Below are 56870 nucleotides of genomic sequence, written 5' to 3'. Positions count from 1 at the left end.
CGCCCTTTTGAGCGGCATTTTCGGGTTTGAAGGGGCAGGAATCCGCGTAGGATTTGGTGAAATGGCAGCTGATCGGCCGCCCAAAAAACAGACAGATGGCGGAGGCGCAGATGGCGATTTTGGGTCTCGGATATGCCGGCTTCGGCTCCGACGCGCTCGACGACTGGCGGCGGTTCGGCACTGGCCTCGTCGGGCTGCAGGCGGTCGAACGCGGCAATTCGCTGCTCGCGTTCCGGATGGACGACCGCAAGCAACGCATCGTGATCGACCGCGCGCAGGGCGAAGGCACCCGGTTCTTCGGCTGGGAGGTAGCTGACAGTGCGGCCCTCGATGCGCTGGCGGCACGGCTGGAGCGCGCCGGCGTCGCCGTGACATCAGAGCCGCTGGCGCTCGCAGATAGCAGGCGGGTGCGCGGCCTGATCTCGTTTCGGGATCCCGCCGGCAACCGCCTCGAGGCGTTTCATGGCGCCGAGATCGACGACACGCCGTTCAGGCCGGGCCGCTCGATCTCCGGCTTCCGCACCGGGCCGCTCGGCCTCGGCCACGCCGTGCTGACGGTCGAGCACATCGCGCCGGTGATGAGCTTCTATGTCGACGTGCTTGGCTTCGGCCTCAGCGACTACATCGAAAAACCGTTCCGCGCCTATTTCTTCCACGTCAATGCCCGCCACCACTCGCTGGCGCTGATCGAGACCGGCACGAACGGCATGCATCATCTGATGGTCGAGCTGTTCTCGCTCGACGATGTCGGCCAAGCCTATGACGTCGCGCAGCAGGAAGACCGCGTCAACGTCACGCTCGGCCGCCACACCAACGACCTGATGACGTCGTTCTACGCCAAATCGCCGTCCGCCTTCATGGTCGAGTGCGGCTGGGGCGGCCGCGAGATCGATCCGGTGAACTGGACACCGTTCGAGATGCATGACGGCCCGAGCCTGTGGGGCCACGAGCGGGTCTGGCTGTCGCCGGAGGACCGCGCCGTCGCGCGCGAGATGCGGATGCGCGCCGCCGCCGAGGGCAAGCGCGCACCGGTGCAGGTGATGGAAGGTAATTTCAAGCTGATGTCGGGCACCTGCCCGTGGTGGGACGGGGTGAAGGCGGAGAGTTAGATCTCGCCGTCGTCCCTGCCTAGTGCGCAATTGCGCACGGGAGCAGGGACCCATAACCACAGGGCCTAGTTATTTGGCGAGATGACTGCCAGCGTGCCCATTGCAAAAGCCACGGCGTATGGGTCCCGGCCTTCGCCGGGACGACGCCGGTGGTTTTGGCAATCGCCTTACCCCAGGTGCTTCTTGAAGAAGTCCGTGGCGCGGCCCCAGGCGAGTTCGGCGGCCTCGCGGTCGTGCACCGACTGGCGCTGCTCGTTGACGAAGGCGTGCTCGGCGTCGTAGCGGAACAGCTCGAGCGACTTGCCGGCGGCCTTCATCGCCTTCTCGAAATTGCTGACGAGCTCCGGCGTGCACCAATCGTCCTTGTTGGCGAAATGCGCCTGCAGCGGAATCCTGACGTCGGCGGGCTTGGCCGCCTGCTCCGGCGGAATGCCGTAGAACACGACGCCCGCAGTTAGTTCCGGCACATGCACCGAGCCGATGATGGTCACCGCGCCGCCGAGACAGAAGCCGGTCAGGCCGACCTTGGCGCCGTTCTTGGCGAGATACTGCGCGGCGCCGCGCACCGTCTGCGTGGTGGCGTCCATGAAGTCGAGCGAGTTCATCTCTTTGCCCGCGGCATCGGTGTCGTGATACGGCACCACCTTGCCCTTGTAGAGATCGGGCGCCAGCGCATCGAAGCCAGCCACCGCGAAGCGGTCGCACAGGCCCTTGATCTGGTCCGACAGGCCCCACCATTCCTGGATCACGACGACGCCGGGTGCGTTGCCGCGCGCCGCATTGGCGAGATAGCCCGACGCATCCTTGCCGTCCGGACGCTTGAAGCTGATGCTGGTACCCATGAGTTCCTCCGCAATGTTTGCCGGCTGATTGGCCGGCATCTTGTCCGCACTCGGCGGCCGACGCAATTGACGACACTGTCATTCCGGGTTCGATGCTACCGCGTCACCCCGGAATGACGGAGAGATTGCAAACAAAAAAGCCCCCGAAGGGGGCTTTCTCAAACTCGCTATACCGTACCCGAGATCAGTGGGCGTTGGCCCAGACCTTGCGCTTGGTGAAGTACATCAGGAAGGCGAAGACGACCAGGAAGAAGAACACCTGCATGCCGATCCGCTTGCGCTCCTCCATGTGCGGCTCGGCCGCCCACATCAGGAACGTGGTGACGTCATGCGCGTACTGCTTGACCGTCGCGGGCGAGCCGTCGTCGAAGGTCACCTGGCCGTCGGACAGCGGCTTCGGCATCTTGATGGCGTGGCCGGGGAAGTACTTGTTGTAGTACGAGCCCTCCGGGATCGTGACGCCCGCCGGAGCCTTGTCCTCGAAGCCCTGCAGGATGGCGTCGACGTAGTCGGGTCCCTGCTCCTGGTACTGGGTGAAGAAGTCGATCGCGAACTGCGGGAAGCCGCGCTTGTAGGACCGCGCCTTGGTGATCAGCGAGAGGTCGGGCGGCGCCGCGCCGCCATTGGCCGCGCGCGCGGCCTGCTCGTTCGGGAACGGCGACGGGAAGTAATCCGCCGGGCGGCCCGGACGCTCGAACATCTCGCCCTGGTCGTTCGGACCGTCCTTGATCTTGTACTCGGACGCGAAGGCCGCCGCCTGCGCCGGCGAATAGCCGGGACCGCCGGGATCGGCGAGGTTGCGGAACGCGACATAGGACAGGCCGTGACAGGCGGCACAGACTTCCTTGTAGACCTTCAAGCCGCGCTGCAGCGAGCCACGGTCATAGGTGCCGAAAGGACCGGAGAACGACCACTTCTGGGCCGGCGGCGCGTTGCCACCCTCCTCGGCCTTGGCGTTCTGGGTGCCGCCGACGAGCAGGCTGCCGGCCACGACCATCGCGAGCATCACAGAGGCCGCGGTCGCGGCCCTGCCCTTGCTCTTCGCCAGCACGTCGTCGGCGATCGAGTTCGGCACCGGACGCGGCGTCTCGATGCGGGCGAGCAGCGGCAGCACAATCAGGAAGTAGGCGAAGTAGCAGACCGTCAGGATGCGGCCGGCGATCACATAGATGCCTTCCGGCGGCTGCGAGCCGAGGTAACCGAGCAGGATGCAGACCACCACGAAGATCCAGAAGAACTGCTTGGCCAGCGGGCGATACTTCGACGAACGGGTCCGTGCGCTGTCGAGCCAGGGCAGGAAGCACAGGATGATGATCGCCGAGAACATCGCCACGACGCCGGCGAGCTTGTTCGGGATCGAACGCAGGATCGCGTAGAACGGCAGGTAGTACCATTCAGGCACGATGTGCGCCGGCGTCACGCCCGGGTTCGCCGGGATGTAGTTGTCGGCGTCGCCGAGATAGTTCGGCATGTAGAAGATGAACCAGGCGAAGAAGATCAGGAAGCAGGACACGCCGAACATGTCCTTGATCGTCGCATACGGCGTGAACGCAACGGTGTCCTTCTCGGTCTTGGCCTCGACGCCGGCCGGGTTGTTCTGACCCGCGACGTGCAGCGCCCAGACGTGCAGCACGACCACGCCGGCGATCACGAACGGGAGCAGATAGTGCAGCGAGAAGAAGCGGTTCAGCGTCGGGTTGCCGACCGAATAGCCGCCCCACAGCAGGGTCACGATGCTCTCGCCGAAATAGGGCACGGCCGAGAACAGATTGGTGATGACGGTGGCGCCCCAGAAGCTCATCTGGCCCCACGGCAGCACGTAGCCCATGAAGCCCGTCGCCATCATCAGGAGGTAGATGATGACGCCGAGGATCCACAGCACCTCGCGCGGCTCCTTGTACGACCCGTAATAGAGGCCGCGGAACATATGGATGTAGACGGCGAAGAAGAACATCGACGCGCCGCAGGCATGCATGTTGCGCAGCAGCCAGCCGTAATTGACGTCGCGGACGATCAGTTCGACCGACTTGAAGGCGAGGTCGGCGTGCGGCGTGTAGTGCATCGCCAGGATCACGCCGGTCAGGATCTGCAGCGCCAGCATCATCGAAAGGATGGCGCCGAAGGTCCACCAGTAGTTCAGGTTGCGCGGCGTCGGATAGGCCACGAACGAGGAGTGGATCAGGCCGAAGATCGGAAGGCGCCGTTCGATCCACTTCAAGGCGGGGTTGCTCGGTTGGAAATCAGATGGTCCGCTCATTGATGCGATCCTGAAGAAGAAAAACGACGCGATGGGTCCAAGTGGAAGCTGAAATCCCGGAGGGGCCGGGACTTAGCCGATCTGGATTTTGGTGTCGGAAAGGAAGGCGTAAGGCGGCACCGCCAGGTTGGCGGGCGCCGGCCCCTGGCGGATACGACCGGAGGAGTCGTACTGCGAGCCGTGGCAGGGGCAGAAGAAGCCGTCGTAATTGCCTTCATGGGCGATCGGGATGCAGCCGAGATGGGTGCAGATGCCGATCACAACCAGCCACTGGTCGTGGCCGGCCTTGACGCGGGCCGAGTCGGGCTGCGGATCGGGCAGGCTCGAGAGCGCCACGCTCTGGGCCTCCTGGATCTGCTTCTTGGTGCGATGGCTGATGTAGATCGGCTTGCCGCGCCAGAAGACCTTGATGTCCTGGCCCTCGGCGATCGGCGTCAGATCGACCTCGATCGGCGCGCCGGCCGCGATCGTCGCGGCATCCGGGTTCATCTGCGCAACCAGCGGCCAGACGGTGGCTGCTGCGCCGACCGCGGCGGCAGCTCCGGTTGCAACAAAGAGAAAATCACGGCGTGTCGGATGGTCCGCCGAAGACGCTGTCGTCACGATTCCTAGCCCTTTCTTTTCTGCAGCCGGTGGAACCGCCCTGGAGACGCAGGACGCGCCCCAAGAAAGGCTGCCGGCGCCCGCGGCCCCCGCGGCGGCAGAAAACCGCTATTCCCCACCCCAAATGGCGGAACAGCAGTCCAGAATCGTTCTATTGGCACCCTTGCCGGACGAGCGCAAGCCCGCTATCGGCTCGCACACGTGCAATGCACGAAATCCGCGCCGAGCGATGTTTTATTGAGACAATTTCATCCGGATTTCACAGGCCGCCCGCACCATGCAGATCGCGCTGTTCCAGCCCGACATCCCCCAGAATACAGGGACGATTCTGCGCCTCTGCGCTTGCCTGGACGTGGCAGCCCATATCATCGAACCGGCGGGATTCGACACCTCGGACCGGAATTTCCGCCGGGCGGGTATGGACTATCTCGACCATGTGCGGTTGAAGCGTCACGACTCATGGTCGAAATTCGAGGAATGGCGGGCCGAGACCGGATGCCGGCTGGTGCTGTTCACGACTAAGGCGGCGAAATCCTATCTTGATTTCGCGTATACGGCCTCCGATGTCCTGCTGTTCGGGCGCGAGACGGCAGGGGTGACCGACGTGGTGGTGGCCGCTGCGGATGCGCGGCTGGTGATTCCGATCCGGCCGACCATGCGTTCGCTCAATGTGGCCGTCACAGCGGCCATGGCCGTCGGCGAGGCGCTGCGGCAAACCGGTACAGGAATTGCCGGTTCGGCAACTTAAGGGATTTTTGGTGAGCTACGCGGTCAAGGAGATCTTTCTCACCCTGCAGGGCGAAGGCGCCCATGCCGGCCGCGCCTCCGTGTTCTGCCGCTTCGCCGGCTGCAACCTCTGGAGCGGCCGCGAGCAGGACCGCGCCGGCGCGGTCTGCAAGTTCTGCGACACCGATTTCGTCGGCACCGACGGCACGCTGGGCGGCCGCTATGCGACCGCCGAAGAGCTGGCCGGCACCATTGCCGCGCAGTGGACGGGGGGCGAGGCCGACCGCTACGTGGTCCTGACCGGCGGTGAGCCGCTGCTGCAGGTCGACGCGGCCTTGATCGATGCCCTGCACGGCCACGGCTTTGCGATCGCGATCGAGACCAACGGCACCATCGTCCCGCCCGACGGGCTCGACTGGATCTGCGTCAGTCCCAAGGCCGCGGCCGAGCTCGTGATCCGCAAGGGGCACGAGCTCAAACTGGTCTATCCGCAAATGGAGAACGCACCGGAGGATTTCGCCGGCCTCGCCTTCGAGCGCTTCTCGCTGCAGCCGATGGACGGCCCCGACGTGATCGAGAATACCGAGCGGGCGATCGCCTATTGCCTGAAGCACCCGCAATGGCGCCTTAGCGTGCAGACGCACAAGTCGCTCGGCATTAGATGAACTAACAGAATCGGGTTGTTGAACGAGATGTGGGAATTGACGAAAGCGTTTCGGTTCGAGGCTGCGCATGCGCTGTCCGGAACGACCTTTGGCGCCGCCAGCGAGGAGATTCACGGCCACTCCTTTCGAGCCGAAGTTACCGTCCGCGGCACGCCCGACCCCGCGACCGGTATGGTGGTCGATCTCGGCCTCCTCGAACGCGCCATGGCCGAGGTGCAGAAGACGCTCGACCATAAGTTCCTCAACAAGATTGAGGCGATCGGCGTGCCGACGCTGGAGAATCTGTCGCGCTTCATCTGGGAGCGCTTGCAACACGCAGGCAAGCTGACCCGCGTCAGCGTCCATCGCGACAGCTGCAACGAAAGCTGCACCTATTTCGGCCCGCAAGGTTAGTCATGCTGCCAACAGATCCCGCCATCATCGAGGACCGCAAGGCGCGTGCGCGCGGCTGGTTCGAGGCGCTACGCAACGACATCTGCGCCGCCTTCGAGAAGCTCGAGGACGACGCCCCGTCCACGCTTTATCCCGGCGCCGCCGGCCGGTTCGCGCGGACCCCCTGGGACCGCACCGACCACACCGGCAAGCCGGGCGGCGGCGGCGTGATGTCGATCATGAAGGGCCGGCTGTTCGAGAAAGTCGGCGTGCACTGCTCGACCGTGCACGGCGAGTTCGCCCCCGAATTCCGCGCGCAGATTCCAGGTGCCGCCGACGATCCACGCTTTTGGGCGTCGGGCATTTCGCTGATCGCGCATTTGCGCAATCCGAACGTGCCCGCCGTGCACATGAACACCCGCTTCGTCGTCACCACGAAGGCGTGGTTCGGCGGCGGCGCCGACCTGACGCCGGTGCTGAACCGCCGGCGCACCCAGGAGGACCCCGACACGGTCGCCTTCCACGCCGCGATGAAGGAGGCGTGCAGCGGACCGAACGGCGTCGCCGACTACGACAAGTACAAGAAATGGTGCGACGACTATTTCTACCTGCCGCACCGCAAGGAGGCCCGCGGCATCGGCGGCATCTTCTACGACTGGCACGACAGCGGCGACTGGGAGGCCGATCTCGCCTTCACCCAGGACGTCGGGCGCAGCTTCCTGAAGATCTATCCCGACCTGGTGCGGCGCAATTTCGCGGCCGCCTGGAGCGCGGAGGATCGCGACGAGCAGCTGGTCCGCCGCGGCCGCTATGTCGAGTTCAACCTGCTCTATGACCGCGGCACCATCTTCGGCCTGAAGACCGGCGGCAATGTGGATTCGATCCTGTCGTCGCTGCCGCCGGAGGTGAAATGGCCATGATGAACCTGCCGCGCGCGATGTTGATCGACATGGATGACACCATCCTGTCGGCCTATGGACGCCCCGAGATCGCCTGGACCACGATCACCACGGAGTTCGCCGCGGAACTGGCGCCCCTCCCCCCGGATCAGGTCGCGACCGCGCTCTTGGCCTATGCACGGCAATTCTGGTCGACCGCCGAGCCGATCTGGCGGATCAAGCTCGGCGAGGCTCGGCGGCTCACCGTGAAGGGCGGCTTCGCGGCGCTCGCGGCAGCCGGTCACCGCGCGCTGCCGGACGATCTTGCGGACCGCATCGCCGATCGCTTCACCGCCTATCGCGAGGAAGAGATGTTCGTCTTCCCCGGCGCGCATGAAGCGATCGATGCGTTGAAGGCGCTCGGCATCAAGCTCGCGCTGGTCACCAACGGCGCCGCCGACATGCAGCGCGCCAAGGTCGAACGCTTCGCGCTCGGCCATCGCTTCGATCACATCCAGATCGAGGGCGAGCACGGCTTCGGCAAGCCGGAGGAGCGCGCCTACCTGCACGCGATGGAAGCGCTCGGCGTCACCGCATCCGACACCTGGATGATCGGCGACAATCTCGAGTGGGAAGTCGTGGCGCCACAGCGGCTTGGCATCTATGCGATCTGGATGGACGTGCACGGTGTCGGGCTGCCGCCGGGATCGACCATCAAGCCCGACCGCATCATCCGCTCGCTGAGCGAACTGGTTCCTGCCGCGCGCAAATAGCGCATCGCGGCCGTTTTCCACGTCAATTCCATTGAAGCTGGCGCCGGCCGTGATTTGGCTGTCATCACCGGTCGCTAGCCTGCCGCCCGCGTCATCCAGCGCGGAGGGAAAATCATGGAACTGAAACCAGGCGATGTTGTCATGCTGAAGTCCGGCGGCCATCCGGTCACGGTCGTCGAAATCGACGAGGACAAGGTCGAGTGCCTGTGGATGGGTACGGACGGCGACCTGTTTCGCGAAACCTTGCCGCTTGTCGCACTCGAATCGACCGAGCTCGATCCGGAGGACGATGAAGAGGAAGACGACGAAGACGAGGACGACGCGGAAGAAGAGGACGACGAGGACGAAGACGACGACGGCGACCGCAAGAAGAAGCGCAAGGCGGCGTGAGATCCATTGGCGCGATGCTGACTGGCAGATGCCGGCAGCATCGCCTCCATGCGACGTTCGACCGATCGTCGTTCAGCCAATCGTCACCGTGCCGCCGCTGACCACGGCGGCATCGAGACGTCGGCAAGAAAACTCAGAGAAAACTCAGAGGAAATTCAAAGCCGATGGTCGCGGGTGAAACGGGCCGCGGTCTGGTCGGCGATATCAGACAGTATCTTCGGCTCCAGCGGAAAGTCCGCGGCCAACCAGGCATCCTCCGCCAGGGTCAGGACATGTCCGAGTGCCGGTCCCTCGGCAATGCCGCGCGCGATGAAATCCGACGCCCGCAACGGAAAGTGCGGCGCGCGCCAGCGCTCCGGCAGCGTGGCGAGCGCGCGCCATTGATCGACATCCTGGCCCGCGCCGGTGCGCGCCCAGGCCAATAGCACCCGGTCGCGATACGGCTCCTCGTCGAGCCGGTACAGCCTGCGCCTGGCATGCGCCTCGTCCATGCCGGGCAAGCGCCACCAGCGATGGCCCATCGAATCGAGCGCCTTGGCCTCGGCGTTGGAGAGCCGCAGCCGGCTGGCGATACGCCGCGCGTCCTCGGTCACGGCGACCGTCAGCGCGGCGAGCCTTCGCATCGCGCTCGGCGCGAGCTTCATCAGCCGCTCGATCTCGATCATCGCCGCGAACGGTCCAGTATAGGCGATGCCGCCGAACAGCGGCTGCAGCAAACCACCGTCACCCATCGCGACCATTGCACTTGCGGCGCCGTTCGCGACCACGAGCTTGAGCATCTCCATGCGGATCCGCTCGGCCGACAGGCCGCTCAAACCGGCGCGCCCGCCGATGCAGGCGAGATAGCCGGCGCGATCGACCTCGCCCGCGCCGTAGGCGGCGTGGAAACGGAAGAAGCGCAGGATGCGCAGATAGTCCTCGGCAATCCGCTGCGCGGGATCGCCGATGAAGCGCACGCGCCTCGCCTCGATGTCGGCGAGGCCGCCGACGTGATCGTGCACGACGCCCGAAGCGTCGACCGACAGGCCGTTGATGGTGAAGTCGCGCCGCTCGGCGTCACGCACCCAGTCGCGACCGAACGCCACCCTGGCCTTGCGGCCATAGGTCTCGGTATCCTCGCGCAGCGTCGTCACCTCGAAGGGCTGGCTGTCGACGACCAAGGTCACCGTGCCGTGCTCGATGCCGGTCGGCACGCTCTTGATGCCCGCCCGCTTGGCGCGGCGGATCACCTCCTCCGGTAGCGCCGTGGTGGCGATGTCGATGTCGGCGAGTGGAATCTGCATCAAGGCGTTGCGCACGGCCCCGCCGATCACCCGCGCTTCCTCGCCGTCGGCATTGAGCAGGTCGAGCACGCGCGCCGCGGGCCCGGAAGCGAGCCATGGCGCGTCGGACAACAGGCGCATCTCGCTCATTTCTCAACTCCCGGCACCAGCTTGCCGTTCTCGATATGGGCTGGAACGTAGATCGAATTCGGCGGCGCGCCAGTCAATTCGGCCAGCAGCACGAAGCTCACGATGACCATCACCAGCGCCACCAGCGTCAGCTTTGCGATCATGTCGAGCGGCCATGACGCCGGCAGCGTCACGCCGGACCGCGTCGCGATGAGGAAGATGGCATAGACCGCGAAGGGGACCAGAAAGATTCCGATCTCGGTCAATACCGTGCGGATCATGACAGATAGATCCGCTCATACAGCACGCGCAGGATGCCCGCGGTCGCGCCCCAGATGTAGCGCTCGGCGAACGGCATCGCGTAATAGGACCGGTCCATGCCGCGGAATTCCTTGGTGTGGATCTGATGATTCTCGGGATTCATCAGGAAGGCGAGCGGCACCTCGAACGCATCGACCACCTCCGCCTCGTTGATCGCAAGCGTGAATCCCGGCTTCACCTTGGCGACCGTCGGCAGGATGCGGAAGCCGAACGCGGTGCCATAAAGGTCGAGATAGCCGACCGGGTCGATGAATTCCCGCTTCAGTCCGACTTCCTCGCAGGCCTCGCGCAGCGCGGCATCGAGCGGCGAGGCGTCGGTGGCGTCGATCTTGCCGCCGGGAAACGAGATCTGGCCGGCATGGCTCGACAGATTGGGCGAGCGCTGCGTCAACAGCACGGTCGGCTCGGGGTGATCGACCACCGGGATCAGCACCGCGGCCGGCCGCACCGGCTGCTCCTGCGCCACGATCTCGAGCATGCGGTCGTTGCCGGAATCTCCGGTGCGCGGAATGATATGCGGATCGACCAGGCCCGGCGGCACATCGAAAGTGAGCCGCGTGCGGGCCCGCGCGAAGAATTCCGTCGAGCTGATCGTCGCCGGCTCCACCTTCAGCAACGGCTCGTTCAAAGTGCGTCCCTCACCTGACTGGCATCGGCCATCGCGAAGAACTCGCCGCCGGACTCGATGCCGAACATCTCCTGACCATCGACCATCCGCTGCTCGCCCATGTCAACCAGATCGTAATAGAGCGCGCGGGTGACCTTGGCCCACAAATCGGCGCGGACGTGCAGATAGGGCGTCAATCCGCCGTCCTCGGCCGCCTCGAATCTGAGGCCGTGGCCTTTCTCGCAATCGACCCAATCGTCGACATTGGTGCGGAACCTGAGCAGGCGGCCGCGCGCGTCTTCCCCGGCCTGCATTTCCACGGCAAGGAACGGCGCGTCATCGACGCGGATGCCGACCTTCTCCACCGGTGTCACGAGAAAGTGCTTGCCGTCCTCGCGCTTCAGGATCGTGGAGAACAACCGCACCAGCGCGGGGCGGCCGATCGGCGTTCCCATGTAGAACCAGGTGCCGTCAGGCGCGATTCGCATGTCGAGATCGCCGCAGAATGGCGGATTCCACAGGTGAACCGGCGGCAGACCCTTGCGTCCGGCCGAACCCGATGTCGCAGCTTGATTGGCGGCCGTGGTGAGCCCTTCGAGACCCTTGCTCCCGAGGCCCGTGGTTTCCCTGCCGGAATCGCTCTGCCCTTGCTTCGCCATTGTTTGCCTTAAAGTTTCCTACCTTCAATCTGGCACGTTTGGTGCACATATCCTGAGATGTGGTCGGGATGTCATTCTCGCCACATCGTGATGCCGTTCATACCCTGAAACACCGATAAGGTGGGGATAGTTTAATTCAACGAATACATGGCCTTCGCTCAGGTTTAGCATGAGGGCCGAGATGACGACAGATGATGACGACGCGCCGATGTGCGCGCATCGTCAAGAAGGAGCGGATCGAATGGCTGGTGCAGACAGCGTCGAGAAACTGGAGGATGTGATCGTCCGTTCGGCCGAGCAGGTCGCGGGCCAGATCAAGGCCGCCAAGGAAGCGGTCTCCACCGTGATCTTCGGCCAGGAGCAGGTGATCGAAAACACCCTGGTGACGATTCTGTCGGGCGGCCACGCGCTGTTGATCGGCGTGCCCGGCCTCGCCAAGACCAAGCTGGTCGAGACCCTCGGCGTCACGCTCGGCCTCGATGCCAAGCGCATTCAGTTCACCCCCGACCTGATGCCGTCGGACATTCTCGGCGCCGAAGTGCTCGACGAGAGCTCGGCCGGCAAGCGTTCGTTCCGCTTCATCGCAGGTCCCGTGTTCGCGCAACTGCTGATGGCCGACGAGATCAACCGCGCCAGCCCGCGCACCCAGTCGGCGCTGCTGCAAGCCATGCAGGAGCAGCACATCACCATTGCCGGCGCGCGGCATGATTTGCCAAAACCGTTCCACGTGCTCGCGACACAGAACCCGCTGGAGCAGGAAGGCACCTATCCGCTGCCCGAGGCGCAGCTCGACCGCTTCCTGATGGAAATCGACGTCGACTATCCCGATCGCGACGCCGAGCGGCGCATCCTGTTCGAAACCACCGGCGCCGAAGAGGCCGCGGCCAAGCCGTCGATGGACGCCGAGACGTTGCTCACCGCGCAACGCCTGGTGCGGCGGCTGCCGGTCGGTGATTCCGTGGTCGAGGCGATCCTGACGCTGGTCCGCGCCGCGCGTCCCGGCACCGAGGGCGGCGAGGCCGGCAAGCTGATCGCATGGGGCCCGGGTCCGCGCGCCAGCCAGGCCTTGATGCTCGCGGTGCGCGCCCGTGCATTGCTCGACGGGAGACTCGCGCCGTCGATCGACGACGTGCTCGATCTCGCCGAGCCCGTGCTCAAGCACCGCATGGCGCTGACGTTCTCGGCGCGCGCCGAGGGTCGCACCATTCCCGACGTGATCAAGCAACTGAAGACCCGGATCGGTTGATGGCCGCAGACAACAGGCACCACAACGAGGAGATCCTTGCGGTTCGACGTGCCGATGGCGAAAGCCGAACGCTCGCCGCATCGCTGCCGCGTCTGGTGCTTGAGGCCCGCCGTGTCGCTGCCAACGTCATCCATGGCCTGCACGGCCGCCGCCGCGCCGGCTCGGGCGAGAATTTCTGGCAATACCGCCGCTTCGTCTCCGGCGAGCCGTCGCAGCGCGTCGACTGGCGCCGCTCGGCACGCGACGACCATCTCTATGTCCGCGAGCAGGAGTGGGAAGCCGCGCACACGGTGTGGATCTGGCCCGACCGCTCGCCGTCGATGGCCTTTGCCTCGCGCGAGGCGCGCGACAGCAAGCTGGAGCGCGGACTGATCGTAGCCTTCGCGCTCGCCGAGTTGCTCGTTGCGGGCGGAGAACGCGTCGGCATTCCCGGCCTGCTGAATCCGACGGCAAGCCTCAACGTGATCGACAAGATGGCGGAAGCGATGTTGCACGACGAGAAGACGCGCGCGAGCCTGCCGCCGTCCTTCGTGCCGTCGTCGCTGGCCGAAGTCGTCGTGTTGTCGGATTTCTGGTCGCCAATCACAGAGATCACGACGATGCTGGCCGGGCTTTCCTCCTCCGGCGCGCACGGCACCATGATCCAGGTCGTCGATCCCGCCGAAGAGACCTTCCCCTATTCCGGGCGCGTCGAATTCGTCGAACCGGAGATCGGCAGCGTCATCACCGCGGGCCGCGCCGAGAGCTGGGCGAGCGATTATGTCGCCCGGGTCGCGCTGCATCGCGACCAGATCCGCGGCGAGACCAATCGGCTCGACTGGCTGTTCTCGACCCATACCACCAGCCGCTCCGCTGCCGAGCTGCTGTTGTTCCTGCATGCCGGCATGATGGTGAGCAAGGGCGGCGGCCGCTCAATAGTCAAGGCGGGACGCAGCGCATGATCGCAGGCCTCCCCCTCTCCTTTGCCGAACCGCTGCTGCTGCTGGGGCTGGTCAGCCTGCCGGTGCTGTGGTGGCTGTTGCGCGTGATGCCGCCGCGGCCGCGCCGGATCGAATTCCCGCCGACGCGGCTATTGTTCGACATCGCGCCGAGGGAGGAGACACCGTCGCGCACGCCATGGTGGCTGACGCTGCTGCGGCTCGCCGCCGCCGCGCTCGTCATCTTCGCAGCCGCCGGCCCGATCTGGAATCCACAGACCGGCGTTGCCGCCGGCAAATTGCCGCTGGTGATCCTGCTCGACGACGGCTGGAGCGCGGCCTCGAGCTGGGATGCGCGGATCAGGGCCGCGGACGAACTGATCGCCAACGCCGACAGCGACCGCCGCGGCGTCGCGCTGGTGCCGCTGTCCGAGCCCGCGCGCGACATCACACTGATGCCGGCCGGCGCCGCGCGCGTCGCGCTGCGCCAGCTCGCGCCGAAGCCCTACTCGGTCGATCGGGTTGAAACTCTCGGCGCGCTTGGACGTTTCCTCAAGTCGACCGGCGACTGCGACATCGCCTGGCTGTCCGACGGCGTCGACACCGGACGCGGCAGCGAATTCACCGAGGGGCTCGGCAAGGTGATCGAGAGCCGCAATCTGACGATCTATGCGGGCGGTGCGCAGTCGGCGCAGGCGCTGGTCGCGGCCGAGAACGCCGCCGCCAAGATGACGGTGAAGGTGCTGCGCACCGAGAGCGGCATCGCGGCGGGAACGGTACGCGCGGTCGACGCCAAGGGATCGCCGATCGGCGAGGCGCGCTACACATTCGGACCGCAGGATCGCGAGACCGAAGCCGCCTTCGATCTTCCGGTCGAATTGCGCAACGACATCGCACGGCTCGAAATCTCCGGCGAGCATTCGGCCGGCGCCGTGCAGCTGCTCGACCGGCGCTGGCGCCGCCGCGCCATCGGCGTGGTCTCGGGTGCGAGCAACGACACCGCGCAGCCGCTGTTGGCGTCGACCTTCTATCTCTCCCGGGCGTTGTCGCCATTCGCCGATGTCAGGCTCGGCGATCGCGGCGCGCCGCAGCAGGTGATCGGGCAATTCCTCGACCAGCGGCTGCCGATGATCGTGATGGCCGACGTCGGCACGCTATCGCCAGAGATTCGCGACCGGCTCAATGCCTGGATCGAGCAAGGCGGCGTGCTGGTGCGCTTCGCAGGTCCGCGCCTCGCCCAGGCCGATGACGACCTCGTTCCCGTCAAGCTCCGCCGCGGCGGACGCACGCTCGGCGGCAGCCTGACCTGGGAGAAGCCGCAGCACATGGCCTCGTTCGCCGCCGATGGCCCGTTCTCGGGCCTCACCGTGCCGAAGGACATCACCGTCAACCGCCAGGTGCTGGCCGAGCCCGACGCCGTGCTCTCGACCAAGAGCTGGGCCTCGCTGGAGGACGGCACGCCGCTGGTCACCGGCGAGCGTCGCGGCAAGGGCGTTGTCAGCCTGTTCCATGTCGGCGCTGACATGCGCTGGTCGGATCTGCCGATGTCCGGCACCTTCGTCGAGATGCTGCGCCGGCTGATCGACATGTCCGGCTATACCTCGAAGCCCGGCCCGGGCGTCGCCAGCGATCCCAATGCCGAGACGGTTGCGCCGCTGCGCACGCTCGACGGCTTCGGCGTCTTCGGCCCGCCGCCCTCGAGCGCCAAGCCGATGTCGGCGGACTATCGCGATCGCGGCACGGCCGACCATCCGCCCGGCTTCTACGGCACTGCCGAGAGCCCGATCGCGGTCAACACGCTCGCCTCCGCCGATCGCATCGCGCCGCTCGACACCTCGGCCCTGCGCGCGACGCGTGCGAGCTACACCAACGCCGAGCCGCGCGATTTGCGCGGCATCATGCTGTCGACGGCGCTGGCGCTGTTCCTGCTCGATGCGATCGTGGTGGCCATGCTCGGCGGCGGCCTTGCCGCGCTGATCCGGCGGCGCGCGGCACCGGCCGTGCTCGCGTTGGCCTTCATCCTTGCGACCACGATGGTGCCCTCGCCGAGCCGCGCGCAGAACGCCAGCAGCGACGACTTCGCCATCAAGGCGGTGTCGCAGACGCGGCTGGCCTACGTCGTGACCGGCAATGCCGACGTCGATTCCATCGTCAAGGCGGGGATGTCCGGACTGACGCTGTTCCTCGGACAGCGCACCGCGCTGGAAGCCGGCGATCCCGTCGGCATCGATCCCGCGCGCGACGAGCTGACGTTCTTCCCCCTGATCTACTGGCCGATCGTGCCGGGCGCGCCGAAGCCGCCGCAGGACGCCATCAACAAGATCGACGCCTACATGAAGCAGGGCGGCACGGTCATCTTCGATACCCGGGACGCCGTCGAAGCGCCGCCGGGGGACAGCGGCTCATCGCAAACGCCCGGCATGCAGACGCTGCGCGAATTGCTGTCGACCCTCGACGTGCCCGAGCTCGAGCCGGTGCCGCGCGAGCACGTGTTGACCAAGACGTTCTATCTGCTGCGCGATTTCCCCGGCCGCTTCAACTCCGGTCAGACCTGGGTCGAGGCGCTGCCGCGCGAGGACGACGACGAGGCTGCGCAGCGCCCGGCGCGCGGCGGCGACGGCGTCTCGCCGATCATCATCACGTCGAACGACCTCGCCGGCGCCTGGGCGATCCGCCCCGACGGCCAGCCGATGCTGCCGCTGACGCCGGGCGAGCCGCGCCAGCGCGAATTTGCCTTCCGCGCCGGCGTCAACATCGTGATGTACACGCTGACCGGCAACTACAAGGCCGACCAGGTGCACGCGCCTGCCTTGATCGAGCGGCTGGGACAATAGAGATGCAAGTGCTTCAGCTGCCAACACCGTCATTCCGGGATGGTCCGAAGGACCAGACCCGGAATCTCGAGATTCCGGGTTCGATGCTTTCGCATCGCCACGGAATGACGGAGTGACGTCATGAACTACGGCATCGCGTTCACACCGCTGGTTCCTTCGCTCGTGCTGTGGCTCGCGCTCGGCGCGATCGTCGTCATTGCCGTGCTGCTCCTGGTGTCGCGCGCGCGTGGCGCCGCGGTGCGGGTCGCGGCGCTGGCGCTGATCCTGCTGGCACTGGCCAATCCCTCCTTCACCCGCGAGGACCGCGAGCCGCTGTCCTCGGTCGCTGCCGTCGTGGTCGACAAGAGCCCGAGCCAGAATTTCGGCACGCGCAACCAGGAGACCGACAAGGCGCGGCAGGCGCTGGTCGACAGCCTGAAGCAGATCAAGGGCCTCGAGGTCCGCATCGTCGAGGCCGGTCAGGCCGATGGCGAGACCGATGGCACAAAACTGTTCGGCGCGCTGACGTCGGCGCTGTCGGACGTTCCGGTCGAGCGCGTCGCGGGCGCCTTCATGATCACCGATGGCCGCGTGCATGACATTCCCGCCAACGCCCAGGCGCTCGGCTTCCAGGCGCCGGTGCACGCGCTGATCACCGGCCGCAAGGACGAGCGCGACCGCCGCATCGCGATCACCGCCGCGCCGCGCTTCGGCATCGTCGGCCAGACCCAGACCATCACCTTCCGGCTCGACGACCAGGGCGTCACCGGCGAGCGCGCCAAGGTCACGATCCGCCGCGACGGCGAAGTGATCAACGAGCGCACGCTGACCAGCGGCCAGACCTCGAGCGTCGACATCGACATCAAGCACGCCGGGCCCAACATCGTCGAGATCGAGGCCTCGCCGCTCGAGAACGAGCTGACGCCGGTCAACAACCGCGCCGTAGTCGCGATCGACGGCGTGCGCGACAAGCTGCGCGTGCTGCTGGTTTCCGGCGAGCCGCATTCCGGTGAACGCACCTGGCGCAACCTCCTGAAGTCCGACCCCAGCGTCGATCTCGTGCACTTCACCATTCTGCGTCCGCCGGAGAAGCAGGACGGCACGCCGATCAACGAGCTGTCGCTGATCGCGTTTCCGACCCGCGAGCTGTTCCAGCAGAAGATCAACGAATTCCAGCTGATCATCTTCGACCGCTACGCCCGCCAGGGCGTGCTGCCGATCGCCTATTTCGACAACATCGCGCGCTATGTCCGCGCCGGCGGCGCGGTGCTGGTGTCCGCCGGCCCCGACTACGCCTCGACCACCAGCATCTGGCGCACGCCGCTGGACTCCGTGCTGCCGGCCGAACCGGTCGGCGTGACCGAGAAGCCGTTCTACGCGCATCTGAGCGATGCCGGTAAGCGCCATCCGGTGACGCGCGGGCTGGAAGGCTCGAATGCCGAGCCGCCGCATTGGAGCCGGTTCTTCCGCACCGTCGATACCCGCAACGCGATCAATCCGCCGGTCATGACCGGAGCCGACGGCAAGCCGCTGCTGCTGCTGTCGCGCTTCGGCGAAGGCCGCGTCGCGCTGCTGCTCTCGGACCACATCTGGCTGTGGGCGCGCGGCTACGAGGGCGGCGGCCCGCATCTCGATTTGTTGCGGCGGGTGTCGCACTGGCTGATGAAGCAGCCCGACCTCGACGAAGAGGCGCTGCGCATGCAGGTGCAGGGTAAGGATCTCATGGTGGTGCGCCAGACCATGGCCGACACCGTATCGCCGGTCACCGTGACGTCGCCGAGCGGCACCACGCATGAACTGACGCTCACCGCCGGCGATCCCGGCGAGTGGCGCGCGACGCTGCCCGCCAACGAGCTCGGCCTGTGGCAGGCCACCGACGGCACGCTGAAGGCGCTGATCAATGTCGGGCCGACCAACCCGAAGGAATTCTCGGAGGTCACCTCGACCACCGACATGCTGAAGCCGCTGGCGCAGGCAACCGGCGGCGACGCCCGGCGCATCGTCGACGGTTCGAGCGTCGACATGCCGCGCGTCGTGCCGGTACGCTCCTCCTCGATCTTCCGCGGCGACGGCTGGCTCGGCGTCAAGATGCGCGACGCCAGCGTCGTGAAGGGTGTCGGCGTGCTGCCGATGTTCGCCGGCCTGGTTGGCCTGCTGCTGTTGCTCGGCGCATTCGCGGCAACATGGCTGCGCGAGGGACGCTGAGTCCGGCCGGGCTCACGTCTGCGTTGCATCAAGCACACACAGGCAATGCATCGACACGGATTGTCTGAACGCCGGTTGACATCGCGGATGCCATCCGATGTTATAATGTAACATCGGGGCGCTGGGGTGTTGACGCGCTCCCGATTGGGCGGGCGTTATCGGCATGCAGTGGTTCCGGCGACACATCAAGACTGGCTCGCGGCTGGCGCTGTTCGCGCTCGCCGTCCAGTTCATGCTGTCGTTCGGGCATTTCCATCCGATCGCGGCCGCGCAAGCGGCGCCCGCAGTTCAGACCGGGCTATCGCTGATCGATCTCGCCTATATCGGGACCTCGGCGACGCCGGACCTCGCGGTCCAGGTGACCGGGACCGAGCCGCCCGCCAAGCACGACAACGACCGGCATCCGGCCGACAATTGCGCAATCTGCGCCGTCATCTCGCTCGCGAGCAGCATGCTGTTCACGGCGCCGCCGGTGCTGTTGCTGCCGGAAGCCGTCGAGCTTCTGTTCCGAACCACCAATGCCGAATTCCTCCATCTGAAGTCGGCGCCTGCGGCCTTTCATTCCCGCGCCCCTCCCCTGTCCTGACATCAACTGGTTGCTGCACGCCCTGAGCGGACGGCCGCGTCACATGCGGCCTGCTCCAGCGGGGCAAATCGGGATCGATCCGTCATTTCGACGGGCCCTGGATCGGGACTTGGATCGGGACAATGACACTTCAGAAGAAACGAGCATTCCACATCGGGAGCGCGAGCTGGCTATTGCTGGGCGCAATGAGTAGCGGCGCGCTGGCCCAGGAGACGCCGACGCAACTGCCTGACATCACCGTGACGGCGCCGAGCCCGATCCAGCGGCACCGGACTGCGCCGACGCGCACGCCGACCCGTGCTGCTCGGGCTGCGCCGAGCCGCAGCCGCGAACGCGTCGCCGCGGTACAACCGGCGCCCGCAGCGGCGGCGCCAGCACCGCAGCAGGGCGTGCTGCCCGTCGTCACCGATCAGTTCGCCACCGTCACCGTGATCCCGAACGAGGAACTGCGGCGCTCCGGCGCCGCCACGCTCGGCGATCTGCTGTTCTCGAAGCCCGGCATCACCGGCTCGAGCTTCGCCCCCGGCGCATCCAGCCGGCCGATTATCCGCGGCCTCGACGTCAACCGCGTCGGCATTGTCGAGAATGGTCTCGGCGGTGGCGGCGCCTCGGATCTTGGCGAAGACCATTTCGTGCCGATCGATCCGCTCTCGACCAATCAGATCGAGGTGGTGCGCGGCCCGGCCGCGCTGCGTTACGGCTCGACCTCGATCGGCGGCGTAGTGAGCGCCACCAACAACCGCATCCCCGATGCGATGCCGACCTGCACGGCGGCGCCGTTCCAATCCTACGGGCTGCCGGTGAAGGCGCCGCTGGCCGATGCCGGCGGCCCGGGTTGCCTCAATGTCGAGACCCGCACGTCGGCGAGCTCGGTCAATCGCGGCGTCGACGGCGGCATGCTGCTGGACGCCGGCGGCAACAATGTCGCCGTGCATGCCGACGTCTATGGCCGCACCACCAGCGACTACAGCATTCCGAGCTACCCTTATCTGTTCGTCCCGGGCCAGCCGTTCAATGGACGCCAGCCGAACTCCGCGACGCAGTCGGACGGCGCGTCAGTCGGCGCCTCCTATTTCTTCCAGGGCGGCTTTATCGGCGCGGCGATCACCCAGAACGACTCGCTCTACCACATCCCCGGTATCGACGGCGCCGATCACCAGACCCGGATCGACGCGCACCAGACCAAGATCGCGGTCAAGGGCGAGTACCGGCCCGATGCCGCGGCGATCGACGCCGTGCGGTTCTGGGTCGGCGCGACCGACTATCGCCACAACGAGATTGGCCTTGCCGATCCGGCCGATCCATTGAGCGACGGCGTGAGACAGACCTTCACCAGCAAGGAGCAGGAGGCGCGCGTCGAGGTGCAGATGATGCCGTTCAACGCGCGCTTCGCCACCGTGACCACGGCATTCGGCCTGCAGGGTGGGCACCAGGAGCTGACCGCCCCGAGTCCGGACGATCCGACCAGCCCGCTCAACGGATTATGGGACCCCAACAAGAACAACAGGGTCGCCGGTTACGTGTTCAACGAGCTGAAGTTCACCGACACCACCAAAGCACAGATTGCCGGGCGGATCGAACACGTCGATCTTTCCGGCACAACGCCGGCCTTCATTCCCCCCGTGTTCGACGTGGCCACCGACCCCGCAAGCATCGGTCCAGCGACACCGCAAAATCCCAGTTTCACACCCAAGAGCGGCAGCATCGGCTTGATCCAGAATCTGCCGTGGGATCTGGTAGCAAGCGCGACCGCCCAATACGTCGAACGCGCGCCGAAACCGGCCGAGCTCTTCTCGCGCGGCCCACACGATGCGACCGCCACGTTCGACATCGGCAATCCCAATCTCGGCATCGAAACCGCAAAATCGATCGAGATCGGACTACGGCGGGCGACCGGACCGCTGCGGTTCGAACTCACCGGCTACTACACCAGGTTCGACGGCTTCATATTCCGCCGGCTGACGGGCAACACGTGTGACGAGAGCGCGTGCCAGCTCGGCCCCGGCCTCGAACTGAACCAGGCGCGCTACTCGCAGCGCGACGCGATCTTCCGCGGCGCCGAGTTCCAGAGCCAGCTCGACATCGGCCCGCTCAACGGCGGCATCTGGGGCATCGAGAACCAGTTCGACGTGGTGCGCGCGACCTTCACCGACGGCACCAACGTGCCGCGGATTCCACCGGTGCGGCTTGGCGGCGGCTTCTATTGGCGCGACAGCAACTGGCTGACCCGCATCAATCTGGTGCACGCCTTCGCGCAGAACGACATCGCTGTCATCGGCGAGACCCCGACCGCGGGCTACAATCTCCTCAACGCGGAGATCACCTACAACACCAAGCTCACTTCGTCATGGATCGGCGCACGCGAGATGACGCTTGGTCTGGTCGGCAACAACCTGCTCAACCAGAACATCCGCAACTCCGTTTCTTATACCAAGGACGAGGTGCTGATGCCGGGCCTCGGCATACGGGCGTTCGCCAATCTGAAGTTCTGAGCCAAGGTCATCCCTCTGCTGCCAGCGGCAGAGGGATTTATCGCGTAGCCCGGATGGAGCGCAGCGCAATCCGGGAGACTGCTCCCGCGGTGAGACTGATCCCGGATTTCGCTTCGCTTCATCCGGGCTACGAGCGTCTCTGAGGGGAGCCGCGTAACCTGCTCGGTCTGGACGATCAGTGGCCGACGACGACTTCGCTGATCTGGATCACCGGCTGCAGATCGGTGTAGTTCGGGATATCGCCCATGATCTCCTGGGCGTGCTTGCCCATGCCGGCCGCGAAGGCCTCAACCGAGTCGCAGAAGATGTGGCACATTCCGACATAGGTTGCGGGTTGCCCCGGTGCGCCGCCGGCGAGACCCTTGTCGACGGTGTAGTATTTGCACGCGTCGCCAAGGCGCGCCTTCACCAGCGGCATGTGCTTGTCGCGATAATAGTCGTGATCAAAGCGTGCGCCTGGATTGTTCGGATACATCACACTGACTTTGATCATGGCGCGCACTCTCCCTGTTGATATGACATGCGCCGGTCTTGTCCCGGCGCTTGCCTCAACTGTGCTTCAGTTTCCGATGGTGCGCAACCGTTCCGGCACCGCTCGCGCGGATGTCAGATCGCCTTGCTCCAGTCCGGCAGGATTGGCCCGGACACGCCCTCGGCCGCGCCGTCGACCAGTTCCATGACAAGCAGGCGACTGTAATCGACCGGGCCGGGCATGGTCATCCGCCCCTTCGGGACCGGCTTGAAGCCGACCCGCGCGTAGTACGGCTCGTCGCCGACCAGCACGATCAGCCGATGGCCCTTGGCGCGGGCGTCGTTGATCGCACGCTCGAGCAGCGCACGGCCGACGCCGCGGCTGCGGAACGGCGGCTCGACCGTCAACGGCCCAAGCATCAGGGCCGGCGTATCGCCGATCGTGACCGGCAGCTGGCGCACCGAGCCGACCAGCAGCGTGCCGATCCGCGCCGTGAAGGAGACATCGAGCAAATGATCGACATGCTCGCGCAGCCGGTAGGCACTGAGCACGAAGCGGCCAGGCCCGAAGGTGCGCTCGTGCAGACGCTCGATCGCCTGGGCGTCTTTCGGGGTCTCGGGCAGGATGGTCAGGGACAATTCGGTCATTGTGGGGCGCGGGATAGCATCTGGCGCGGGCGCGGTCCATCACCGCCATGTCGCCGTCGGCGGCTTGCCCTCGAGCACCTCCGCGATCCGCAGCCGCGTGCCCGGGGTGGTCTCGTCAGGCAGATCAGCCGGATCGAAGAAGCCGCAGGCCACGATCTCGCGATTCGGCTCCGGCAGGCGGTCCTGCCGGTAGTTCCTGACGACGTAGACCGCGACATGATCGCGCGGCGAGACGTGGCTGTTGTGGAAGATGCCGTGCAGCACCGGCTCGCCCTTGAGCTCGATCCGCCCCTCCTCCTCCAATTCGCGCCGCAGCGACTCGATAAAACTTTCGCCGACCTCGACCCCGCCGCCAGGCAGATACCAGCCATGGACGTAGCTGTGCTTGACCAGGAACACCCTGTTGTCGGCATCGAGCACGACGGCACGGACCCCGAGCGTCATGCTGCGGACGAGCCGCCAGTAGAAATGAAACACCCATCTGATCTGCGGCTCGTAGCGCTTGCGTAAATCGAGCAGGACCGTCACTGAACCCTCGACATCATGGTGTTTGATCCGTGCTTTGATCCTTGCGCGCCTGCGCAGCTCTTGCCAATACAGGGCAGGACGTTCGGGATAGCACGACATGACCGGCTGCCGGCCACTTTTCGCGGACAATCCGAAGGGAATCGCATGATGGCGGCGTTCCGCCTCGCGCATCTGTCGGACCCGCATCTGCCGCCGCTGCCGGCGGCGCGGCTGCGCGATCTCGCCGGCAAGCGCGCCTTCGGCTATCTGAACTGGACGCGCAACCGTCACAAATATCACCGCCGCGACGTGCTCGACGCGCTGGTGTCGGACATGCAGGCGCAGCAGCCGGACCACATTGCCGTGACCGGCGACCTGGTCAATCTGGCACTGGATGCCGAGTTCAATCCGGCCCGGCAATGGCTGGAGGGGGTAGGTTCGCCTGCCGACGTCACCGTGGTCCCCGGCAACCACGACGCCTATGTGCGCGCGACCCGGCATCGCTTCGTCAGTCACTTCGGCGACTATCTGCGCGGCGACGCCGACGGCGCGGCAACGCATTTTCCGTTCGTGCGTCGCCGCGGGCCGCTGGCGCTGATCGGCGTCTCCTCGGCGGTGCCGACCCCGCCGCTGATGGCGACCGGCTGGCTCGGCCATCCTCAGCTCGATGCGCTCGATGCGATTCTCGCGCAGCTGTCGCGGGAGGACGCCTTCCGCGTCCTCCTGGTGCATCACCCGCTGCACTCCGACGGCCGCGCCAAGCGGCTGACCGATTCGCATCAGCTGCTGGCGCTGCTCAGGCGCCACGGCGTCGAGCTGGTGCTGCATGGCCACGACCACATCCATTCGACGATGTGGTTCGACGGCCCGGAGCGGAAGATCCCGGCGATCGGCGTGCCGTCGGCATCGGCGCTGGCGCGCAAGCACTATCCGGCGGCGGCCTACAATTTGTTCACGATCGAGCGTGACGGCAATGCGTGGCGCTGCGAGCAGACCGTGCGCGGGCTCGGCGAGCACGCCGGCATTCGCGAATTGAAGCAAGCACGACTTTCCTAATCGCCGCCCCCGCCGCCGCCACACCCACCGCCGCAGCCGCCTCCGCTGTCGCCGCCACCACCACCGCCGTCACCGCCATCGCCGCCGCCACTCCCGTCGCTGCCGGCATCGCCGAAGCCGGCTGACGATCCGTCGATCGAGGAGTCGGAGAAATCGCCGCCGCAATAGGGACTGCTGCCACCGATGCCGCTGCGGCGCAGCGCCTCGCAGTCGGTGTGATAGATGAAGCCGTTCGCGATGTTCAGCTTGGCGTCGAGCGCGAACAGCAGCGGCAGCCGGGTCGGCCTGACCGGATCGATGTTCTCGTATTTGCAGCAGTACCACCAGACCCGGCGCAGCCCCTCATTGCTCCTGCGCCGCTCCTTCACCAGGACGACCGCGGGGGTGTGATGCAGGAAGCCGCCGAAGGCGCGGCGGCAGAACGCGTCGTATTCGCGGGTGTAGAGGATGAATTCGTGCCAGAGGTCGTCGGCCGCTTGCGAGGGCATCGAGACGTAACGCTTGCCGCTCATCAGATAGGCGAGGAAGAACTGCCGCAGGCCGCGCGAGACCAGCGCGCTGTCCTTGCGGGTGAAGCCGGGGTGACGCTTCTCGAGCCGCGCCAACAGGCCCGCCGGCCAGTGAAAGGTGCGGATGTATTCGGCACGCCGCAACGTTTGCCACTTGCCGAACAGCACGGCGCTGCCGACCACCGCGGCCGCCGCCAGGACGCCGAAAAATGCCGAGGCGGGTGTTATGACCACGATGCCCCGCCCCTTGAGCGGCTAGAAGTTTTGCAAGCTCGCATACAGCGCGAGACCGAACAGCGCGAGCGCGCCCATGACGAAGCCGAACACGAACATGCCGATCCCGCCGCGGCGCCTCGGCGTCACCACCGGGACGGGCGGCGGCGCCGGCGGCTCGGCAACCGGAAGCGGCGTTGCCACCATCGCATGCTCGCGCTCGATCAGGCGGCGCGCGACATAGTCGGTGACGGCATCGACGATCGCGGCCACGTCATGCGATTCGGCGAGCACGATGCGGCCGAACCTCGTGTCCTGCACGAAGCGGTAGATCCGCTTGTCGCGCCCCATCAGCACATGCGCGACGACGTCGATCCACAGCCGCGGCGTCTCGCCCTGGCTGATGGCGCGGTCGAACAGATCGACCTTGTCCGGCACCTGCGCGAACAGCGGATCGAGCGCATCGTTGAGGATCTCGAGCCGCGCCACCTCGGCGTCGCGCAACTCGACGACGACACCGGTGCGATCGGCCGCCTCGATCCGCGCCCGTCGCAACGCCTCTCGCAGCGTCGGCCGCATCTCGCGCGCCTCGCTGCCGGTGTTCTGCGGATCGGACATGCCTTGCGGTCTCGTGGTGACGGGTTTCCTGCGCATTAACCTATCAGCAACCAAGATGTCCGCAAAGGGCGTTGGTTCCCAAGCACTTAGGCCGCCACTTATCCCCAGATCAAAGATACCTGACGCTGTCCCAAAAGCGGTCGACCCCACCCGGATGAACCGGATGGGGCCGCCGTCCTTGGACGTTTTCTTAGCTCTGAAAATTCTGGCGCTCAGGCCGAAACCCGCGACGGCTCCTCGACGATGGAGAAGCGCACGCCGGCCTTGTGGCGGCTCTCTTCCGAAACTTCCTTCCAGCACTCTTCGGCTTCCTTGCGGGTCTTGAACGGACCGCGGACCTGGGCCGAGCCTTCGACGAGCTTGTGGAAGTTCATCGACCCGAACTCTCCGCCGATCACCCAGAAATTGCTGCCCTTGCTCATCGTCAGTCTCCTTCAAAAAATCGGGCTGCCTTTGCCCAGCCGCCTGCACCTTGATCTCCGCAATCTGCTCATATCGACATTCTTGACAGAGTATTGCGAATTGCGTGTCAGGAGATAAACGCGAAAACGCGAAGTTCGTACAGATGCCTTGTTTTTTATTGGTGATGTCATGTAACATCTGAACTTGTAATAAATGTCGACTTGTAAATTTTGTCACAAAATAGGTCAGGAAGCCTGCCATGCCCGCCGGTTTTTCTTCTCCCTCTCCCCGTTCTTACGGGGAGAGGATTGGGGGGAGGGGCTGTCTCCGCAGCGAGACTCGCGGAGGGTCCCCCTCACCCGGATCGCATCTAGCGATCCGATCCGGCCTCTCCCCGCGCGCGGGGCGAGGCGGTCAGAATTTGCTGCGGCAAGCGAGACCAACCCGTGCCCGGTGAATCCGGAAAGAAGCTGTTCGTCGGTCCGCGCTTCCGGCGGATCCGCCAGCAATTGGGGCTGTCGCAGACCCAGATCGCCGAGGGGCTCGGCATCTCGCCCTCCTACATCAACCTGATCGAGCGCAACCAGCGCCCGGTGACGGCGCAGATCCTGCTGCGGCTGGCCGAGACCTACGACCTCGACTTGCGCGACCTCGCCACCGCCGACGAGGACCGCTTCTTCGCGGAACTCAACGAGATCTTCTCCGATCCCCTGTTCCGCCAGATCGACCTGCCGAAGCAGGAGCTGCGCGACCTCGCCGAGCTCTGCCCCGGCGTGACGCACGCGCTGCAGCGGCTCTACGCCGCCTACACCGAGGCGCGCCGCGGCGAGACTCTGGTGGCGGCGCAGATGGCCGACCGCGAAGGCTCGCAATTCGACGCCAATCCGATCGAGCGGGTGCGTGACCTGATCGAGGCCAACCGCAACTATTTTCCGGAGCTCGAGACCGCCGCGGAGAATTTGCGCGACGAGCTCAACGTGCCGACCGAAGGCCTGTTCACGGCGCTGACCACGCGCCTCCGCGAAAAACATTCGATTCTGACCCGCGTGATGCCGGTCGACGTGATGCGCGAGACGCTGCGCCGTTTCGATCGGCACCGCCGGCAGCTCTTGATCTCCGAACTCGTCGACAGCTCCGGCCGCAGCTTCCAGCTTGCACTGCAGATCGGCTTTGTCGAGTGCGGCGCTTCGATCGACGCCATCGTCAGCCGCGCCGGCCCGCTCGACGACACCGCGCGCCGGCTCTACCGCATCACGCTCGCCAATTACTTCGCAGCCGCCGCGATGATGCCTTATCAGGCGTTTCATTCCGCAGCCGAAGCCTTGAGCTACGACGTCCATGTGCTGGCGCAGCGCTTCAACGCCGGCTTCGAGCAGGTCTGCCACCGCCTCACCACGCTGCAACGGCCGAACGCGCGCGGCGTGCCGTTCTTCCTGCTCCGCGTCGACAATGCCGGCAACGTGTCGAAGCGGTTCTCCTCGGGCACCTTTCCGTTCTCCAAGTTCGGCGGCACCTGCCCGCTCTGGAACGTGCACTCGACCTTCGACATGCCGGACCGCCTGCTCAGCCAGGTGATCGAATTGCCGGACGGCACGCGCTACTTCTCGATCGCGCAGATGGTGCGCCGGCCGGTGGCGCCCTACCCGCAGCCGCAGCCGCGCTTTGCGATCGGGCTCGGCTGCGAGATCCGGCATGCGGCCAAGCTCGTCTATGCCACCGGCATGGATCTGGAAAAGGTCGAGGGTACCCCGATCGGCGTCAACTGCCGGCTTTGCGAGCGCGAGAATTGCAGCCAGCGCGCCGAGCCGCCGATCACGCGCACCCTGATCCTGGACGAGACCACGCGGCGCGTGTCCTCGTTCGCGTTCTCGAATGCGCGGGAGTTGTGAGCCAAGGATCAATCCACCGATCAATCCACCGCGGCAAAGGCCTTGCACCAGCCGTCCTTGCTGATCGCACCTTCGACCACCTTGCAGCCATCGGGTGCGACGAACAGCGAGCACATCTCCTGCACGAGGCGCTGGTCCGGCGCGGCGCCTGGCCGCCGAAAACGGAGGAGGATTCGACCGAGGACGACGTGCGCTAAAGCATGATCCGGAAAAGTGCGAAGCGGCTTTCCCTCGCGACAACGCGTTTGCGCGAATCACACACCAAACTAAAGCGCGATGACGATTCGACCCAGCGCGTGTACTCGACGCGACTAATCCGTTGACGTCGACCGCAGGTTCACCCAATGAAAACGGCGGGAGGAACTTTCGGTTCCGCTGCGAGTCATATTTGTGACGCGATGTGGCCTGGACCGCCAAGGAAGAGACCGAGGGAGAGATCATGTCAAAGTCCCGCCTTGGAATGGCTGCGGCCGGCGTTGCAATTGGCGTTCTGGGAGCGCTGCCGAGCGCGGCCGAGGCGGGTTTCCGCCTGCGCGTTGGCGGCCCCGTGAGTGTCGCGCGCTTCGCGGTGGCCGGCGTGCTGTCGGTCGCAGGTCGCCGCCACGCACGCATGGCGGCGCGCCACAGCCGCGTCCGCATGGCTGCTCTAAGACCGCAAGATCTTCGCCCCGCCGCCGAGTCGATCGGCCCGAGTGAGCGCGCGCAGCTCACTGCCGTCGCCGCGCTGGCCGGCTGGCAGGGCGGCCGAGCTGCGCAAGGCTGGTGGCAGCACTCCGACGGTTCATACGGCTGGGTCGGTCCGCTCTTCTGGCCGTTTGCCTACAGCGATCTCTATGACTACGCGCTTCTCAATGATGGCAGCGGCTTCTGGGCCTATGGCTACGGCGATCTCTACGCCGCGATCTTCTCGCCTTACGCTGCGAGCGATCTCTCAGCGTTTGCGGCCGAGCGCCCCGCCGGGAGGCGGCATCGCAAAGCGCCCTCGGTGCAGGAATTCTGTAGCGGCGACACCGCCGAGACGACCGGCCTTCCCCTCGAGCGGATCGGCCTGGCGGTCGCGGCGAACGAGGCGCAGCGCGCAGCCTTCGACGAGCTCGCGAGCGCCTGGATTTCCGCCGGCAACACCATCCGCGCTTCCTGTACAGCACAGACCGCAACCACCGCGCTGGAGCGATTCGCGGCCATGCAGAGCCGCGTCAACGCGATGCTGAGCGCAGTTGCGACCGTTATGCCGCCATTTCAAAAATTCTACGATCTCCTAAGCGATGAACAGAAGGCCCAGCTCAACACGCCCGAACGCGACCGCCGCGCTAACGCTGCGGCCGCGAAGCTGAAGGAGATGCAGGACGCCGCCTGCCAGGCGAGCCGTGAACCGCAAGACGAGCAACAGGCCGAAAAGCAATACCGCCAGCTCGTCGCCCAGCAATGGCCCCTCGACGACATCGTCGCCAGCCTGAAACTGAACGATACGCAACGCGCCGCGCTCGAAGTGGTGCAGGATACCACGATGGGCACCATGGAAGCCTTAAACCCATGCCCGCCAAAGGACGCGCTCACCCCACCGGCCCGCCTTAAGGCCGCGAAGGCGCGGTTGGAAGCGATGAGAGAGGCGATCATCAGCGTGAACGACGCGGTCGACGATTTCCGTTGGAACCTGAGTGACGAGCAGAAGACGCAGTTCGAGGGGCTCGGTCTGAAGAAGCGGGGGGTGTGATTTTTCCATCCCCAAGCGGCGCTGGTCGGCCAAGGCGATACTTCGCATCCCCTGTCGCATTTGCTAGTCGTCCGCTAAGAAGAGCTGGACATGCGAGCATGCGTTATAGGGGCGGGCTCTAAGTAGTTCGGTCGCGCGACCGAGACGCCGTTCAACATGAACTTTGAGGCCCGCCCCTAGTCAACTGAACTTCTTTGGATGTTGCTTATTGGCCCAAGGCCGAAATACGGCGATGTCGGCCTCAACGTCAGCTTCCGAGATCAAAGCGGACGCGAAGAATTCATGAGTACACGCCCTGATCTCATCGCGCCTTAGCGCGTACTGCGCTCGTCTTGCTGAAGCGGAGGCCGAGCGAGGCGGCGGACGTCATGCGACGGCACAACCGGCCGGGGCTGTGGCCGGCATGCACGTAGCCAGGACATCCGCCTGAGCTAGTGCCCATTCCGTTGACGCCCCGGATCAGCGGCGCGCAACGGCCCTCGCCTCCGCGCGGGACGCCAGCAAGCGCCGCCGCGCGAGAGTGACACCGGCCATCAGATCAATCTGCGCCGTTTTGGATCGCTCGGCCTGCTAGCCACCGGGCGGCGTGTAGGCGGCCTTGAGGTTGGTCGCGTGCTGACGCACCACCTTGATCTCGTCCTGGGTAAAGAGCCGGACCAGCCGCACGTTCTGCATGGCGCCGGCCGCAACCACCACGCCGCTGACCGCAGGCGCGAAGCTCGGATCCGGCACGTCGAAGATCACCATCACGCCGGGGCCATCGGTCGCCGTGCTGTACATCGAAATCAGTTTCCCGCCGGCGGCCTCAATCAACTTCTTCGCGGCCTCGTATCGATTCGTCGTCGGGTTTTCCATGATGTTGTTCAGGGAACGCGGGGTGTATTCACCAGAGAAGCAGAAATGCATGGCAATCGCTCCGTTTGGTTGGAATGAAAAAAACATTCACCCAGGCGCGCGGCCCGGGCAGAGCATTTCGTACTGAAAAATGAGAAGAAATGGCCTGCCGATGGCCAGTCGCGCTGCCGCTCATTCTCCGGATTTCGGCGCAACCGGTGGCAGCTCGCCGCGCAATCTACATCAGACCCGCGGCAAATAAAATCGCGTTTCTGCTCTGCGACGAAATCTCTCCTTGGTCGATGCGGCACTGAAGGGCAGCGCGCCTGACCCGACCGACGAACGCGATCCATCCGAGCCCGCCGAGTGACGCGTCGGCGCCCGCTAGGCGGTGGCGGGACAACGCCTTGCAAACAAGGGCGATCTGCCTCAGTGTTCGGCGCCCGCCATCAAGAACAAGCGAAAGAAAACTCATGAAGCATCGCGCGCTCGGCCGCTCCGGCCTCACTGTCCCTCCCCTGTGCTTCGGCTGCAATGTATTCGGCTGGACCGTGGACGAGACGTCGTCGTTTCGCCTGCTCGACACCGTGCTCGATCAGGGGCTGACATTCCTGGATACGGCGGATGTCTATTCACGCTGGGTGCCGGGCCACAGCGGCGGCGAATCCGAGACCATCATCGGCAAATGGATGAAGGCGCGCGGCAACCGCAACCGCGTCATCCTCGCCACCAAGGTCGGCATGGACATGGGAGGCGGCAATGTCGGGCTGAAGCCGGACTACATCGCGCGCGCCGTCGAGGATTCGCTGCGGCGGCTACAGACCGATTTCATCGATCTCTACCAGTCCCACAAGGACGATGAGACGACACCGCAGGAAGAGACGCTCGCGGCCTACAACAAGCTGATCAAGGCCGGCAAGGTCAGGGCCATCGGCGCCTCGAACTTCTCGGCGGAGCGGCTCCAGAGTGCGCTCGACATTGCCAAGGCGAACGGGTTGCCGCGCTATGAGAGCATGCAGCCCGAATACAGCCTCGCCGAGCGCTCGAGCTACGAAGGCGCGCTGCAACGCGTCTGCGAGGCGAACGACGTCGGCGTGATCACGTTCTTCTCGCTCGCCGCAGGATTTTTGACCGGCAAATATCGCTCGGAGAGCGACTTCGCCAAGAGCCCCCGCGGTGCACGCAGCATCCCAAAATACATGAACCCGCGCGGCATGCGCATCCTGGCCGGTCTTGACGAGGTCGCCGCGGAAACCCGCGCCGAGCCGGCCGCGGTCGCGCTCGCCTGGCTGATGGCAAAACCCTCCGTCACCGCGCCGATTGCCAGCGCTACCAGGCCCGAGCAGGTCGCAACGCTGGTCGCGGCGACCGAACTTGAGCTGAGCAAGGATCAGGTCGAACGGCTGGACGCCGCGAGCGCGTAGCAGCTGCCTTCACTTCACCTCGCCCCGCGTGCGGGGAGAGGTCGGAACGCATCGCTAGATGCGTTCCGGGTGAGGGGGAGCTTCCGCGAGTGCAGCTATCGCCGTATTTGCGGAGACAGCCCCTCACCCCAACCCTCTCCCCTAAGAACGGGGCGAGGGAGCACACCGCCTTCGCGGCTACGGCTTGGTCTTACCCTACCCCCACGGGCCACGCTGGCCGGATCCGCCCCACGGGCTGCGCGGCGGATAGCTTCCACCGGCCGGGCGCGGCGCGGTCTGGGTGCCGAGCTCGGCGGCGAGCTGCTGCAGCGCGGCGATGCGGTTCGCGGTCGAGGGATGGGTCGCGAACAGATTGTCGACGCCGTGGCCCGACAGCGGGTTGATGATGAACATGTGCGCGGTGGCCGGATTGCGCTCGGCCTCCATGTTCGGCACCTGATGCGCGGCGTTCTCGATCTTCGCGAGCGCGGAGGCAAGCCACATCGGCTGGCCGACGATGCGTGCGCCATAATTGTCGGCGGCGTATTCGCGGGTGCGGCTGATCGCCATCTGCACCAGCATGGCGCCGAGCGGCGCCAGGATCATCATCGCGATCGATCCGACGATGCCGGGGCCGTTGTTGTTGCGGTTGCCGCCGAAGAACATGCCGAACTGCGCCAGCATCGAGATCGCGCCGGCGATCGTCGCTGTGATCGTCATGGTCAGCGTGTCGTGATGCTTGATATGCGCAAGCTCATGCGCGATCACGCCGGCGAGCTCCTCGCGGCTGAGCTGCTGCATCAGGCCCGTGGTGACGGCGACCGCCGCGTTCTCCGGATTGCGGCCGGTCGCGAACGCATTGGGCTGCGCCTCGTCCATCAGAAACACGCGCGGCATCGGGAGAGCGGCGCGCTGTGCCAGCTCGGCGACGAGATTGTAGAGTTCGGGCGCCGAGCCCGCATCGACCTGATGGGCGCCGTACATCGACAGCACCATGCGATCGGAATTCCAGTAGGTGAACAGATTTGTCGCAGCCGCGACCATCAGCGCGATCACGGCGCCGGTGCCGCCGCCGATCAGATAGCCGACCCCCATGAACAGGGCGGTGAGGCCGGCAAGCAGGAGCGCGGTGCGGAAATAGTTCATCGTTGTTCCCTCACGGCGAGCGGAATGCTGCCACAACTGACGCCGCTGAGGTAGGGATTTTGCCGCTGAAGCCGCAAGGGGAACCAGTGCGTCGCAGCGACGCGGCGCGGGTTAATAATCGGTTATGTGCCGCGGCGATCGGTAGCCCGCATGAGCGAAGCGATATGCGGGGTAAGACCGGTCCCGCATGTCGCTTCGCTCATGCGGGCTACGATCTCTCGCTACGCCGCCGGCTCCTGTGCAATCACCGCCCCCTCCTCGCGCAGCGCGACGCGCAACATGCGGGCGAGCTCGGCGCGGCTGTAGGGTTTTGCCAGGAACAGGATGCCCTGCTCGAGCTTGCCGTCCTGATCGATGGCGTCATCGGTATAGCCCGAGTGAAGAGGACGCGCAGGCCCGGGCGGCGCTTCCGCGCCTCGGTGGCGAGGTCGCGTCCGTTCATCGCGCCCGGCATGATGACGTCGGTGAACAACAGATCGATCGGCGCGCCGCTGTCGAGCACGGCAAGGGCTTCGCTCCCATTATTGGCCGACAGCGTGGTCGGCTGCAGCGGCTGCTTGCGCGCGAAGGCGAGCAGATGCCGCGTCAGCGATGCGCCGCGCTCGGCGGCGTCGCGGATCAGCGCGGTGATCTCCGTGAGCTGGCGGTTGTGAGTGACCGCCTCGGCCAGGATCTCGATCGTGCCGGTGATGACGGTGAGGATGTTGTTGAAGTCGTGCGCGATGCCGCCGGTGAGCTGGCCGACCGCTTCCATCTTCTGCGCCTGACGGATCTTGCTCTCATTGGCCTCGGCCTCGCAAAAGCGCTCGAGCAGGAATTCCGATCACTGGCGCTGCCGTCCCTCCTCGGCGAGCGCGACATGGGCCTCGCGCAACTGCTCTTCGGTCGGGATCGCGAGGATCCGCGGGATCAGCGGCCAGAGCAGCACTGCGGTGAAGATCGAGGCGACAGCGGTCAGCGCCTTGAGCAGGCCCTCGAGACCGTAGATCGGCACCCACAGCGTGTAGATCGAGAACACATGGGTGAGGCCGCAGGCGAGGATGAACGTGGCGAACGGCCAGGCCATCCAGCCGAACTGGAAATCGCGCCGCTTGGAGACGAGGATCGCCAGCGCGAACGGGATCGAGAAATACGAAGCGGCAATGATCGCGTCTGAAATCACGTGGAGCCAGATCAGCTCCGGTTCCCACAACAGGCAGATGCCGTGCGGCGAAAACGTCGACGAATCCAAGAGACGCTCGAGAAAACTCCACATGGGTCCCTCCGGGCGTGATCGATCCGCCGACACCCCGCCCGCGAATCACCGGCCGATCATAGCGGCGGCCTCTCAACCTACCTCAGCCCAATTGGTCTAACGGCGCTACCCCCGTTGTTGCCCGGTGTCGCCCTGGTGTATGCAGATTGGGCTTCAATTCCCCTTTTTTCCAGCCGGTGACATCGATGCCAGCCTCTCCCCTCCGCGCCCGGATCATGATCGCAGCGATCGCGGGGGCGCTGGCGCTCTCTACCCTCGCCTCGGCGCAGCAGCCGCTGCCCAGCCCCTTGAATCCTGCGCCGGTCAGGCCGCGCCCTGCCGCCGTCGCCTCGCCGCGGGCTGCGTCCTGCCACAACGGGCAGAACTTCGATCGCTTCCTCGCCGAGCTGAAGCAGAAGGCGGTCGCCGCCGGCGTCTCGCAGCGCACGATCGCGGAGGCCGCGCCCTACCTGATCTACGACCAGGGTATCGTCAACCGCGACCGCGGCCAGCGCGTGTTCGGGCAGATCTTCACCCAGTTCGCCGGCCGCATGGCCGCGAACTATCGCATGCAGCAGGGCCAACAATACATCCGGACCTATGCCGCCGCGTTCGCGCGCGCCGAGAAGGAGTATGGCGTGCCGCCGGCGGTGATCGCCGCGTTCTGGGGACTGGAGAGCGATTTCGGCGTCCAGATGGGCAATTTGCCGACGCTGAAATCGCTGGTGTCGCTGGCCTATGATTGCCGCCGCTCCGAGATGTTCCAGGGCGAGACCATCGCCGCGCTGAAGATCATCGAGCGCGGCGACCTGACGCCCGACCAGATGATCGGCTCATGGGCCGGCGAGCTCGGTCAGACGCAATTCTTGCCGACGCATTATTTCAACTACGCGGTCGACTATGACGGCGACGGCCATCGCAATCTCCTGCAAAGCGGCCCCGACGTGATCGGCTCGACCGCGAACTACATCGCCACCGGATTGAAATGGCGGCGCGGCGAGCCGTGGCTGCAGGAGGTGCGCGTGCCGCAGGCGGCAAATTTCCCGTGGGACCAGGCCGACCTCACCATCAAGCTGCCGCGATCGAAATGGGTATCGCTTGGCGTCAGCTTGACCGACGGCAAGGCATTGCCGAATGACGAGATGCCGGCCTCGCTGCTGCTGCCGATGGGCCGGATGGGTCCGGCGTTCCTCGCCTATGCGAACTTCGCCGCCTACACCGAGTGGAACAACTCGCTGATCTATTCGACCACCGCCGGCTATCTCGCCGGCCGCATCGCGGGCGCACCGCCGATGCAGCGGCCGCACGGTCCGGTCGCGCAATTGCCGTTCAATGAGATCAAGGAGCTGCAGGGACTGCTCGCGCGCGCCGGCTACGACGTCGGCAAGATCGACGGCGTGCTCGGACAGGCAAGCCGCAGCGCGGTGAAGGCGATGCAGATGAAATACGGCCTGCCGGCGGATTCCTGGCCGACCGCGGAGCTCCTGGCGCGGATGCGCGGCGGGCCCCGCACCCAGCCGGCCGCCGATGCCGCGGCACCGGGGACGCGGTAGAGCAAACGCCCATTTTCCGTAGCCCGGATGCAGCGCAGCGAAATCCGGGACAAGCCCCGATGCGCCTCCCCGGATTGCGCTGCGCTCCATCCGGGCTACGCAGACTCTGGCGATCCGTCATCCTGAGCGAGCGGAGAGAGCCTCGAAGGATGAATCGGCCACACTGGGGCCGTGCATCCTTCGAGACGCGCTTCGCGCTCCTCAGGATGACGGGATCAAGAATGCCGCCCGCGGGAAATATTTGACCAAGTGTTACAGCTCCCCGCAGTTGTATTCTTCCCCTTGCCGCCCCACTTGCAGCATCGCCGTTCGGTAACATCCGGATTTCATCAGAACAGGGAGCATCACATGTCCTTTCATGACGCCGTCGTCCCCGCCTACCTGCAGATCCTCAACAGCCTCACCGGCGAGCTGACCAAGGCCGAGGCGCATTGCGAAGCGAAGAAGATCGCGCCCGAGGTGCTGCTGGGATCGCGGCTCTATCCCGACATGCTGCCGCTGACCAAGCAGGTGCAACTTGTCTGCGATCACGCCGCACGGGGCTGCGCGCGGCTGACCCATAGCGAAGTGCCGTCGACGCCAGATACCGAGAAGAGCATCGGTGAACTGAAGCAGCGGCTCGCCAGGACGATTGACTATGTGAAGTCGTTCAAGCCGGCGCAGTTCGACGGCGCCGACGTCAGGGACGTCACCTTCCCGATCGGCCCCGATCGCACGATGACCCTGAAGGGCCAGCAATTCCTCAGCGCGTTCTCGTTCCCGAACTTCTATTTCCACGCCGTGACCGCGCACGACATCCTGCGCCACAACGGCGTCGAGATCGGCAAGCGCGATTTCCTCGGCGTCAGCTGACGCGCTTCGGCGATCCATATTCCCCGCGACGGGATTTTCGCTTCACGCCCTCGCCCGTGCTACTGCTCCCTGACAACAACAAGACGTCAGGGAGCACGCCATGTCGACAACAACCCACGCACCGAAAGCCATCGATCCGTCCGCTTCGCTGCATGCCGAAGCGCTCGGACTGGCGAAGAACCACGGCCGCCTCGCCGGGCGGCGCGTCATCGTGGTCGGCGCGGGACAGCGCACAACCGTGGATGAAGCCCCGCCGATCGGCAACGGCCGCGCCATGAGCGTGCTGTTCGCGCGCGAGGGCGCGTCGGTCGCCTGCCTCGACGTCAACAAGGACGCCGCCGACGACACCGTCGCGCAGATCACAGCCGAAGGCGGCAAGGCCTTCACCGACGTGGTCGATGTCGCCGACGTCGCGGCGATCGCGCCCGCGGTCGAACGCTGCGCGCAGCGGCTCGGCGGGCTCGATGGGCTGGCGCTCAATGTCGGCATCTCCTCCGGCCTGTCGCTGCCCAAGATGACGGCCGAATCCTGGGACCGCGACTATGCCGTCAATGTGCGCAGCCACATGCTGTTCGCGCAGAAGGCGCTGGAGGTGATGGCGCCGGGCGGCGCGATCATCCTGATCTCCTCAATGGCGAGCCAGCGCGCCGGCGGCCGCAACCCGGCCTATGAATCCTCCAAGGCGGCGCAGATCGCGCTGGGGCGGGCGATCGCGCGGGCCGGCGAGGACAAGGGCATTCGCTGCAATGTGATCGCGCCCGGCTTCATGGACACGCCGATGGGGCGCGACGCCAGCCGCAGGCGATCGGACCGCGCCGTGACAGTGCCTTTCGGCCGCCAGGGCACCGGCTGGGAGGTCGCCTATACTGCGCTGTTCCTGATTTCGAATGAATCCTCCTACGTCAACGCGCACACCTTGTTCCTCGATGCCGGCCACATGGGCGGAATTGTGCGCGGCTAGTCTGCGGAGCGCGAATGCCTCGGGCATTGCGCTCGTCGCGGCAATGCACAATTGTCCTTCATCAGTCATTCTCTGGAACATTTACATGAGCCAATCGACCAAACTTCTCGAGCCCTACAAGCTCGGCGCGCTGACGCTGCCGAACCGCCTGGTGATGGCGCCACTGACGCGCAACCGCGCGGTGCCGCCCGGCATGGTGCCGAGCCCGCTCGCGGTGGACTATTACGGCCAGCGCGCCTCCGCCGGCCTTCTGATCACCGAGGCGAGCCAGGTCTCGCAGCAGGGCCAGGGCTATCAGGACACGCCCGGCATCTATTCGAAGGAACAGGTCGAGGGCTGGCGCAGGGTCACCGATCGGGTGCATGAGCGCGGTGGCCGCATCTTCATCCAGCTCTGGCATGTCGGCCGCATCTCGCATGTCGCACTGCAGCCGAACGGCGGCGCACCGGTGGCGCCGAGCGCGATCAAAGCCAAGACCAAGACCTTCGTGAACGGCACGTTTGCCGACGTGTCCGAGCCACGCGCGCTCGAATTGTCGGAAATTCCCGGGATCATCGAGGACTTCAAGCGCGGCACGGCGAATGCGCTGGCGGCCGGCTTCGACGGCGTCGAGATCCATGGCGCCAACGGCTATCTGCTCGACCAGTTCGCCCGCGACGGCACCAACAAGCGCACCGACGCTTATGGCGGCGGAATCGAGAACCGCGCCCAGCTGATGCTGGACGTGTCCAAGGCGGTCGCCACCGAGGCCGGCGCAGATCGCACCGGCATCCGGATCTCGCCGGTGACGCCGGCCAACGACATCACCGACTCCAATCCGCAAGCGCTGTTCGACTACATCGTCGAACAGCTCAGTGCGCTGAAGCTGACCTATCTCCACGTCGTCGAGGGCGCAACCGGCGGCCCACGCGATATCGCGCCGTTCGACTACGCCTCGCTGCGCAAGCGCTTCAAGCAGGCCTATGTCGCCAACAACGGCTACGATTTCGCGCTAGCGGAGAAAGTGCTGGAGGCCGGCGCGGCCGACCTGATCGCGTTCGGCAAGCCATTCATCTCCAACCCCGACCTGGTCGAGCGGCTCAAGACCGGCGCGCCGCTCAACGAGTGGGACAAGGCGACCTTCTACGGCGGCGGCGCCAAGGGCTACACGGATTATCCGACGCTGAAGGCGACCGAGGCGGCGGAGTAGGGAGCGCTCCTCTCTCCACATCGTCATTCCGGGGCGATGCGACGCATCGAACCCGGATTCTCGAGATTCCCCGGTGCGCAGTTGCGCACCTGAGGTCTGGTGCTTGCGCACCATCCCGGAATGACCTGGCAATCAGCAAAAAGGCCGGGATCGCTCCCGGCCTTTCGTCGTCTTCGGATGGCGTGGGCTGGTACGCCTTTGCTTGCGCCTTACTTCGCTTCGGCGCGCTTCGGCGGGTTGGCCGGCCACGACTTGATCAGCGTGTCGTAGTCGATCGTCTCGCCCTTCGGCTTCTCGTTCGCGAGCTTGCGCTGCGGAGCGATGGTGCCGTCCTTCTCGGCCTTCTTGTACCAGAACTCGGCGGATTCCTTCTTGTTCAGCTTCGGTCCGCAGGCGCCCTGCACACCGGACTTCTCAAGACGCTCCATCACCGAATCCTGGGCCGCAGCCAGCGCGTCCATCGCCTGCTGCGGCGTCTTGGTACCGGACGACGCATCGCCGATGTTCTGCCACCACAGCTGCGCGAGCTTCGGATAGTCGGGCACGTTGTTGCCGGTCGGGGTCCACTGCACGCGCGCGGGCGAGCGGTAGAACTCGATCAGGCCGCCGAGCTTCGGCGCACGCTCGGTGAACGACTTGTCCCAGATATCGGACTCACGGATGAAGGTGAGACCGACATGGCTCTTCTTCAGCGACACCGACTTGGAGATGATGAACTGCAGATAGAGCCAGGCTGCCTTGCGGCGATCCGGCGGGGTCGACTTCAGAAGCGTCACGGAGCCGGCGTCCTGATAGCCGAGCTTCATGCCTTCCTTCCAGTAAGCGCCGTGCGGCGACGGAGCCATACGCCACTTCGGCGTACCGTCCGCGTTCATCACGGCGATGCCCGGCTTCACCATGTCGGCGGTGAAGGCGGTGTACCAGAACATCTGCTGGGCGATGTTGCCCTGCGCCGGCACCGGACCTGCTTCCGAGAAGGTCATGCCCTGGGCCTGCGGCGGGGCATACTTCTTCAGCCAGTCGAGATATTTGGTGATCGAGTAGACCGCGGCCGGGCCGTTGGTGTCGCCACCACGCTCGACCGAGGAGCCGACCGGACGGCAGCCTTCCATGCGGATACCCCACTCGTCGACCGGCAGGCCGTTCGGGATACCCTTGTCGCCGTTGCCGGCCATCGACAGCCAGGCGTCGGTGAACCGCCAGCCGAGCGAGGGATCCTTCTTGCCATAGTCCATATGGCCGTAGACCTTGACGCCGTTGATCTCCTTGATGTCGTTGGTGAAGAACTCGGCGATGTCTTCATAGGCCGACCAGTTCACGGGCACGCCGAGCTCGTAGCCATACTTGGCCTTGAACTTGGCCTTGTACTCGGGGTTGGTGAACCAGTCGTAGCGGAACCAGTAGAGGTTCGCGAACTGCTGGTCGGGCAGCTGATACAGCTTGCCGTCCGGCGCCGTGGTGAACGACTTGCCGATGAAGTCGTCGACGTCGAGCATCGGGTCGGTGACCTCCTTGCCCTCACCCTTCATGTAGTCCGACAGGATGATGGTCTGGCCGTAGCGGAAGTGGGTGCCGATCAGGTCGGAATCGTTGATCCAGCCGTCATAGACGTTCTTGCCCGACTGCATCTGGGTTTGCAGCTTCTCGACGACGTCACCTTCCTGGATGATGTCGTGCTTGAGCTTGATGCCGGTCAGTTCGGAGAACGCCTTGGCCAGCGTCTGCGATTCATATTCGTGCGTCGTGATCGTTTCCGAGACGACGTTGATCTCCATGCCCTTGAAGGGTTCGGCGGCCTTGGCGAACCACTCGAGCTCCTTGTTCTGGTCTTCCTTCGACAGCGTCGAGGGCTGGAATTCCGCGATCCACTTCTGGATCACGGCATCGTCGGCGGCGCGGGCCGGCGTGGCGACCGCGAGCGAAGCCGCGATCAGCGCGGCGGCGCTGGTCATAGTCAAAAGACTATCCTTTGTCGTTCTCAAATGTCGCATTATGATTCCTCCGGTTGCAGCGACAAACAAAACCCCAGGCCCGGGTTGACCCCGGATCTGCTCTTCTTCGCTTTCGTCAGACGGTGCGAAAGATCGCCACGGCTGAAAGAAGCGAAATCAGCGTTGCGAGCCACAGGCTCGAAATTTCCACGCCCTCGCCGATCGGCAGGGTGAGGATCGGATCGGTGCCGACGAGGCCGATCCACAACAGGTGGATCACCGCCGCCAGCACCAGCGAAATGAACAAACGATCGCCGCGCGTGGTCGGGATGCGCAGCACGCCGACCCGCTCGGCCTCGGGATAAACCGCCGCGAGCCAGGTCATCACGCCGAGCGTCGAGGCCAGCAGCACGAAGAAGATCGCGGTCGGCAGCGTCCAGGCCATCCATGCGATGGATTCCATGATCGCCTCCTAGACCCGGCCGAGCGCGAAGCCGCGCGCGATGTAGTTGCGGACGAACCAGATCACCAGCGCGCCCGGAATGATGGTGAGCACGCCGGCGGCGGCGAGCAGGCCCCAGTCCATGCCGGCCGCCGAGACCGTGCGCGTCATGATCGCCGCGATCGGTTTGGCCTGCACCGAGGTCAGCGTCCGCGCGAGCAGCAGCTCGACCCAGGAGAACATGAAGCAGAAGAAGGCGGCGACGCCGATGCCGCTTGCGATGAGCGGCACCAGGATCTTGATGAAGAAGCGCGGGAACGAATAGCCGTCGAGGAACGCGGTCTCGTCGATCTCGCGCGGCACGCCGGAGACGAAGCCTTCGAGGATCCACACCGCCAGCGGCACGTTGAAGATGCAGTGCGCGAGCGCGACCGCCCACGGCGTATCGAACAGGCCGATCGCCGAATACAGGTTAAAGAACGGCAGCGCGTAGACCGCCGCCGGCGCCATGCGGTTTGACAGCAGCCAGAAGAACAGATGCTTGTCGCCGAGGAAGCGGTAGCGCGAGAACGCATAGGCCGCCGGCAACGCCACCGCGATCGAGATGATTGTGTTGAGCACCACGTATTCGAGCGAATTGATGTAGCCCGAATACCAGCTCTCGTCGGTGAAGATGCGCTTGTAGTGCTGCAGCGTCGGCGTGTGCGGCCACAGCGTCATCGTCGAGACGATCTCGGCGTTGGTCTTGAAGCTCATGTTGACGAGCCAGTAGATCGGCAACAGCAGGAAGATCAAAAACAGCGCCATGATCAGGCGGCGGCCGGGGATCGAATGCATCACGCCGCTCCTTCCTTGGCCGGACGCTCGGAGCCGGCATTGACCATCACGGTGTAGAATACCCAGCACACGATCAGGATGATCAGATTGTAGACCAGCGACAGCGCCGCGGCCTTGCCGAGGTCGAACTGGCCGAGCGCAATCTTGACGAGCTCGATCGAGACGAAGGTCGTCGAATTGCCGGGGCCGCCGCCGGTGACCACGAACGGCTCGGTGTAGATCATGAAACTGTCCATGAAGCGCAGCAGCACCGCGATCAGCAGCACGCGGTTCATCTTCGGCAGCTGGATCGCCTTGAACACCGCCCAGCGCGAGGCGCCGTCGATCTGCGCCGCCTGGTAATAGGCGTCGGGGATCGACTTCAGCCCGGCGTAGCAGAGCAGCGCGACGAGGCTGGTCCAGTGCCAGACGTCCATCACGATGACCGTGACCCAGGCGTCGACCTCATTGGACACGTAATTGTAGTTGAGGCCGAGGTGGTTCAGCACATAGCCGAGCAGGCCGATATCGGGCCGGCCGAAGATCTGCCAGATGGTGCCGACCACGTTCCACGGAATCAGCAGCGGCAAGGCGAGGATGACGAGGCAGGCCGCGACGCTCCAGCCTTCGCGCGGCATCGACAGCGCGACGATGATGCCGAGCGGCACCTCGATCGCGAGGATCACCGCAGAGAAGAACAGGTTGCGGCCGAGCGAGGCCAGGAAGCGCCCGCCGAGATCGGTCGATGGATCGAGCAGCTCCTTGAACCAGCCGACCCCGTTCCAGAAGAACTGGTTGTTGCCGAAGGTGTCCTGCATCGAATAGTTCACGACGGTCATCAGCGGCAGCACCGCCGAGAACGCCACCACCAGGAACACCGGCAGCACCAGGAACCAGGCTTTTTGGTTGATCGTCTTGTCCATCAGGCGACCCCCTCCACCAAATGGCTGTCGGCATAGACGTGGACGTGCGCGGGATTGAAGATCAGCCCGGCGGTGTTGCCGGAGACCGAGAAGCCCGGCGGCACACGCGCGGCGAATTTGGTATCGCCGACCCGCACGCGGGCGAACTGGATGCGGCCGAGATCGTCGATCCGCTCGATGCTGGCCGACAGCAGCCCTGACGCCGGCGCCGCGACATCGACGAATTCCGGCCGCACGCCGATCTCGATCTTCTTGCCCGCAGGCAGCACACCATAGTTTCGATGCAGGCCGATGACATGGCCGTCGACCCGCGCCTCGTGACCACTGACTTCGGCGGGCACGATGTTCATGCCGGGCGAGCCGATGAAGTAGCCGACGAACGTATGCGCCGGCTTGTCGAACAATTCGGCCGGCGTGCCGCTCTGCACCACGCGGCCGTCATGCATCACGACGACGGTGTCGGCGAAGGTCAGCGCCTCGGTCTGGTCGTGGGTGACGTAGATCATCGTGAGGTCGAGCTCGCGATGCAGCGCCTTCAGCTTGGAGCGCAGCTGCCACTTCAGCTCGGGATCGATCACCGTTAGCGGTTCGTCGAACAGGACGGCCGCGACGTCGGAGCGCACCAGACCGCGGCCGAGCGAGATCTTCTGCTTGGCGTCGGCGGTGAGCCGTGTCGCCTTGCGTTTGAGATAGGGCGTGAGGTCGAGCAGATCGGCGATCTGCCTGACGCGCGCGTCGACCTCGGCCTTCGCGACGCCGCGATTCTTCAGCGGGAAGGCCAGGTTCTGGCCGACCGTCATGGTGTCGTAGATCACCGGGAACTGGAACACCTGCGCGATGTTGCGCTTCTGCGTCGACAGCGGCGTGATGTCACGGCCGTCGAACAGGATCTTTCCGCGCGACGGCGTCACGATGCCGGAGATCAGGTTGAGCAGCGTGGTCTTGCCGCAGCCGGACGGCCCGAGCAGCGCATAGGCGCCGCCCTGCCGCCAGGTCATGGTAACCGGCTTCAGCGCAAAGGATTCCTGCGGCGCGTCGTTGCCGCCGTAGGAGTGCGCGAGATCGACGAGGTCAATGCGGGCCATGAAGCATCTCCCTCACGTGCCGTTGCCGGCTGACGCGTTTGCAGCGCGCGCACTGCGATGCACGTTGCCCGAAAACGAGGTCGCGGGCGATGCGACGAGGCGGTCGGCGGCGTCGAACACGAAGATGTTGTCGGGATCGAGCGCGGCATCGAGCACCTGCCCGGGTTCATATTCGTGCACGCCGTGGAGAACCGCGACCCAGTTCGAGCCGTGGACATGGACGTGCACAAAGCTCTCCGACCCGGTGATTTCGGTCACCGTCACCGCGGCGGAAAATTTGTGGCGGCCGGCCGCGACGTTCCCGACCTCGAGCTGGTGCGCGCGGAAGCCGGTCCGGTAGCGGCCATCGGGCAGATTGGCATAGAGGCCGGCCGCGGGCGCCTGCTCGCCGCCGGCATAGATCACTTGCGCGCCTTTCTTCTCGATGCCGATGATGTTGAGCGGCGGATCGGAAAACACCTGGGCAACGCGCAGCGTGTCGGGATGGCGGTAGACCTTCGGCGTCGCGCCGGTTTGCAGCGCCTGGCCTTGCCACATGCACACCGTGTCGCCGCCGAGCAGCAGCGCTTCCGACGGTTCGGTGGTGGCATAGACGAAGATCGCGCCGGAGGCCTCGAAGATGCGCGGCAGCTCGGCGCGCAGCTCCTCGCGCAGCTTGTAGTCGAGATTGGCGAGCGGCTCGTCGAGCAGCACGAGGTCGGCGCCCTTGACCAGCGCCCGCGCGATCGCGGTGCGCTGCTGCTGGCCGCCAGAGAGTTGCAGCGGCGTGCGCTTCAGGAACGGCTCGAGCCGCAACAGGCCGGCCGCTTCCGCCACCCGCCGCTCGATCTCGGCGCGCGGCTTGCCCTGCACGCGCAGCGGCGAGGCGATGTTCTCGTAGACCGTCAGCGAGGGATAGTTGATGAACTGCTGATAGACCATCGCGACCGAACGCTGCCGCACGTCGGCGCCGGTGACGTCCTTGCCGTCGACCAACACGCGGCCGGTGGTCGGCTTGTCGAGGCCGGCGAGCAGCCGCATGATCGAGGTCTTGCCCGACAGCGTCGGCCCGAGCAGCACGCTGAGCGTGCCACGCTCCAGCGTCAGCGACACGTCGCGGATGGTCGGAATGCCATCCACGGTTCGCGTGACATTCTGCAATGTGACGCTCATGCCCGTCCTCCCGCTTCGCGGAGGGGACGTTCACCGGACACGCGGTTGGCGAGCATCCACTCGTCGAGCGCGGCGATTTCACCCGCCGTCATCCGCAAGCCCAGCTTGGATCGTCGCCAGACGACATCGTCCGCAGTCCGAGCCCATTCGTTCGCCATCAGGTACCTGACTTCGCTTTCCGTCAAGGTGGCGCCGAAGGAGCGGCCGAGATCGGCCGTCGATGTTGCATTGCCCAAGACTTTGCTGGCGCGCGTGCCATAGGCATGCGCGAGACGATTGGCGTGCGATTGCGCGAGAAACGAATAGGTGCGGATCAATTCGGCGCTCAGCGCCGCGACCGCGGATACATCCATGTCGCCGCCGGGCAGCGGCGCCTTGCCGGTCCAGCCCTCCTGCGCCTTTGTGCCGCGGAGATAAGGCGACAGCCGCTCCAGCGCCTCTTCGGAGAGGCGGCGATAGGTCGTGATCTTCCCGCCATAGATCGACAGTAGCGGCGCACCGCCGGGCGTATCGAGCTCGAACACATAGTCGCGAGTCGCGGCCTTGGCTTCGCTGGCGCCGTCGTCATAGAGCGGACGCACGCCGGAGTAATTCCAGACCACGTCCTCGGGCTTCACCGGCTTGGCGAGATACGCGCTGGCGGACGCGCAGAGATATTCGATCTCCTCCTGCGTCGCCTTCACCTTGGCCGGATCGCCGTCATAGTCGCGATCGGTGGTACCGATCAGCGAGAAGTCGCCCTGATAGGGAATGACGAAGATGATGCGGCCGTCGGCGTTCTGGAAGATGTAGGCGCGGTCGTGGTCGTAGAGCTTCGGCACCACGATGTGCGAGCCCTGCACCAGGCGCACCTTGGCGCGCGCGTTGACGCCGGCGCCCGAGGCCAGGACCTGTTCGACCCAGGGACCGCCGGCATTGACCAGCACGCGTGACTGGATCGTGTCGCGGACACCCGTGACGCTGTCCTCGACCGTGACGTGCCAGACGCCGTCGACTTGCCTGATCTCGACCGCGCGGGTGCGGGTGCGGATCTCGGCGCCGCGATCGGCGGCATCGCGCGCGGTCAGCGCAACCAGCCGGGCATCGTCGACGAAGCAGTCGGAATATTCGAAGCCCTTGGTGTAGCGGCCCGGGATCAGCGGCTTGCCGACCGCGTCGCGCGTCAGATCGACCGAGCGCGTCGCCGGCAGCAAATGCCGGCCGCCGATATGGTCGTAGAGGAAGAGGCCGAGCCGCAGCAGCCAGGCCGGACGCAGGCCGGCGTGGTGCGGCAAAACGAAACGTAGCGGCCGAATGATGTGGGGCGCGATCTGCCAGAGGATTTCGCGTTCGATCAGCGCCTCGCGCACCAAACGAAACTCGTAATATTCGAGATAGCGCAGACCGCCATGCACGAGCTTGGTCGACCAGGACGACGTCCCGCTAGCCAAGTCATTCATTTCACAGAGGAAAACAGAGTTACCCCGGCCCGCCGCATCGCGTGCGATGCCGCAGCCATTAACGCCGCCTCCAATGATGGCGAGGTCGTAAATCTGGTCCAAAGAACGCTTCCCCCGGCAACCGCCTTCGCTTTGACGGTTTTACTTTCGTATTGGAGTAAATCACAACCAAAAACGAAAGCAAAGTGAAAATGGGGAACTCGGGCTGGGGATTCTTTGGGCGGAGTGCCCGTGGTCAGGGCTTTTGGAGGGATGGGACGAGCGACGCTTGGCGTGACGCCAGGCAAGGCGGTGGCGGACGGTCAGGGACGCTGTGGCGATCGTCCGACGCGCAATTCCGGCAGAGCCTTTTCGGGATCGTAGGTACGGTGAACTTCACCGCCTACCCGCTTGGCGCAAGCTCGGCTGTCGCGCACAAAGTAGACGGCGAGCAAGAGCACACCGGTCGACGCGACGAATGTGTGACCGCTGGCGAACAGGACGTAGAAGACCAACGATGCGACGAAAAGGATCGCATACCTTTGAGCGCGAAGCGGAGATAGATTCGCCCGATCGAGCGAGCCCTGTTCATCGGATCGCCCGATTGCCTGGCAGCGACGCCGACAGCACGAGAAAGAAAAGCGGAAAGAACACGAAGATCGCGACATAGGCCCAGAGGTGTCCGCCGCCGAGCGCGACTTGCAGGGCGCTATATCCCGATGATTTTCGGTGCGCCAGGAGTGCCCAGAATGCAAAGCAGAACAGCGGCATCGTGAGATACTTCCACTGCTCTCGCCAGTCGCGCAGGATGGTCGCGAGATCGCCAAGCAATGCGATCAGGAACAGGGAAAACGTGACGGCGTAGAGCGCGACCAGCGGCAGGAAGAGGTGCTCGAACCTCACCCCCGCGATTGCTTCAGCCGACATCGGGATGCCATCCGCAAACGGGCTCCCGAACGGCGGGATTGCGAACAGCCGCATGTCAAAGCCCATCGCCTGGCCAAGCCAGAACAGGACGATCGCCACCCGGCCGATTACCGACTGCGCGAGGAAGCCCCCGCTTGCGATGCGCTGACACGGCGATCCCGAAAGGAAGATCCGCGACAGTCCGTAAAGCAGTTTCCTGCCACGGCCGTTCTGCTGTTCCAGTTCCGAAAGCCAAGCCTGGCGGCTCTCGCTGCCGAGGCGAAAGACGTCGGCAGGGACGCTCTTCGATGGCGGCTGGGTCTCACCATCGAACGCACGCATGACCACAAGCGCAGAAACAGCGCCGGCCAGCGCCGTCGCGCACGCGGATGCGACGTTAAAGCCAAGGACAAACGAGACGACGCCGAACATCTCCGCCATGCCCAATGCCGTGACGATCTTGAATTGCGTGCTGACCAATGAACCGCTCCACCTCAGGCAGGCTACAACAGCGGCCGAAAGGCATCCGAAACAGGTTCGCTAAAACTTGAGAGATCAAGCGCCTTGCGCGCTGCGCAGCGCCGCGGGTGCCGCGTCGGCGGCGTTGTCGTCGAGATCGACTTGCGGCTTGTCCATCGCGACGACCACCTCGATACCGCGGCTGTGGCAGATATTGGCGAGGCCCGCAGGAAGCGGTGAATCGGTCACGAAGGTCTGGATCTGGCTCATATGGGCGATCCGCACCGGCGCGCTGCGGCGCAGCTTGGTCGAGTCCGAGACCAGCATCACGTTGCGCGCATTGGCGATGATCGCCTGCGCGACCTGCACCTCGCGATAGTCGAAGTCGAGCAGCGCGCCCTCCTCGTCGATGGCGGATGCGCCGATGATGGCGTAGTCGACCTTGAACTGGCCGATCAGCTGGGTCGCGGTGGAGCCGACCACGGCGCCGTCGGCGCGGCGCACCGTGCCGCCGGCCACCACCACCTCGATGCGCGGATGGCGGTAGAGCAGCATCGCGACGTTGAGGTTGTTGGTGATGACCAGCAGGTCCTCATGCGAGGTCAGCGCGCTCGCGACCTCTTCCGTGGTGGTGCCGATATTGATGAACAGCGAGCAGCCGTTCGGAATCCGTGCCGCCGCGGCCGCGCCGATCGCCTTCTTTTCCTCGGCGGCGACGAAGCGGCGCGCCTCGTAAGCGAGGTTCTCGACGCCCGAGGCGATGATCGCGCCGCCATGGATGCGGGTCAGCGAGCGCTGGTCGCAGAGATCGTTGAGGTCCTTGCGGATGGTCTGCGCCGACACCTCGAACCGCTTGGCGAGGTCTTCGACCATGACCCGGCCGAACGCGCGCGCGATGTTGAGGATTTCAGTCTGGCGATGGGAGAGTCCGGCCACGGCGGCCCCCTTGAAACGGCGAGTCGCCCATGGTGCGACCGTTCGGCACGGAGGTCAACGTGCAGTGCCGGGTCAGGGAAGGCCTGGGCGAAGGTGGACGCTTCGCCCGGGCCATGCGCAATGACGCGAAGGCGTTCTACGATGCCATCTGCATGGATTGACCGGCGAGCAGCCGGCGCGCCGCGCGCTCGGCCTCGCGCGCATTGCGGAAGATCTGGCCTTCAAGGCGGTCAAAAAGGTGCGATGCAGCAAAGAACTGATAACCACGCGTATCGCGCACCACGATACCCGCCGTCTGCGAACTCACTTCGATCACGTAACTGTCGGACATTGTCAGCCTCGGTTTGACTTCGGCCCGACAACGGAGTCGCTGGCTGTTTGTTCCTCGATTATTTTGCGCGGCGAAGCGCCAAAAACTCCGGGTTTTTGCAATCAAACCACGCTCCGGACCCAGTTTCGACGCGTTTCCTTTCCCACCGAATCAGCGGCACTGGCGCGCGGAGGATGTCAGGTTTCGATCGTCGCGCCGTCGCGCTGAATCGGTTGCGGATGGCCCTGCTCGTCGATCGAGACATAGGTGAAATTGCCGTCGGTGACGAGGATCGACTGCTGCTCGCGGCGGCGCAGCACCCAGGCCTCGAGATGCACCGTGATCGAGGTGCGGCCGATGCGCACCAGATTGGCGTGGACGGAGACGAGATCGCCGACATTGACCGCCTTGCGGAAGTTCATCGCGTCGATCGCGACCGTCACGGTGCGCGACTTCGCCACCTTGGAGGCGAACACGCCGCCACCGAGATCCATCTGGCTGAGCAGCCAGCCGCCGAAGATGTCGCCATTGGCATTGGTGTCGGCCGGCATCGCCAGCGTGCGGATGCAGAGATCGCCCTTCGGCTCGGCGTCGTTGCTCAGCGGCGCGTGAGCGTGGGCGTCGGTCACTTGCGAGCCGGTCACTTGCGAATCGCTCACTTGAATGCCTCCCAGCCGGGATCCGGCGCAAATCGTCCGCCGAACTTGCGCATCAAGGCCTGCATGGCCGACACCACATCGTCGACGCCGCGGCTGCGCGCATAGTTGAGCGGGCCGCCGCGGAACGGGGCATAGCCGGTGCCGAAGATCATCGCGCCGTCGACCATATCGGGATTGTCGACGATGCCCTCGCGCAAGGCGGCGATGCAGACATTCGAGATCGGCAGCACCAGGCGGTCGATCATCTCATCGGTGACCCGGGGACCGGTCTCCGGCAGCGGCGCCTTTTCCGCCTTGCCGTCCTTCCAGGTGTAGAAGCCCTTGCCGGTCTTGCGGCCGAGCTCGCCTTTGGCGACTTTTTCACGCAACCATGCAGGCGTCGGCGGCAGCGTGTCGCCGAACTTCGAGCGCAGCATGTCGCCGACATCGAGGCAGATATCGAGGCCGACCTGGTCGGCGAGTTCGATCGGCCCCATCGGCATGCCGAACTCGACGGCGGCCGCGTCGATCAGGCGCTGGTCGGTCTTCTCGTCCAGCATCATCATCGCTTCCAGCATGTAGGGCGTCAGCGCGCGGTTGACGAGGAAGCCCGGCGAGCTCTTCACCGGCAGCGGCAGGCGGTCGATGGCGCCGACGAACGCGAGCGCCTCCTTGAGCATCGCCGCATCGGTGCCGTCATGGCTGACGACCTCGACGAGTTGCAGCCGCGACACCGGATTGAAGAAGTGCAGGCCGAGCAGCCGCTCCGGCCGTGCCAGCGTGGTGCGCAGATCCTGCAGCGGGATGCTCGACGTATTGGTGGCGAGGATCGCGCCGGGCTTCATCTTCGGCTCGAGAGAGGCATAGACCTTCTGCTTCAGCTCGAGCTTTTCCGGCACCGCCTCGATGAACAGATCGGCATTGCGGACGCCGTCGCCGTCCATGTCGGGGATCAGCCGGTCGAGCGCGTCGCGCTGGTCGATCCGCTTGCGCATAATCTTGCCGAACAACTCTGACGCTCGTTTCATGGCGCCCGCGATCGGCTCGGCCTTCATGTCGACCAAGGTTACGAGCATGTCCTGGTTGGCGCACCAGGTCGCGATATCGCCGCCCATCGCGCCGGCGCCGATGACATGGACGTGCGCAACCTTGTTGCCGCTGCCGGCGAGCTTCTTCATCTGCTCTCGCAGGAAGAACACACGGATCAGGTTCTGCGCGGTCGGCGTCACCATCAGATTGGCGAACGAGGCCTTCTCCGCATTCAGCATCGCCGAGCGGTTGCCGGCGTGCTTCTCCCACAGATCGATCAGCGCATAGGGCGCCGGGTAATGCTTGCGCGGCGCGGCCTTCTCGGCCTCGCTGCGCATCCGGGAGGCGAGGAAGCCCCTGACCGGACCAAGATTGAGAATCGAGTTGAGCGCGCCCGGCCTGGCGCGCTTCAGCCGGTCGAACACCGCATCCTTCACCGCGTTGCGGACATGGCGCTCCTGGGTGACGGCGTCGACCAGGCCGAGCGCCTTGGCGCGGCGCGCGTCGATGGTCTTGCCGGTCAGCATCAAGGTCATCGCCTGCATCGGGTTGACCAGCTCGGTGAAGCGCACGGTGCCGCCAAGACCTGGATGCAGGCCGAGCATCACCTCTGGGAAACCGAACCTGGCATCGTCGATCGCGATCCGCATCTGGCAGGCCAGCGCGACCTCGAGGCCGCCGCCGAGGCAGAAGCCGTGGATGACGGCGACCGAGGGCACGCGCAGCGCCTCGAGCCGGTCGATCACCGCATGGGCGCGGCCGATCGCGGTCTCGACCGCGCTGGAATCGCTGGCGCCGCGAAACTCATTGACGTCAGCGCCGGCGATGAAGCCGCTTGGCTTGGCCGAGCGCACCACGAGACCCGTCGGCCGCTGGTTCTCCAGCGCCGCGACGATGGCATCGAGCTCCTCGAGTAGATCGGCGGACAGCGTGTTGGCGCTGGCGCCGGCGCGGTCGAACAGCAGCCAGGCGATACCGTCGTCATCGCGCGTCAGCTTGAAATTCTTGTAGGGGCTGTCGGCGGCAGGCTCCGGCCCGAGCTCGCGATCGGCGAGAAGGTCCATGATCCGTGAATCCATGATCACACCGTCTCTATCAACATCGCGCCGCCCTGCCCGCCACCGATGCATTCGGTGGCGACGCCGCGCCTGGTGCCGAGCCGCTTCATCGCATTGACCAGATGCAGCACGATGCGGTTGCCGCTGGTGCCGACCGGATGGCCGAGGCTGATCGCGCCGCCGTCGACGTTCAACTTCGCGCGGTCGATCTCGCCGGCCGCGCCATCGAGGCCAAGGATCTCGCGGCAGAATTTTTCGTCGTTCCATGCCGCGAGGCAGCCCAGCACCTGGGTGGCGAAGGCCTCGTTCAGCTCCCAGGTCTCGACATCCTGCAAGGTCAGGCTATTGCGCTTGAGCAGCGCGCTCGCCGAGAGCACCGGGCCGAGGCCCATGATCGAGGGATCGAGCGCCGACCATTGGCTGTCGAGGATGACGGCCTTCGGCGTCAGCCCGTGCTTGGCCACCGCCTTCTCGGACGCCAGGATCACCCAGGAGGCGCCGTCGGTGATCTGCGAGGAATTGCCGGCGGTGACCTGGCCCCACGGACGCTCGAACACCGGCTTCAGCTTCGCCAGGGTCTCGGGGGTCGAGTCCGGGCGGACACCGTCGTCATGGTCGAAGAACTTGCCGTCGCGGGAGAACGCGATCTCGACCTCGCCCTTGAGAAAGCCCTGCTTCTGCGCGTTGGCCAGCCGCTGATGGCTCTCGGCAGCATATGCATCGGACTGGGCGCGGGTGATGCCGAAGAGATGACCGACCTTCTCGGCGGTCTGCCCCATGTTGAGCTCGGTGATCGGGTCGGTCAGCCCGCGCTCGAGGCCGATGATCGGCTTGAAGTAGCTCGGCTTCACCTTCAGCGCCGCGGCGATCTTGGCGCCGAGCCCCTTCGCGCCGGCGAAGCCGGCAAACCAGCGCACGCCGGAATTGGGCCAGACCAGCGGCGCGTGGCTCAAGGCTTCGGCACCGCCGGCGAGGATCAGGTCGGAGATGCCCTCGCGGATGTAGCGATAGCCGGTGTCGATCGACTGCATGCCGGAGCCGCAATTGATCTGCACCGTGAAGGCGACCATCTGTTCGCCCATGCCGAGCCTGAGCGCCGCAACCCGTGCCGGGTTCATCTCGTCGGCGATCACGTTGACGCAGCCGAGGATGACCTGGTCGAAGGCGGTGGGCGCGAAAGGCTGCCGTGCCAGCAGCGGCCGACCGCATTGCACGGCAAGATCGACCGGGGTGAACGGGCCGGGACCGGAGCGCGCCTTCAGGAACGGCGTCCGGCTGCCGTCGACGATAAAGACTGGTCGCGCCATCAGCTCGCCGCCCTCTGCTCACCAAGCTCCTGGAAGAACTGATGCACGTCGGCGGATTTCTTGTAAATCGGGGACAGCGCCTCCGGCGCAAAATCATCGACCTCGATGACTTTGGCGACGGCCTCGTGGGCAGCGGCAAGCTTCTCGCCGTCGGCCTCGGTGATAACGCCCTTCTTGACCGCCTCCTTCCAGTCATGCAGACGCGCCGCGCGCAGCTGCTTAGCGGCATCCTCGGCCTCGGTGACGAGGCGGAAGGCTTTCTCCAGCCTTGCGATGCCGCCGTCATCCTCGACAAAGGCGAGGTCCGGCGTCAGGCGGTCGCGCGCCGCCGACGGCGATAGCACGAGCTGCGCGCATTGCTGCACGACGCGGTCCGTCGGGCCCGTGACGCGGGCGCCGAACGGCTGGATCAGGAATTTCAGCAGCCAAGCCATCGGGCGGTTCGGCAGATTGGCGAAGATTTCCGCAAAGCGGTTCTCGATGGTCTTGAAGCCGGATGCCATGCACCATTCGAGCGCGGGAAGATCCGCCTTCTGCCGGCCCTCGTCCTGCCAGCGTTTCAAAGCAGCGGAGAGCAAATACAGCTCGGACAGGATGTCGCCGAAGCGTGCCGAGAGCATCTCCTTGCGCTTCAGCGCGCCGCCGAGGGTGAGCAGCGCCATGTCGGCGCACAGCGCGAACGCCGACGAATAGCGCGACAGCTGGCGATAGAACTCGGTCGCATCGCCGGCATCCGGCGCCGGTGCGAACATCCCAAAACTCCAGCTGCGGCCCCAGGCGCGGAACATGGTTGCAAAGCTGTGGCCGACATGCTTCCAGAACGCGGTGTCGAACGCGGTCAGACCCTTGTCGCGGTCGGTCTCGCCGAGCGCGTTCATCTCCAGCAACAGATAGGGATGCGCGCGGATCGCGCCCTGCCCGAACACGATCAGATTGCGGGTCAGGATGTTGGCGCCCTCGACCGTGATGCCGACCGGCACCGAGCGGTAGAGCCCGCCGAGATAATTCTGCGGCCCGTCGATCACGGCTTTGCCGCCATGGATGTCCATGGCGTCATCGATCGCGATCCGCATCCGCTCGGTGGCGTGCAACTTCATGATCCCGGAGATGACGGCGGGATGATGCCCCTCGTTCAGTGCGGCGCAGGTCAGCCGCCGTGCGGCGTCGAGCAGATAGGCCGTGCCGGCGATACGCGCGAGCGGCTCCTCGATGCCTTCGAATTTCGAGATCGAGATGCCGAACTGCTCGCGGACGCGGGCATAGGCGCCGGTGGTACGCGCGGCATAGGCAGCGCCGGCCGCCGACAGCGACGGCAGCGAGATGCCGCGGCCGGCGGCAAGCGCCGTCATCAGCATCTTCCAGCCCTGACCGAGCCGTGCCTCGCCGCCGATGATGTAGTCGAGCGGGATGAAGACGTCCTTGCCCCAGTTCGGGCCGTTCTGGAACACCTGCATCGCCGGCAGATGGCGGTGGCCGATCGACACGCCCGGCAGATGGGTCGGGATCAGCGCGACGGTGATGCCGAGCTCTTCCTCGCTGCCGACGAGGTGATCGGGATCATAGGCCTTGAAGGCAAGGCCGAGCAGCGTCGCGACCGGGCCGAGCGTGATGTAGCGCTTGTGCCAGTTGAGCCTCAAGCCGAGCACCTCACGGCCTTCGAAATTGCCCTTGCAGATGATGCCGGTGTCGATCATCGAGGCGGCGTCGGAGCCTGCCTCCGGGCTGGTCAGGCCGAAGCAGGGAATGTCCTGTCCGGAGGCGAGGCGCGGCAGCCATTTGTCCTGCTGCTCCTTGGTGCCGAAGCGCATCAAGAGCTCTCCGGGCCCGAGCGAGTTCGGCACCATCACGGTGACGGCCGCGGTCAGCGAGCGCGACGAGATCTTGCGCACCACCTCGGAATGCGCGTAGGGCGAGAAGCCGAGGCCGCCGAATTCCTTCGGGATGATCATGCCGAAGAATTTTTTGGCCTTGATGAAAGCCCAGACCTCGGGCGGCAGATCGCGCCATTCCCAGTTGATCTTCCACTCGTCGAGCATCCTGCAGAGCTCGTCGACCGGACCGTGCAGGAAGGCTTGCTCTTCCTCGGTCAATCTGGCCGGCGCGAACGCCAGCAATTTCGACCAGTCGGGGTTGCCGGTGAATAGATCGGCGTCCCACCAGACGTCGCCGGCTTCCAGCGCCTCGCGCTCGGTGTCCGACATCGTCGGCAGCACGCCACGCGCCCAGGAGAAGATCGGTTTTGTCATATAGTCGCGGCGGAAGCTCATGGCGGATCCCTCATGAAACGGCGGCGCGGATGGGTGATCTTATCGGAAAGTGCCGTTCACCGGTGAACACTTCGCTTCGCAGATAAAGCGAAATTGACGCGGCCCAGGCGCCATTCTGTTAACGGCAGGCCACGGGTTCAGTTCCGAAAGCTGAGCTGCGACAATCAGGTAGCCGGGGATGGCGCAGACGCCATCCCCATGCAGGACGAGCTAGGCGGGCCCCGCTCCCTGGGTTGCGGTATAGACCGCGTAGAGCGACTGGCTTGCGGCCATGAACAGACGGTTGCGCTTGGGACCACCGAAGGTGATGTTGCCGCAGACCTCGGGCAGCCGGATGCGGCCGAGCAGCTTGCCTTCCGGCGACCACACCGTCACGCCGCTGTAACCGACCGCGCGACCGGCATTGCTCGAGCACCAGACATTGCCGTTGACGTCGCAGCGGATGCCGTCCGGTCCGCACTTCACGCCGTCGATCGTGAAATCGCTGAACCGCTTGCCGTTGGAAAGCTTGTTGTCGGCGCCGACATCGAACACGAAAACGTCGCCCTTGCCGCCGGGTCCGCTATCGCCCGGTCCCTTGCCGGTCGAGACCACGTAGAGCTTCTTGTAGTCGGGCGAGAAGCAGAGGCCGTTCGGGTCCGGCACCTGGTCCTCGCTGACCACGAGATCGACGCGGCCGGACGGGTCGATGCGGTAGCAATTGGTCGGCAGCTCGCGCTTGGCCGGGACGAAGCCCGCCGGCTGGCCGATCCGGGGATTGAGCTTGCCGGCCGGATTGCTCGGACCGCCCGCGGCATCAGGCTCGCCCTCATAGAGCTGGCCGCCATAGGGCGGATCGGTGAACCAGTAGCTGCCGTCGGGATGCGCGACGACGTCGTTCGGCGAGTTCAGCCGCTTGCCTTGATAGGAATCCGCGAGCACGGTCGCGGTGCCGTCATTCTCGTAGCGCGTCACGCGACGGGTGAGATGTTCGCAGGACAGCTGGCGGCCCTGGAAGTCGAACGAATTGCCGTTCGAGTAGTTCGACGGCGTGCGGAAGACGCTGACATGGCCGTCATCTTCCGACCAGCGCATCTGCCGGTTGTTCGGGATGTCGCTCCACAGCAGATAGCGGCCCTGCGAACTCCAGGCCGGGCCTTCCG

The 56870-nt window shown here is 65.4% G+C and carries 52 protein-coding genes and 1 pseudogene (1 of these 53 cut by a window edge); 21 read left to right on the top strand and 32 right to left on the bottom strand.

From position 1 onward, the window contains the following. The first annotated feature begins 110 nt into the window (after positions 1-110). Positions 111-1109, top strand: a complete 999-nt coding sequence (locus J2R80_RS15395; RefSeq protein WP_246786591.1) for a VOC family protein — start codon at positions 111-113, stop codon at positions 1107-1109. Between the two features lie 167 nt (positions 1110-1276). Here J2R80_RS15395 and J2R80_RS15390 read toward each other — a convergent pair whose 3' ends face one another. The 3 genes from J2R80_RS15390 to petA form a co-directional block, all read right to left on the bottom strand. After that, positions 1277-1951: a dienelactone hydrolase family protein gene (locus tag J2R80_RS15390; RefSeq protein ID WP_057017022.1), complete on the bottom strand. Its 675-nt coding sequence runs from the start codon at positions 1949-1951 to the stop codon at positions 1277-1279. A 184-nt stretch (positions 1952-2135) separates the two neighbouring features. Further along, positions 2136-4208 carry a cytochrome c1 gene (locus J2R80_RS15385; RefSeq protein ID WP_026193258.1) on the bottom strand — a complete coding sequence of 691 codons (2073 nt, stop codon included), beginning with the start codon at positions 4206-4208 and terminating at the stop codon, positions 2136-2138. A gap of 72 nt (positions 4209-4280) precedes the next feature. Next, on the bottom strand, positions 4281-4811 hold the full coding sequence (gene petA, locus J2R80_RS15380) for a ubiquinol-cytochrome c reductase iron-sulfur subunit (protein ID WP_016839713.1): 531 nt from the start codon (positions 4809-4811) through the stop codon (positions 4281-4283). A gap of 277 nt (positions 4812-5088) precedes the next feature. On the opposite strand from petA, the gene J2R80_RS15375 reads away from it, so the two are divergent. From J2R80_RS15375 to J2R80_RS15350, 6 genes are all read left to right on the top strand, one after another. After that, positions 5089-5559 carry a tRNA (cytidine(34)-2'-O)-methyltransferase gene (locus tag J2R80_RS15375; RefSeq protein ID WP_141340526.1) on the top strand — a complete coding sequence of 157 codons (471 nt, stop codon included), beginning with the start codon at positions 5089-5091 and terminating at the stop codon, positions 5557-5559. A gap of 10 nt (positions 5560-5569) precedes the next feature. Continuing rightward, positions 5570-6202 carry a 7-carboxy-7-deazaguanine synthase gene (queE, locus tag J2R80_RS15370; protein ID WP_076830475.1) on the top strand — a complete coding sequence of 211 codons (633 nt, stop codon included), beginning with the start codon at positions 5570-5572 and terminating at the stop codon, positions 6200-6202. A 27-nt stretch (positions 6203-6229) separates the two neighbouring features. Continuing rightward, positions 6230-6595, top strand: coding sequence for a 6-carboxytetrahydropterin synthase (locus tag J2R80_RS15365; RefSeq protein ID WP_076830472.1), 366 nt, complete (start codon positions 6230-6232; stop codon positions 6593-6595). 2 nt (positions 6596-6597) lie between these two features. Then, positions 6598-7494 (top strand): oxygen-dependent coproporphyrinogen oxidase, encoded by an 897-nt coding sequence (gene hemF / locus J2R80_RS15360; RefSeq protein ID WP_200844447.1) that lies wholly within the window; start codon positions 6598-6600, stop codon positions 7492-7494. Then, on the top strand, positions 7485-8225 hold the full coding sequence (locus J2R80_RS15355; protein ID WP_076830275.1) for an HAD family hydrolase: 741 nt from the start codon (positions 7485-7487) through the stop codon (positions 8223-8225). The genes hemF and J2R80_RS15355 overlap by 10 nt, the downstream gene beginning before the upstream one ends. Before the next feature lie 141 nt (positions 8226-8366). After that, positions 8367-8615 carry a DUF2158 domain-containing protein gene (locus J2R80_RS15350; protein ID WP_244558905.1) on the top strand — a complete coding sequence of 83 codons (249 nt, stop codon included), beginning with the start codon at positions 8367-8369 and terminating at the stop codon, positions 8613-8615. Positions 8616-8770: 155 nt separating this feature from the next. Here J2R80_RS15350 and J2R80_RS15345 read toward each other — a convergent pair whose 3' ends face one another. From J2R80_RS15345 to J2R80_RS15330, 4 genes are read right to left on the bottom strand one after another with little or no spacing between them, the layout of a single operon-like run. Further along, positions 8771-10027, bottom strand: a complete 1257-nt coding sequence (locus J2R80_RS15345; RefSeq protein WP_141340525.1) for a CCA tRNA nucleotidyltransferase — start codon at positions 10025-10027, stop codon at positions 8771-8773. Then, positions 10024-10287, bottom strand: coding sequence for a DUF6111 family protein (locus J2R80_RS15340; protein ID WP_057016980.1), 264 nt, complete (start codon positions 10285-10287; stop codon positions 10024-10026). Before J2R80_RS15340 ends, J2R80_RS15345 begins: the two co-directional genes overlap by 4 nt. Beyond that, entirely contained in the window at positions 10284-10919 is a 636-nt protein-coding gene (locus tag J2R80_RS15335; protein ID WP_371852161.1) for a CoA pyrophosphatase, read from the bottom strand. The genes J2R80_RS15340 and J2R80_RS15335 overlap by 4 nt, the downstream gene beginning before the upstream one ends. Before the next feature lie 32 nt (positions 10920-10951). Further along, positions 10952-11593 carry a DUF1285 domain-containing protein gene (locus J2R80_RS15330; RefSeq protein WP_057016979.1) on the bottom strand — a complete coding sequence of 214 codons (642 nt, stop codon included), beginning with the start codon at positions 11591-11593 and terminating at the stop codon, positions 10952-10954. A 241-nt stretch (positions 11594-11834) separates the two neighbouring features. Here J2R80_RS15330 and J2R80_RS15325 point away from each other — a divergent pair, with 241 nt between their 5' ends. From J2R80_RS15325 to J2R80_RS15300, 6 genes are all read left to right on the top strand, one after another. Then, positions 11835-12839, top strand: coding sequence for a MoxR family ATPase (locus J2R80_RS15325; RefSeq protein ID WP_038386028.1), 1005 nt, complete (start codon positions 11835-11837; stop codon positions 12837-12839). Then, positions 12839-13780 (top strand): DUF58 domain-containing protein, encoded by a 942-nt coding sequence (locus J2R80_RS15320; protein ID WP_076830268.1) that lies wholly within the window; start codon positions 12839-12841, stop codon positions 13778-13780. The genes J2R80_RS15325 and J2R80_RS15320 overlap by 1 nt, the downstream gene beginning before the upstream one ends. Then, entirely contained in the window at positions 13780-16590 is a 2811-nt protein-coding gene (locus J2R80_RS15315; RefSeq protein WP_076830466.1) for a DUF4159 domain-containing protein, read from the top strand. Before J2R80_RS15320 ends, J2R80_RS15315 begins: the two co-directional genes overlap by 1 nt. Positions 16591-16710: 120 nt before the next feature. Then, complete coding sequence (locus tag J2R80_RS15310; RefSeq protein ID WP_141340524.1) at positions 16711-18774, top strand: hypothetical protein; 2064 nt, start codon at positions 16711-16713, stop codon at positions 18772-18774. A 163-nt stretch (positions 18775-18937) separates the two neighbouring features. Further along, positions 18938-19360: a DUF2946 family protein gene (locus J2R80_RS15305; protein ID WP_057016976.1), complete on the top strand. Its 423-nt coding sequence runs from the start codon at positions 18938-18940 to the stop codon at positions 19358-19360. 122 nt (positions 19361-19482) lie between these two features. Beyond that, entirely contained in the window at positions 19483-21852 is a 2370-nt protein-coding gene (locus tag J2R80_RS15300) for a TonB-dependent receptor (RefSeq protein ID WP_141340523.1), read from the top strand. A gap of 175 nt (positions 21853-22027) precedes the next feature. On the opposite strand, the gene J2R80_RS15295 is transcribed toward J2R80_RS15300, so the two are convergent. The 3 genes from J2R80_RS15295 to J2R80_RS15285 form a co-directional block, all read right to left on the bottom strand. Then, the gene (locus J2R80_RS15295; protein WP_016839733.1) at positions 22028-22345 is read right to left on the bottom strand and encodes an EthD family reductase; all 318 of its coding nucleotides are present in this window, start codon (positions 22343-22345) and stop codon (positions 22028-22030) included. A gap of 113 nt (positions 22346-22458) precedes the next feature. After that, on the bottom strand, positions 22459-22971 hold the full coding sequence (locus tag J2R80_RS15290; protein WP_057016974.1) for a GNAT family N-acetyltransferase: 513 nt from the start codon (positions 22969-22971) through the stop codon (positions 22459-22461). Positions 22972-23010: 39 nt separating this feature from the next. After that, positions 23011-23499 (bottom strand): NUDIX domain-containing protein, encoded by a 489-nt coding sequence (locus J2R80_RS15285; protein WP_016839736.1) that lies wholly within the window; start codon positions 23497-23499, stop codon positions 23011-23013. A gap of 147 nt (positions 23500-23646) precedes the next feature. Between J2R80_RS15285 and J2R80_RS15280 the strand changes: the two genes are divergently transcribed. Next, the gene (locus J2R80_RS15280) at positions 23647-24534 is read left to right on the top strand and encodes a metallophosphoesterase (RefSeq protein ID WP_076830260.1); all 888 of its coding nucleotides are present in this window, start codon (positions 23647-23649) and stop codon (positions 24532-24534) included. On the opposite strand, the gene J2R80_RS15275 is transcribed toward J2R80_RS15280, so the two are convergent. The 3 genes from J2R80_RS15275 to J2R80_RS15265 all read right to left on the bottom strand — a co-directional run bounded on the left by J2R80_RS15275 (position 24531) and on the right by J2R80_RS15265 (position 26296). Then, complete coding sequence (locus J2R80_RS15275; protein WP_141340522.1) at positions 24531-25277, bottom strand: hypothetical protein; 747 nt, start codon at positions 25275-25277, stop codon at positions 24531-24533. The genes J2R80_RS15280 and J2R80_RS15275 overlap by 4 nt on opposite strands. 21 nt (positions 25278-25298) lie before the next feature. Further along, a complete protein-coding gene (locus tag J2R80_RS15270; protein ID WP_141340521.1) occupies positions 25299-25874 on the bottom strand; it encodes a hypothetical protein in 576 nt (191 codons plus the stop codon). Between the two features lie 212 nt (positions 25875-26086). Continuing rightward, complete coding sequence (locus J2R80_RS15265; protein WP_016839740.1) at positions 26087-26296, bottom strand: hypothetical protein; 210 nt, start codon at positions 26294-26296, stop codon at positions 26087-26089. Between the two features lie 426 nt (positions 26297-26722). Between J2R80_RS15265 and J2R80_RS15260 the strand changes: the two genes are divergently transcribed. Continuing rightward, positions 26723-28165: a short-chain fatty acyl-CoA regulator family protein gene (locus tag J2R80_RS15260; RefSeq protein ID WP_057016971.1), complete on the top strand. Its 1443-nt coding sequence runs from the start codon at positions 26723-26725 to the stop codon at positions 28163-28165. A 460-nt stretch (positions 28166-28625) separates the two neighbouring features. Further along, entirely contained in the window at positions 28626-29879 is a 1254-nt protein-coding gene (locus J2R80_RS15255) for a Spy/CpxP family protein refolding chaperone (RefSeq protein WP_141340533.1), read from the top strand. Positions 29880-30449: 570 nt separating this feature from the next. Here J2R80_RS15255 and J2R80_RS15250 read toward each other — a convergent pair. Continuing rightward, a complete protein-coding gene (locus tag J2R80_RS15250) occupies positions 30450-30785 on the bottom strand; it encodes a GYD domain-containing protein (RefSeq protein WP_076826139.1) in 336 nt (111 codons plus the stop codon). A 401-nt stretch (positions 30786-31186) separates the two neighbouring features. On the opposite strand from J2R80_RS15250, the gene J2R80_RS15245 reads away from it, so the two are divergent. Next, a complete protein-coding gene (locus J2R80_RS15245; RefSeq protein ID WP_057016967.1) occupies positions 31187-32137 on the top strand; it encodes an aldo/keto reductase in 951 nt (316 codons plus the stop codon). A 195-nt stretch (positions 32138-32332) separates the two neighbouring features. On the opposite strand, the gene htpX is transcribed toward J2R80_RS15245, so the two are convergent. The 3 genes and pseudogenes from htpX to J2R80_RS43450 all read right to left on the bottom strand — a co-directional run bounded on the left by htpX (position 32333) and on the right by J2R80_RS43450 (position 34517). After that, entirely contained in the window at positions 32333-33262 is a 930-nt protein-coding gene (htpX, locus tag J2R80_RS15240) for a zinc metalloprotease HtpX (RefSeq protein ID WP_141340519.1), read from the bottom strand. A 221-nt stretch (positions 33263-33483) separates the two neighbouring features. Then, positions 33484-34079 (bottom strand): annotated as a pseudogene (locus J2R80_RS43455) (response regulator); the annotation flags it as partial. A 6-nt stretch (positions 34080-34085) separates the two neighbouring features. Further along, the gene (locus J2R80_RS43450; protein WP_057016965.1) at positions 34086-34517 is read right to left on the bottom strand and encodes a hypothetical protein; all 432 of its coding nucleotides are present in this window, start codon (positions 34515-34517) and stop codon (positions 34086-34088) included. Positions 34518-34702: 185 nt separating this feature from the next. Between J2R80_RS43450 and J2R80_RS15230 the strand changes: the two genes are divergently transcribed. From J2R80_RS15230 to J2R80_RS15215, 4 genes are all read left to right on the top strand, one after another. Next, a complete protein-coding gene (locus tag J2R80_RS15230; protein ID WP_141340518.1) occupies positions 34703-36049 on the top strand; it encodes a lytic murein transglycosylase in 1347 nt (448 codons plus the stop codon). A gap of 348 nt (positions 36050-36397) precedes the next feature. Further along, positions 36398-36901, top strand: a complete 504-nt coding sequence (locus tag J2R80_RS15225; RefSeq protein ID WP_057016963.1) for a DUF1993 family protein — start codon at positions 36398-36400, stop codon at positions 36899-36901. A gap of 100 nt (positions 36902-37001) precedes the next feature. Next, positions 37002-37862, top strand: a complete 861-nt coding sequence (locus J2R80_RS15220) for an SDR family NAD(P)-dependent oxidoreductase (protein WP_057016962.1) — start codon at positions 37002-37004, stop codon at positions 37860-37862. Between the two features lie 85 nt (positions 37863-37947). Beyond that, positions 37948-39051: an alkene reductase gene (locus tag J2R80_RS15215; protein ID WP_141340517.1), complete on the top strand. Its 1104-nt coding sequence runs from the start codon at positions 37948-37950 to the stop codon at positions 39049-39051. 209 nt (positions 39052-39260) lie between these two features. On the opposite strand, the gene J2R80_RS15210 is transcribed toward J2R80_RS15215, so the two are convergent. From J2R80_RS15210 to J2R80_RS15140, 15 genes are all read right to left on the bottom strand, one after another. Then, the gene (locus J2R80_RS15210; RefSeq protein ID WP_253640971.1) at positions 39261-41003 is read right to left on the bottom strand and encodes an ABC transporter substrate-binding protein; all 1743 of its coding nucleotides are present in this window, start codon (positions 41001-41003) and stop codon (positions 39261-39263) included. Between the two features lie 115 nt (positions 41004-41118). Continuing rightward, positions 41119-41445 carry a DUF2160 domain-containing protein gene (locus J2R80_RS15205; protein WP_057016960.1) on the bottom strand — a complete coding sequence of 109 codons (327 nt, stop codon included), beginning with the start codon at positions 41443-41445 and terminating at the stop codon, positions 41119-41121. 9 nt (positions 41446-41454) lie between these two features. Then, on the bottom strand, positions 41455-42261 hold the full coding sequence (locus J2R80_RS15200) for a carbohydrate ABC transporter permease (RefSeq protein ID WP_028333212.1): 807 nt from the start codon (positions 42259-42261) through the stop codon (positions 41455-41457). Beyond that, positions 42261-43163 carry a carbohydrate ABC transporter permease gene (locus tag J2R80_RS15195; RefSeq protein ID WP_028338609.1) on the bottom strand — a complete coding sequence of 301 codons (903 nt, stop codon included), beginning with the start codon at positions 43161-43163 and terminating at the stop codon, positions 42261-42263. Before J2R80_RS15195 ends, J2R80_RS15200 begins: the two co-directional genes overlap by 1 nt. Continuing rightward, a complete protein-coding gene (locus J2R80_RS15190) occupies positions 43163-44248 on the bottom strand; it encodes an ABC transporter ATP-binding protein (RefSeq protein ID WP_141340516.1) in 1086 nt (361 codons plus the stop codon). The genes J2R80_RS15195 and J2R80_RS15190 overlap by 1 nt, the downstream gene beginning before the upstream one ends. 12 nt (positions 44249-44260) lie before the next feature. Next, positions 44261-45400 carry an ABC transporter ATP-binding protein gene (locus J2R80_RS15185; RefSeq protein ID WP_141340515.1) on the bottom strand — a complete coding sequence of 380 codons (1140 nt, stop codon included), beginning with the start codon at positions 45398-45400 and terminating at the stop codon, positions 44261-44263. Next, entirely contained in the window at positions 45397-46941 is a 1545-nt protein-coding gene (gene glpD, locus J2R80_RS15180) for a glycerol-3-phosphate dehydrogenase (protein ID WP_141340514.1), read from the bottom strand. The genes J2R80_RS15185 and glpD overlap by 4 nt, the downstream gene beginning before the upstream one ends. Positions 46942-47406: 465 nt before the next feature. Then, the gene (locus J2R80_RS15175; RefSeq protein WP_253638815.1) at positions 47407-48204 is read right to left on the bottom strand and encodes a hypothetical protein; all 798 of its coding nucleotides are present in this window, start codon (positions 48202-48204) and stop codon (positions 47407-47409) included. A gap of 75 nt (positions 48205-48279) precedes the next feature. After that, the gene (locus J2R80_RS15170) at positions 48280-49119 is read right to left on the bottom strand and encodes a DeoR/GlpR family DNA-binding transcription regulator (protein ID WP_057016956.1); all 840 of its coding nucleotides are present in this window, start codon (positions 49117-49119) and stop codon (positions 48280-48282) included. 136 nt (positions 49120-49255) lie between these two features. Further along, entirely contained in the window at positions 49256-49450 is a 195-nt protein-coding gene (locus J2R80_RS15165; protein ID WP_057016955.1) for a hypothetical protein, read from the bottom strand. Between the two features lie 176 nt (positions 49451-49626). Next, positions 49627-50088 (bottom strand): acyl-CoA thioesterase, encoded by a 462-nt coding sequence (locus tag J2R80_RS15160; RefSeq protein WP_057016954.1) that lies wholly within the window; start codon positions 50086-50088, stop codon positions 49627-49629. Further along, positions 50085-52175 (bottom strand): 3-hydroxyacyl-CoA dehydrogenase NAD-binding domain-containing protein, encoded by a 2091-nt coding sequence (locus J2R80_RS15155; protein WP_253638814.1) that lies wholly within the window; start codon positions 52173-52175, stop codon positions 50085-50087. The genes J2R80_RS15160 and J2R80_RS15155 overlap by 4 nt, the downstream gene beginning before the upstream one ends. Before the next feature lie 2 nt (positions 52176-52177). Then, complete coding sequence (locus J2R80_RS15150) at positions 52178-53461, bottom strand: acetyl-CoA C-acetyltransferase (protein WP_141340511.1); 1284 nt, start codon at positions 53459-53461, stop codon at positions 52178-52180. Next, a complete protein-coding gene (locus J2R80_RS15145) occupies positions 53461-55728 on the bottom strand; it encodes an acyl-CoA dehydrogenase (protein ID WP_253625560.1) in 2268 nt (755 codons plus the stop codon). Before J2R80_RS15145 ends, J2R80_RS15150 begins: the two co-directional genes overlap by 1 nt. A gap of 210 nt (positions 55729-55938) precedes the next feature. Then, on the bottom strand, positions 55939-56870 hold the 3' portion of the coding sequence (locus tag J2R80_RS15140) for an SMP-30/gluconolactonase/LRE family protein (RefSeq protein ID WP_141340509.1). It continues 310 nt past the right edge of the window; the window shows 932 of its 1242 coding nt (coding positions 311-1242); its start codon lies off the right edge, out of view; its stop codon occupies positions 55939-55941.

The sequence above is a fragment of the Bradyrhizobium sp. USDA 4541 genome (genome assembly GCF_024171085.1).
Classification (GTDB): domain Bacteria; phylum Pseudomonadota; class Alphaproteobacteria; order Rhizobiales; family Xanthobacteraceae; genus Bradyrhizobium; species Bradyrhizobium australafricanum.
Note: the sequence above shows the minus strand (reverse complement) of the source record. Positions and strands in the feature narration are given on the sequence as shown.

Excerpts from the sequence above, each read along its gene's own strand:
- J2R80_RS15195 (WP_028338609.1), bottom strand. The coding sequence starts at position 43,163 with ATGGACAAGACGATCAACCAAAAAGCCTGGTTCCTGGTGCTGCCGGTG.
- J2R80_RS15280 (WP_076830260.1), top strand. The coding sequence starts at position 23,647 with ATGGCGGCGTTCCGCCTCGCGCATCTGTCGGACCCGCATCTGCCGCCG.
- J2R80_RS15225 (WP_057016963.1), top strand. The coding sequence starts at position 36,398 with ATGTCCTTTCATGACGCCGTCGTCCCCGCCTACCTGCAGATCCTCAAC.
- J2R80_RS15155 (WP_253638814.1), bottom strand. The coding sequence starts at position 52,175 with ATGGATTCACGGATCATGGACCTTCTCGCCGATCGCGAGCTCGGGCCG.
- J2R80_RS15230 (WP_141340518.1), top strand. The coding sequence starts at position 34,703 with ATGCCAGCCTCTCCCCTCCGCGCCCGGATCATGATCGCAGCGATCGCG.
- J2R80_RS15395 (WP_246786591.1), top strand. The coding sequence starts at position 111 with ATGGCGATTTTGGGTCTCGGATATGCCGGCTTCGGCTCCGACGCGCTC.
- J2R80_RS15215 (WP_141340517.1), top strand. The coding sequence starts at position 37,948 with ATGAGCCAATCGACCAAACTTCTCGAGCCCTACAAGCTCGGCGCGCTG.
- J2R80_RS15300 (WP_141340523.1), top strand. The coding sequence starts at position 19,483 with ATGACACTTCAGAAGAAACGAGCATTCCACATCGGGAGCGCGAGCTGG.
- J2R80_RS15190 (WP_141340516.1), bottom strand. The coding sequence starts at position 44,248 with ATGGCCCGCATTGACCTCGTCGATCTCGCGCACTCCTACGGCGGCAAC.
- J2R80_RS15320 (WP_076830268.1), top strand. The coding sequence starts at position 12,839 with ATGGCCGCAGACAACAGGCACCACAACGAGGAGATCCTTGCGGTTCGA.
- J2R80_RS15145 (WP_253625560.1), bottom strand. The coding sequence starts at position 55,728 with ATGAGCTTCCGCCGCGACTATATGACAAAACCGATCTTCTCCTGGGCG.
- J2R80_RS15200 (WP_028333212.1), bottom strand. The coding sequence starts at position 42,261 with ATGCATTCGATCCCCGGCCGCCGCCTGATCATGGCGCTGTTTTTGATC.
- J2R80_RS15205 (WP_057016960.1), bottom strand. The coding sequence starts at position 41,445 with ATGGAATCCATCGCATGGATGGCCTGGACGCTGCCGACCGCGATCTTC.
- J2R80_RS15250 (WP_076826139.1), bottom strand. The coding sequence starts at position 30,785 with ATGCATTTCTGCTTCTCTGGTGAATACACCCCGCGTTCCCTGAACAAC.
- J2R80_RS15385 (WP_026193258.1), bottom strand. The coding sequence starts at position 4,208 with ATGAGCGGACCATCTGATTTCCAACCGAGCAACCCCGCCTTGAAGTGG.
- J2R80_RS15375 (WP_141340526.1), top strand. The coding sequence starts at position 5,089 with ATGCAGATCGCGCTGTTCCAGCCCGACATCCCCCAGAATACAGGGACG.
- J2R80_RS15150 (WP_141340511.1), bottom strand. The coding sequence starts at position 53,461 with ATGGCGCGACCAGTCTTTATCGTCGACGGCAGCCGGACGCCGTTCCTG.
- J2R80_RS15165 (WP_057016955.1), bottom strand. The coding sequence starts at position 49,450 with ATGTCCGACAGTTACGTGATCGAAGTGAGTTCGCAGACGGCGGGTATC.
- J2R80_RS15365 (WP_076830472.1), top strand. The coding sequence starts at position 6,230 with ATGTGGGAATTGACGAAAGCGTTTCGGTTCGAGGCTGCGCATGCGCTG.
- J2R80_RS15290 (WP_057016974.1), bottom strand. The coding sequence starts at position 22,971 with ATGACCGAATTGTCCCTGACCATCCTGCCCGAGACCCCGAAAGACGCC.
- J2R80_RS15220 (WP_057016962.1), top strand. The coding sequence starts at position 37,002 with ATGTCGACAACAACCCACGCACCGAAAGCCATCGATCCGTCCGCTTCG.
- J2R80_RS15390 (WP_057017022.1), bottom strand. The coding sequence starts at position 1,951 with ATGGGTACCAGCATCAGCTTCAAGCGTCCGGACGGCAAGGATGCGTCG.
- J2R80_RS15325 (WP_038386028.1), top strand. The coding sequence starts at position 11,835 with ATGGCTGGTGCAGACAGCGTCGAGAAACTGGAGGATGTGATCGTCCGT.
- hemF (WP_200844447.1), top strand. The coding sequence starts at position 6,598 with ATGCTGCCAACAGATCCCGCCATCATCGAGGACCGCAAGGCGCGTGCG.
- J2R80_RS43450 (WP_057016965.1), bottom strand. The coding sequence starts at position 34,517 with ATGTGGAGTTTTCTCGAGCGTCTCTTGGATTCGTCGACGTTTTCGCCG.
- J2R80_RS15270 (WP_141340521.1), bottom strand. The coding sequence starts at position 25,874 with ATGTCCGATCCGCAGAACACCGGCAGCGAGGCGCGCGAGATGCGGCCG.
- J2R80_RS15310 (WP_141340524.1), top strand. The coding sequence starts at position 16,711 with ATGAACTACGGCATCGCGTTCACACCGCTGGTTCCTTCGCTCGTGCTG.
- J2R80_RS15265 (WP_016839740.1), bottom strand. The coding sequence starts at position 26,296 with ATGAGCAAGGGCAGCAATTTCTGGGTGATCGGCGGAGAGTTCGGGTCG.
- J2R80_RS15185 (WP_141340515.1), bottom strand. The coding sequence starts at position 45,400 with ATGAGCGTCACATTGCAGAATGTCACGCGAACCGTGGATGGCATTCCG.
- J2R80_RS15330 (WP_057016979.1), bottom strand. The coding sequence starts at position 11,593 with ATGGCGAAGCAAGGGCAGAGCGATTCCGGCAGGGAAACCACGGGCCTC.
- J2R80_RS15245 (WP_057016967.1), top strand. The coding sequence starts at position 31,187 with ATGAAGCATCGCGCGCTCGGCCGCTCCGGCCTCACTGTCCCTCCCCTG.
- J2R80_RS15295 (WP_016839733.1), bottom strand. The coding sequence starts at position 22,345 with ATGATCAAAGTCAGTGTGATGTATCCGAACAATCCAGGCGCACGCTTT.
- htpX (WP_141340519.1), bottom strand. The coding sequence starts at position 33,262 with ATGAACTATTTCCGCACCGCGCTCCTGCTTGCCGGCCTCACCGCCCTG.
- J2R80_RS15350 (WP_244558905.1), top strand. The coding sequence starts at position 8,367 with ATGCTGAAGTCCGGCGGCCATCCGGTCACGGTCGTCGAAATCGACGAG.
- J2R80_RS15340 (WP_057016980.1), bottom strand. The coding sequence starts at position 10,287 with ATGATCCGCACGGTATTGACCGAGATCGGAATCTTTCTGGTCCCCTTC.
- J2R80_RS15345 (WP_141340525.1), bottom strand. The coding sequence starts at position 10,027 with ATGAGCGAGATGCGCCTGTTGTCCGACGCGCCATGGCTCGCTTCCGGG.
- J2R80_RS15255 (WP_141340533.1), top strand. The coding sequence starts at position 28,626 with ATGGCTGCGGCCGGCGTTGCAATTGGCGTTCTGGGAGCGCTGCCGAGC.
- J2R80_RS15305 (WP_057016976.1), top strand. The coding sequence starts at position 18,938 with ATGCAGTGGTTCCGGCGACACATCAAGACTGGCTCGCGGCTGGCGCTG.
- J2R80_RS15210 (WP_253640971.1), bottom strand. The coding sequence starts at position 41,003 with ATGACCAGCGCCGCCGCGCTGATCGCGGCTTCGCTCGCGGTCGCCACG.
- J2R80_RS15355 (WP_076830275.1), top strand. The coding sequence starts at position 7,485 with ATGGCCATGATGAACCTGCCGCGCGCGATGTTGATCGACATGGATGAC.